Source organism: Gimesia algae (assembly GCF_007746795.1).
In the GTDB taxonomy this organism is placed as follows: Bacteria; Planctomycetota; Planctomycetia; order Planctomycetales; family Planctomycetaceae; genus Gimesia; species Gimesia algae.
Genome location: NZ_CP036343.1, coordinates 4590730 through 4648400 on the forward strand (window position 1 = coordinate 4590730; position 57671 = coordinate 4648400).

The following is a 57671-nucleotide window of genomic DNA, read 5'->3' on the forward strand; positions in this document are numbered from 1 at the left end:
CGTTCTGAGACCAGTTGGACGATCACGAACCCGGCGACCCGTGAACCGCTGGCGGAGATTGCCCTGGCGAATGCCAGTGATGTCGATCTGGCCGTGACTGCGGCCCGCCGTGCGTTTGACAAGGGAGAATGGCCGCGGATGGATCCTCTGCAGCGCGGGCGGCTGCTGTATAAGCTGGCAGAACGCATTCGAGAATCCGCCGAAGATCTTGCGATGACCGATACGGTCAATATCGGCAAGCCGATTCGTGATACGCTCGGGTTTGACATTCCCTGCGGGGCTGACGTGATCGAAAGTTATGCGGGACTGCCAGACAAAATTGCCGGACATTCTTATGGAGGGCTGCCGGACAATGTGACGATGCAGTTTCGCGAGCCAATGGGTGTGATCGCGGCAATTGTTCCCTGGAATTATCCCATGACCAACGCCGCCATTAAACTGGCGCCGATTCTCGCCTGCGGCAATACGGTGGTGCTGAAGCCTTCTGAAGTCTCTCCCCTGTCTGCGTTGATGCTGGCGAAAATGGCCGAAGAAGTGGGCTTTCCTCCCGGCGTGATTAATGTGATTCACGGTACCGGCGCGGAAGCGGGGACGGCTCTCGTGAAACATCCAGGCATCAACAAAATTGCCTTCACGGGACGGTATGAAACCGGTGCGCAGCTAATGGAAGCGGCCAAGGACGGAATGAAAGGGGTGCTGCTGGAACTCGGCGGCAAAACTCCGAGCGTGGTCTTTCCGGATGCGCCGCTGGATCATGTTGTCAATGGTGTGATCACGGGCATCTTCTGTCACCTGGGTCAGATCTGCGTGGCTGGCTCGCGACTGCTGGTGCATGAGAGTCAGCATGATGAACTGCTGGAGCGGATTATCGCCAAGGCCCAGAGTCTCAAACAGGGTGACCCGACCGATCCCGAAATGCACCTGGGTTGTCTGGCGACACCAACGCACTGTGATTTTGTGCGGAATCGCGTCGAACAGGCGAAACAGGAAGGCGCACGCTTAGTCCTTTCGGGTGATATCTCCGATGATCCACTGGACTGCTTCTATCCGCCAACTATTTTCGATCAGGTCTCCCCCGACATGGCTGTGGCGAAGGAAGAAGTTTTCGGCCCGGTCTTAAGCGTCATGACATTTAAAACGGAAGAGGAAGCGATTCGCATCGCCAATGATTCCGATTTCGGCTTAATGGCCAACATCTGGTCCACCGATGGAACACGGGCCCTGCGGGTCGCGCGCGAATTGCAGGCCGGGCGGATCTCCATCAATGGTGGCGGTTACCTCAGACCGAACGTGCCGATCTACGGTTACAAAAAGAGTGGGTTCGGAGCGGAACTGGGCTTCATCGAAGCAGCCCACGAATTCTGCAATTCCAAGTCCGTGATTTATTCCCTGGCGACCGAGAAATCTCCGTGGCCTGAGTAAGCGGCAGTAGCAGCGACGATATCATTCTTACCGGAGAACCAAAGGGGGCGGGACGCAGGATAATTGTGCCCTGCCTTTTTTTATTGATATGGGGCTGGTTAATCGACCACTGTGGGGAGTGATTAGGCGGGCGGGAGTGACTAGGCCGGACCCATGGCGCGCACTGAAGACAAGGGACAGGAACAGCCCTTACTAATGGATGCTCTGCATCACCCGAGGATTTGGAAACAGAGAAGCCTGGGCATAATCACTGAGCATTTTGACCAGTAAGTCGACCTGCGTTTTACTGAAATATCCTGCTACATTTTTTTTGTAGGCTTTGGCAATATCGCGTGGATGCTCTGAAGTGGAAAGAACAAATACGATGGTATGGCTAAGTTCAGGGTCTTCCCGAAGTTCATCCAGAAACTGCAGGCCATTCATCCCGGGCATGTTCAGGTCAAGCAGAACGACAAAATCTTCATTCAGCTTATCTGCTGATTCCCCACGCAGTATGGATAAGGCTTCCGCCCCTTCAGAGGCTGTATACAAGCTACAACCCAACTCCTGACGTTTAATGGCCCGATTGACCACTTCACGATCGACGTCATCATCTTCAACTAATAGAATTGAAAACCGATTTTGCAGCATTTTTGTAATCCTTAAGTACTTAAAAACTCCTCATTATATTATAGGTTATTTTTTGGGCCATGTGAAGCGGAATATCGTATTCTGCTTCACCGCCGATTCAACAGAAATTTTGCCTCCCAGCGTCTCGATCTGTTTTTTAATGATTGCCAGGCCCATTCCACTCCCTTCAGCATTAGTATTGCCTACGCGCTGGTACATTTGAAATATTCTATCGTGATGCTTGGGATCAATCCCTGGCCCGTTATCTTTGACGCTGAACTCATACAAATCGGGAAGTTCCCGATAATCGATATCAATTTTTCCCGTTTCTGGATGATCATGGTGCTTGACGGCATTGGTGATCAAATTGAGAAAGACATGCCGCAGTGGTGTGCGAAAGGTATTCAGAACGGGCATATCAGGGGCAATGGTAATTTGAATTTTCTCTGGATTATCAATCAGATCACTGATTTCTTTGAGCATGGCTCCCGTATCAGTTCGTTCACATTCACCGGTAATTCGACCAATGCGGGAGTATTCCAGCAAATCATTCAGCAGTGTCTCCATGGTTCTGATTCGCCCCTGCAGCTTATTCAGATTGACACACGATTCTTCAGAAAGTTCCTCGGCAGAATCTTCCTGAATCCATTTAGCCAGCTGGTCGATGCCTCGGAGAGGAGACTTAAGATCGTGGGAAGCAATATATGCAAAATTGTCGAGTTCGGAGTTGATCATTTCCAGCTCCCGGGTTTTTTGTATCAGTTCCTGGCTTAATGTCTGCGATTGCTGCAGCAGGTTTTTAGTCACGAAGTTCTGCTTATTAAAAATATCTGCAGCAATTGCCATCTCCCCGATTTCGTCATTACGATCTGTAGCCGGAATCGTAATGAGTGTTTCACCGGCTCCCAGTCTTCTGAATGTGTTTGTCATTGCTGTAATCGGCTGTACGACAGAATATGCCAGTCGCCAGGCATAATATAATCCGATGAGCAAGGCTCCAATAATCGCGATCGTTGTGATATTTTTAATATTCTGTGTGTGCACGATGGTGGCCTGATTGATCTCTGTCCGCTTGCTCTCGGCGATGTTTTTAATCTGCATCGAATAATAGGCAAACTCAGAAGCTTCACCAGACATTACGACATTTACCAGATAGAGATAACTTCGCGTTGCCTGAAATGCTCTCAGGCAAATTCTTTCGTACTCATCCAATTGCGATAGAAGGTCATTTACGAGTCCTGTTTCAGACTTGAGCGCCTCGGCTTGAATGGATTCAATAATCGAGCGAGTGTCCTGAAGCGAACTTAAAGTTTTATCGACAAAAGGTGTACTGGGTTCGGCAAAATAGCGTAATGCATTTTTTTCAGCAAGCGCGAAAAAACGCTGAGCGGATAACGCAGCCAGATAATGTCGACTCGTCTCTTTGGGACTGGCATGTGCCTGCGCTTCCAGCTTTTCCAGATTCACTTGTACTCTTTGCCCCTGTTCCGGAAGAGATGTTTGAACCAGGGACGTCCGCAGCTGGCGTTCTTCCGTTGCTAGTGTGAAATTCTTGAAATACCCCTCCAGATGTGACTTCATAATGATTAACGACTCACTGATCTCTTCGTCATTCACGTCAGACAGGAGACCGCTGACCTGCTTCTGCAGTTTTCCATATGTCACCTGCACGGCATCGCGGTTCGAAGAATGGCCGGTATTAATATACTGATTCACACGGCGTTTCAGTTCCTGCACATTGCGATCGATGGCCAGAGATTCGTTATAGGTTTTTTCTACATCGCGGTATTGATCAAAGCTCTGCATCGCATTGCCTAGACCGTAAATACCTAAAATACCATTCGAAATCAGAAGCAGAATCATCCCACCAAAACCGATGTAGATTTTCCACTGCAGGCTCGTCATTCGTTTTGGTTTAATCTTGTCTATCATGATTCAGTCTACTTCGGGCATCATTCAGCCTGCGCCAGGCGTAATACTCAATTCCACAATCCTTCAAGCCGAGAGAAATTCGTTCCATTTCAGAAGAGAATATTCATAAGTATCCATCACCGTATTCCAGACAGCCACATTACTGAAACGTTCAAGATAGGAGCCTCCGTTACGGATTTCACCTTTCTTTACTACGACTCGCCCATCAGTTCCGGCAAGATCCGTAAGGGCAGGTTTTCCTTCATACCAGTAGTTCCATTCATTATCTGTAAGCAGCGAACGTGAACGCTCCGGATTGGAAATGTAATACCCCTGTTTCGCAATAAAAGCACCAGGCCAGCCTGACAGCCACCAGTTCATATAATCATAAGCCGCATCCTTAACTGCTCCCTGAGTTTGAGAAGAAAGGCACATCACACCATGCCAGGCACGATAGCCTTCTTTAGGGGCAGCATAGACACAATCGATCCCTTGTCCTTTGAGATCGAATACCGCAGGCGAAAACATGCTTTCAATTACGACTTCCTTACGCTGCATCAGTCGCACCGACTGGGGCACGGAACTCCAGACACCCCGGAAATGACCTTGGTACCTGAGTTCGATTAATATCGCAAACAGCTCATCAATTTCGTTTCTGGAAAGATTTCCTATATCTTTAAATTTCATTAAGCCTTTCGCCTGGACCGCGAGTACGGCGTCAAACAATCCAATCGATGGAGCATTGACGAGTGCCACCTTGCCTGCATAGCGTTCATCCAGCAGCCAACTCCAGCTTTCTGTTTTATAGGGGAGGCCACGCGGAATCACACCTGCATTGTAGCCAAAGGAATCCACATTGTGGACGTAAGGCAGAAAGCTGACCTGTTGACTGGGAACAGAACTCAGTGAGTGATCTTTCTGAACATACAACAGTTTTGAGGGAGCATCACCAGCACCGAGTTTGGCTCCTGTCGTGATGCGCCCGGTTTTGGTGAGATTATTGATTTCATTCCAGTATTTGAGTCGTCCGATGTCAATTGCTTGTATTGCATTGGCCTGCCATAAGACTTTCAGACTATTCGACCACTGCTCGTACAGGTCAAACGATGCCGGACGAGTGGAAGCCTGATGCAAAACAGACGCACTGCCACCTGGCTGAAATTCAATATCGATCCCCAGGTCCTGTTGCGCTTTTTTACGCAGTTCTTCCTGCAGCGTCACATGCGTACCCAGAATCCGTAACTTCGTACGATGACGCGCAAACACATAAGGAGCATTCGTAAATGCTCCCACCCCACTCGACAAAGCCAGAGTGTTCTTAAGGAAAGTGCGTCGCGTTGTCCTGGTCTGTTTTAGATTGTCAGTTGAATCTGCAGTGCTCATTATTAACTCTCACGAGTGATGTATTTTTTATAGAGATCTAAATAAAATCGCTGTGGCGCTGGATCTTACCATTCCCGGACTGAATTCAGTAGATGACTATTTTAGATCAGGCTTAATCTCATGCCATTGACGCTACCTTGTCGTCATTGTTGTTAAATGAAATTGTTGCCGTTTCCTGTGTGAGCATATATTTGATTGGGATCACACTCTGTAATTCTTTGATCAGTTCATTGATCGGAACGGGTTTCGTCAGAAACGCTTCCACTCCCAGACTCAATATCTGATGTTTGATTGCCGGATAGCTTTGACCAGTCAGAACGATTACTGGAATTTCACTGAGTAAAGGGTTCGACCTGATACGGCGCACAATATAAATGCCCTCCGCTTCTGGTAGTACCAGATCGGTGATAATCACATCAGGCATGTGTTCTACAGCCATTTCATAACCTTGATCACCAGTGAAAGCAGACAGACACTCTACGCCGTGCGGTTTGAGTTTCATTTGCAGCGCTTTAGAAATATCACGATCATCATCAATTGACAGTACAATCGGAGGCCGCTTGTCGCAGGAATTCTGGGAGGCCGAGTCTGCCTCCTGGGCTGGATCCGTGGCATTCTCTTCTGAAGCCGAATCCATCGGATTCCCATCTGCTTCTGAGACTTCATACTCTGCTTTGCCCATCGACTTGATGTAGGACAGGCTGAGATCTCGCGTTTCCGCAGTTTTTTGAGCTTCTTCTACCGGTTCAACAACTGGCTGGATATCAAGCTGCAGAAATTCCCTGGCGATCTCGGTGATCGTTGCTGGGGAACCAGGGCATTTCTGGATATAGACCGCCCCGAGTTGTTTACAACGTTGAATCGTCTCGGTATCTGAGTGGCCCGTATGAATAATCACTGGAATTCCATGGCAGCTTTCATCACCGTTCAACATTTCACACACTGCCAGACCATTTCCGCTGGGCATGTCCACGTCCAGAATGATCAGGTTTGGCTTGATTCTCATCGCACCAATGAGTGCGTGAGAGGCATCGGGAGATCGCATCACGGTATAGCCTAAGCCTCTCAGCCGAATGGCTAGAGCTTGTGATAACTCATGGTCATCATCGGCAATCAGTACCACTTTATCTGTCATATCTGTACTTCACTTTCATGTCTGGGGTGGCAGAAATTGAACCCGGCAGTTCATCACATTCTGCCTGATCAATCGCCGCGTTGACAGCCTCGATCAGTTCACAACCCTCATATGGTTTACTTAGAAAATAGCTTGCGCCGGCGTCCAATGCTTTTTCCCTGTCCACGAGACTCGCGGAGAGCATCACTACCGGTATCTGGTGTGTATCTGATTTTTGTTTCAGTTCATCCAGTGCGGTCAGGCCATCCTTTTGAGGCATCCTCACATCCATGACAATAGCCGTCGGTTGATCTTCAGTTGCATTCGCGACTGCTTGCATTCCATTGAGCGCGGTAGACGTTTCAAAACCGGCAACTGTCAACCTGAGACTGGTGGCGCGAAGTATATCTGAATCATCATCGACCAGTAATATTCTCTTTCGACGCTGCATGTGCCTGCTCCCTTAAAAAATTGGATTCCGGACCTTTACAGGTCAACGAATTGAAGCCCATCCTGCGAGTCAGAATTCGCCAGATAATCACTTCCAGTATTAACTCATTCGTTATGACTGGGTTATGTACAGACGCTCGACTGCTGTGTGATTCTGCAAAAGTGTCTGTGGATCGCTTCTGAATCTGCCTTTATTTTCCATTTGCCCTCAATGTTTAACTGATAACCGGGCAAGGGCCCAAAAGGTCGATTCCGGTTTGTTTTCTGCCACTCACTCTCAAGTCTGCTGACAAATTCAGAAAGTTCCAGGCAGGGAATTGAGAGCACAAACAGCCATTCACAGCTGCCCGTTCGGAATAAAAGATCATTTGTGCGTAGTAAGAAGTTGAAAAAAGCGTCCATGTCTTCTTTATCCGTGTCGGCTGTTTCTTCATCAATTCGTGCAAAGACCAGGGCCACCACGGATTCGCTGCTGGTTAACCTTTGAGTACGATCCAGATAGCGTGTCATCACACTGGAGGGATTATCCAGAGGGACGCTAAATGAAAACGTGGTTCCTGTTCCCACCTGGCTTGCCACTGACATTTCACCAAAATTCAAATCGACTAATTCCCTGGCGATATTCAATCCCAGTCCAAACCCTTTAGTGCTGCTGTTAAGCTGGGTTTTGAGTTGTCTGAAGCGCTGGAAGATTTCCGCCAGCCCTTCTTCATCGATGCCCGGGCCATTATCGGTAACTCCAATGATTATTTCTCCCTGGTCCGCCCTCTCTTCAGTCCACAACCGTACGCTTCCCGGATTGCCACAGAATTTCATGGCATTCGTAACCAGATTGACAATCACGCGGCCGACCTTCTCCGAATCGCAGTAAATCGCCGGGAGTCCCGAATCGACATCCGCTTCGAAATGAATTCCCTTAACAGCCGCTTTTTTTGCCAGAGGAGCACAAACAGACTCAATAATGTCAGGCAACTGGCAGGGACGTCTCCATGCTCCCAGCAGGCCCGCCTCCAGTTTACTGACATCGAGCATGTCATCGACCATGTTGTTAAGTTCGTCAGTACGGATACTCGCAATATCCAGCATTTGACCTTGTTCCTCGTTAATTTTCCCCACCAGTCCTTCGCGGACTAAAGACACATAATCCTTGATCACAGTCAGAGGAGTGCGAAATTCGTGCGATACGTTGTCGACAAAACGATGTGCTGTTTTATTGAGTCTGCGCAAACGCCGATTTTTCTTTTTCAGCAGCACTTTCTGTTTCAGAAGCAGTTCCCGGCTCGTTTCGACTTCCGTCAAAAGACGCTGATTTTCCACCACGCTTTCCTGCCTCTGAATTGCGTGGTGGATTGCCCGTTCCAGCATATGCGGTGAAGCTTCGTCTTTGAGAAAATAATCCTGAGCCCCCACGGAGAGCGCGATTAATCGAACATCGTTGTCGTTGAGTGTCGTGAGCACGACAATCGGCACATCTCGATTGTAATCGCGGATTTTCTTTACCGTTTCCAGGCCGAAACTGTCGGGTAATGATAAGTCTGTCAGGACCACATCAAATGTGCTCTCCCCAAATTTTAACAAGCCAGATTCGAGGGTTTGCGCCCAGACCAGTTCAAAGGCTGATGCCGATTTTGACAGACTGAGTTTGATCAACTGATGATCAACCGGGTCGTCTTCGATCAATAGTACTCGCAGGTTCTCTTTATTCATCTTCATACTCCAGGAAGGTCTGAATTTCAGTCTGCTTATAGACTAATCCGTTTTTATTTGCCGTGGCCCAATCAAGAGATGTCAGCGAAACAAAACGTCTGATTTCTGCCAGGAGACTGGTGTAATGCACCGGTTTTTGCAGAAAACCGGCAGCACCAAGATGTCGCAACCGACCTGGTAGATGGGCATCCCGCTGTCCCGTCAGCACAATGACCGGAATGTGTGAGGTTTGCGCATTAACTTTTACCTCCTCCAGTAAGTGCTGTCCGTCTCCATCCGGCATTCGCAGATCAGTGATGATCAAATCCGGTTTCTTCTTGTAAACGTCCCACGTACCAAGACGTCCGCAGCAATCACTGATCACGTCCACGTCGTAATTGGATAATATCTTTTGAATCGCGCATGTGATATCAGGATCGTCGTCAACGCAAAGAATGGTCGTACGGGATGTGGGTTCCAACAGGTCTGTACTCGCTGCTTGAATTTGCTCTTTCATGATCTTTCTCCTGATGCTTATTAAGACTGCGAAATCATCCAGGCCCTGAAAAAGCATATGACACGTGCACCAGAACCAGATAATTATTCTATTCATTTCTGTATTCGCTGATTGCCTTTACAGCGCGTGTCTCTTTAAGTTCATTAAGCAGCATGTATTACACGTGAGAACAATGTAATGAGGGTTTTAACCCAAATTCGATGGTCGAGGGTTTAACCTTAGTTACCATGAGGTATTCCACTTCACCATCAATTGCCAGACAAAGCCCACCTATCACCAAAATGGATCTGAGACTATAAGCTGAATGTACCTGATGCGGGACTTTGATTGAGACCGGCTGATTCATTTCACACAACTCGATGATACATATCTGGAAGAGATTCACGTAAGAAGGCATCGAACATGACGTTTGAGCAAAAACAACACCTGAAGATTTGGGTATACACGATCGCTGCTAGCTTCTGCCTTGCCTTTGCTGTTCTGCTCCAACACTCGGTCTATCGAGGCTCACAACACTTGCACACCACTATGGAAGTGGTGGCAACAATGCTGGCGTTTTTTGTTGCGGCCTTATCCCTCGTTCGTTTTTATTCAAAAAAAAATAACCTGTACCTGTTTGTGAGCATGGGTTTCCTCGGCGTGGCGCTGCTCGACAGTTATCATTGCCTCGTCACCAGTTCCTTCTTTCAGGATCATTTCCCTTCTCCCCCCAAGTCGTTAATCCCCTGGAGCTGGAATGCTTCGCGAGTCTATCTGGCAGGTTTTATGTATCTCAGTTTCTGGGCATGGAAGCGGGAACAGAAATTAGGAAAAGCGGGACAAATCAGTGACCGTAGCGTATTAGCCGTAACCGCGATCCTGACTCTATTCAGTTTTTTGTTCTTCATCTTTGTTCCACTACCCCGTGCGTATTATCCTGAATTCTTTCTGGGTCGACCTGAAGAAATCGTTGCCGGAGTGTTTTTTCTATTGGCTCTCATTGGCTATTACCGGAAGGGGGACTGGCAACACGACGCATTTGAATACTGGATCGTAATGTCATTACTCATTGGAACAATTTGTCAGGTAGTGGTCATGTCACGTTCATTCGCTCTTTTCGATGCGATGTTTGACCTGGCACACATCATGAAGATTGCTTCTTATTCGTGTCTCCTCATCGGCTTGCTGGTCGGCATCCACCACCTCTCTTCAAAAATGCAATCCGATATCCAACTCGTGCATGAACAGTTTGAGCTGTTAATCGAGGAGTCGCCGGTGGCTATGATCATGATTAATCAGGAGCGCGAGATCATCATCGCCAACCCGGCTACGTCCAACTTTTTTGGCTATAAAAAAGAGGAATTACTGGGAGAGAAGATCGAGAAACTACTTCCCCAAAGATATCGTCCACAACATCCACAACAGGTTGCTTCTTTTTTTAAGGATGGTAAATCTCGCCATCTGGATGTAGGGCGCGATCTCATCGGCCTGCATGGAGACGGACACGAATTCCCTGTCGAAATCTTTATCAATTACGTTCAAACGACTCGATCTGGACCTGCCGTGATTTGTTCGGTCGTGGATATTTCAAAGTGGAAAATTGCTGAAGCAGAAAATCAACGACAATCTGAAGAACTGAAAAGGTCGAACCTTGCCTTGGAAAGCATCAATTCCGAACTGGAGCAATTTGCATATATTGCTTCACATGACCTGCAGGAACCCCTCCGCAAGGTCGCTTCCTGCTGCCAGATGCTGAAAGATGATTACGAAGACAAATTAGATGATGACGGTCGGATGTGGATTGGCTATGCGATTGATGGTGCAGTCCGGATGCGTCAACTGGTGAATGACCTGCTTGAATTTTCTCGAATCGGCACACTCGGATACGATCCCCAGCCAACTGATGCCCACCAGGCATGTCAGGAAGCGTTATATAATCTTTCTGATTCGATTGAGCAGAACAAAGCTCAGATTATCTGTCGGCCGCTCCCTGTTGTCCTGGCAGATAAACAGCGTCTGATACAGCTGTTTCAGAATCTGATCGGTAACGGCATTAAGTACTGTCGTGAAGAACTGACGGTCATTGAAATCGGTGCAGAACCGGAAGGTTCCCACTGGAAGTTTTATATCAAAGATAATGGCATCGGCATTGCGCCCGAATTTCACGAGCGAATTTTTCAGATCTTTCAACGATTACATCTTAAGAATGAATACTCGGGGACTGGTATTGGCCTCGCGATCTGTAAAAAAGTCGTAGACAAGTCTGGCGGTAAAATATGGCTTGAATCGCAAGTCGGAAGAGGTACGACTTTCTACTTTACATTGCCGGCAGAAGATCGAGTCAACAAACCCCAGCCAATCACTGAGGTACATGATCAGGGGACCTGATTCCAGCCCCGATTTTTTCTACCACGAAAAACGTGAAATGACACGAAAGCAGGTCGGGCGCTGGTAGTGAACTTTCAGAATCATCTCTGTTAATCTGCCGGTAAGTTATTGTTTTTTTCCGATGTTGTTTGAGTCGGTTCCATGTCAAATAATCGCCCTGTTCGAGGGTGGATTTCATGATGGTGACGACGAGTTTTGACCTGATAGATTCCCGGTCAGATTATTTCGTGAGTTTTCGTAATTTTCGTGGTAGTCAATCATTACGTGACTGAATGAGCGACTGCTCCCAATAAGATGAAAAACAGGGATTGACAACTCGATTGCGTGGATTATTATCCCTGCGTGAAAGAACGAGCATGGTGCAAGAAACAGCCCCACAGGAAGGATCCCGCGGGGCTGTTTCGTTTTGAACATTCAGATTTTTTGCTACCACGGACAACACGAAATAACACGAACGCCTGGCTGGTAACCTGTTACTGTTTTTCAGGGTGCCGCAGGGTCATTGATTTATATTGTTTACTTTAATGATCTGCACGGATTTGAGATCGTATTCGACCTCATAGAGTTTGCCCAGACATTCTGCTTCGTACCTGAGTTTCGTCCCCGTCGGTCCCGTGCATCTGATTCTAAGTTGTTCCGTGCCCAACTGTGTCTGAAGAGACTGAAAGACCTGATAGTAATCAGATCCGTCGTCCTGAAGGAAATCGTTTGCGTCCCGCCAGTTATCTTTCGACTTCCCCTTTTCAATCCTGTTGACATGATTGCGTGCCATTACTTCTCTCCTCGAATAGCCGGAAACCAAGTCAGCGATGCCTGTGTCCCATTTTATTTCTTCGGTGTGTGCTTCACCGTCACGCTCTTCATTGGAGGGGATTCCACCAAAACTCAGCCCTTCGATTTCCGGAGATGGTGGTTCAGAGGTAGTCCGCCCCTCAGATGAGATCACCTCTACCGTATGATCCGTTATATGTGTCTCGGTGCAGGCTACGAGAATAATCAGACTGGGGAGAATGATGTGTTTCATGCCTGTTAGAGTTGTCGGGGACTGTCAGAGTTCCCGAAATGTGTTCGTGATCTGAATTTTATAAAAGACCTGCGCGATGTTCATCTGCGGCTTGTCTGGCTCGTCTTTTCTATCGATGTGGAACTGATTGTCTGGGCGCAGTTTATTGACCTGTCTCGTATCAGATTTGACGGAGGACGATCCAGCATGCCAGTAGTCGCTCTCCCTTAGTGTGGCTGATTAATTTTTGTCTGATTCTCGGTTGCGTTGCAAGTTTTCCAATCTTTGGTAGTCAGTGGAAAGGGGATCGACGGGTTCTTCGTAAACAATGGCCCATCCACACTCGGGTTCGACTTCCAGTGTCTCATCATCCTGGGAAACCCCAAGCAGGCCACCAACCAGTCGCATCTTCGTTTCTCGTTCCCCCCAAAATACTGTGAGTGGAACGGACGTGAAGCAGGACGGGATCGCTGACAATCCGACGCCTTGTGGATTATCCCACCGTTCCTTCCAATTCTGCTGGTCATCAATGCTCAATCGCTCGTTCCAGTCACTCAGATAGGGATTCGGGTAGAGCTTTTCGGAATTGTTATCCTTGAAATAGGGAAACAGCACATTGGCCCACCCTGTCATCACCGCAGGCCCTGATCCGCTGTTATAACGAAACAAGGACTTCCAGAATTCTGTATTCACCTGCCCTTTCTTAGCATTAACAAACTCTCCAAGAATCGGGTCGAGCGCACTGATCCAATCGTTTAGTCCATAGTCCGCAAATCGTCGAACACAGTGCCGCAGTTTCTCCCAGTCTTCAATTGTTCCGGTAAGCGTAATCGAAGGTATCCCGCATCCTGCATATAAAATGTACTCGAAGTATGACTTGAATGTCTCCATTGCCATCAGACTAGAGACGGCTCGTTCCACCGGTCCGGTTGTGCTGAAATCAGCCTGGACCAGTTCAGATAATCCTCCGGTGTGATCCGCAATCTGCTGATTGAAATCAGAAAACACTTCTGGCCATGGATTTTCTTCACCTGGTGAAAAATCCGTTCGGCTAACAATTAGTTCCTTCTTGCCCGAATGCGAAACAAAATGATGCCGCAGAGACTCAGCGTTTTCATTTACATGAAGTGCAAAGCCGCGCACCAGCGTAATCCAGATCACATCCGGTGAGAGTCGAAGCGGGAAATGATCGTAAAAAGACATTTTCATCGCCGTTATCAAGGCATGGTCATCATCACAGGCAACAAGCGGCTTACGAGGAAACCACGTTGCTTCGATTGGACGCCGAAAGGCAACTCTTAATTTACCCACGTAGTCCACTTTCTCTGGAGGCGTTTTGGGAATCACATCCGGTGAGACAGGGAATTTCGTGTGTGTCATAATAAACTGCTCCTATACATGGTGCTTCACATACCTGCATTATGAACCACACCGCGCTTACTGTTGATTAGGATATTTAGATCAAAGTAACTATGGTTCGGACTTGCATGTGCTCTGCTTCTTCTCAATCACGGTTCCGGGAAACGATCAAAAGTGAGTCAGGAGATAACATTTTAACTGTTTAGATCATCATGGGACACAAAATCTCGCTTTAAACGAAGAAATCGTCGTCAACTGTAAAGATGCTGGGAGTGCCATACTGGTTCGTAATTCCTGAATATGAAGTAGCAAAGAATTCAAGATGTCAACATTCGACAAGTTAATCAGTAATACGAAGCATCCTCGCGACCAAATGAATTACGTGCCACATATTCATCTGCCGGGTTTCGGGTGAAATCTGGTAGGATCTGTCTATTGAGTCGAATTGCGGAATGACACAGGGGGCATCCTCTGCGGCTGGGCAGGTCAGTCAGTGGAAACATTATTGTGCGTTTCCTCTGACAGTTTCCTGCTCGCTGCGCTCGGCCCGGATGTGCATCCGGGCCTACCCTTTTCGATTGGTGTTTTATTATTCTCTCGATCGTTGTTGGGCGAGCCAACTGTGCCCTGGTCGCTGATTTTAAAGATATAGGAGTTTTTCAGTTGTCCTGTTACTTTTCTATTTTGCATGGTGGATTATTTTGTGGAAGTGCGTGGGAGAGTCAAGGGGAGATGAACAATTTCAGTTGGCGATATGGGTTGATACAGGACCGATATAAGGCGATCTCGAGGCGGTTTCGGCGTGAAGCATTCCGATGTGCGGCGACCCGCAGGCATACATTCGGAACTGGTGCTGTTATGAGAACTGACTATCTGGAAAAAAGGGCTGATATTTGAGTGATGATGGCGAACTGGTGTCGCGTGTTTAAGTGCACTGTAAACTGGGCACGCGCGCGACTCAAAACAACGTTTATCGATATCGTCGCGGCGGAGTCAAGTCGAATCTCTTCAGTAGCGGTTCGCGATGTGCACGGAGCTGAATATGAATTTTCGATAAACAGTGGCTCTGTCTACTTGTGTCAGCCGCGCACTTGAACACAATTGGTTCTGAACATTGTCTGTTGCATACATCCTGCTGAATTGAGGCCCGACTGTGAAACGCTTCTCTCTCCTGTTTGTTTTCCTCGTGTTGTTTTTGCTGACACCAGAGTCAACACAGGCCTGGAATTACGCCGGGCATCGGGTGATTGCTTCGATCGCCTGGGATCAGCTGACGCCGGAAACGCAGACGGCGATGATTGCATTGCTGAAACAGCATCCCCGGTTTGAACAGGATTTCCAGTCACGGATGCCGGAGGTGATCCGCAAGGCGAGCCCTGCGGTTCAGGATCGCTGGCTGTTCATGCGGGCCGCGACCTGGCCGGATATTGCCCGCAGTTTTAAAGAAGCGGATCGCGAGAAGTATCATCATGGCACGTGGCATTACATCAATCAGCCGATCTACCTGGACACAGCTTCCGAACAGGCATTGAGTTCAAATCTGCCTGTGAACACCGCCAGGTCGATCAGACCGGAAGACGATCCGCTGCAGTTCAATATTCTGCAGGCGCTGGAGTATAACGTCGCGCAAATGACAGCCCCTGCTGTCAGCCCGGCGGACAAAGCGCTGGCGCTCTGCTGGATTATGCATCTGACCGGGGACAGCCATCAACCCCTGCATTCTTCTGCTTTGTTCAGCAAAGGCTCCTTTCCCGAAGGAGACCGCGGGGGGAACAGTATTCGCATTGGCAAATCGAATCTGCATGCGCAGTGGGATGGTTTGCTGGGAAACAGTTTCAAGGATTCGGAAATTGTGAGTCAGGCGGTCGGACTGGCTCGCGACCCGGCGTTAAAGCAACTGGGCGAACAGGCGACAAAGAATCTGAATTATGCTGTCTGGATCGATGAGAGTCACGCACTGGCTAAAAGTGCCGGCTACACTCAGTTGATTTTGGACGCAGTGAAACAGAATGATGCGCCTCAGAATGAATTCATCAAACTCACGGCCTTGCCCGCTGAATACTATCGATCAGCGGGCACGATCGCTGCCAAACGGGCGGCTCAGTCCGGCTGGCGACTGGCGGCAGTGATTAACGGCTTTCAGTAATATCGCGAGAATCTTTCAAATGCCGGGTTCGGGTTCGACAGGTTTGACCTTCCACCAGACGAGGATCAGCGAAGGAAATTTGTCGCCTTCATGATCGTCCATGCTCCGCCGGGCAGAAACTGTGTGAGGACATCGAGTTAAAGAGGCTGTGAATGCACCTGATTACACCGAACTGTAAGAAAGATCATCATTTCATGCAATTCGTATTTTCAACAGTCGCAAACCCGCTGCATTCAAGACTTTTCAGCAGTAAGTGATGCGATGCTTCTTCAACCGGCATTCATCTGTTGCAGGATGCGAACGGTGTCGCGGGCAGCAGTTTCCGGCTTGAGTGCCGTGGCTGCGACTCCGGAAACGACGCGGGTGATATTATGATCGACCTGACCTGCTTTTCCCCAGAGTGATCCATCAGGCGATGTCATATAAACAGAGAAAGTCCGGTGCCCGGTTCCCGGTCGTTCGCCGATGATATGCAGGATGGCCCGATTTCCGGATAACCCTCCGAACAGGAGTTCCCCCACCTGGTATCCCGCACGGACGCGGCCTGATCTCACGATAATATTGCGGTCGGCGGTAGAGAACCCTGCGGACTTTAACTCCTGTCTGAGCAGACTGAGAAATGGATCGAGATGTCCTTCCTGCATGATGGACAGCGCATTGAGTCCATCGGAAATCACAATCTGTACGTTAAATTTGTTGAGATAGGATTCGCGCAGACTCCGAATCGATTTGACGGATGGCTCTGAAAGTTGTTCTCCGGTTGTGGGGTGGAGGATGTACTCCAGCCGATCACTGGAATTCGTTTCCACGGGAAGCACTTCAGGCACGCTGGCGACAAACACCGGAGTCAGTTCTGCCCAGATACTTTTTTTGGCATCGTCATAAATCTGATCGATCTGGATCTTCAATGCCGGCGCCAACTCAGCCTGTGTTTTCCCAAAGCCTTCCGCGAGAAACAAACCGCGACTGCGGACTTCGTTCATCTGTAGGCGGCCTTCATTCAGGATGATTTCTTCACCGCGGGTATCACCTTTTTTCCGTCGATACTGCAGATACACGTACAACGGATTCCCAAAGTTCCCGGTTGGTTTGCCTTGGCTATCGATGACGTTCAATTCTTGAAAGAACGACCACAGGGCATCATTGACACGGTAGCCGAACTTCTCGCGAATTCTGACATGATCCTGAAATCCTGTGGTGAGATAACCGAGCATGGGATCAATCTTTGTCGGCAGAGCCATCAGGTAAGCCGGGTTGGCGGGCATGATCTGATCCAGACACCAGTCAAGATCGTGGAGAGAGACGTCCATATGCAGGGTCGAGCAGACATCCAGGCCAATAGTCAGGCCATGCAGTTTGCCCATGACAATATCTTCCAGGCAGCAGCGAACCAACTGTTCGCGCGAACGGAAGACTTCGGGGCCGATAAAGCCGGCGACATCATTCAAGTGTACCCAGGGAGCAGGTTCCCGGCCGCTTGCCTGCTGTGCGGTCGCGACTTCCCTCGTCAACGCGCGGGCGAAGCCATATTTACGGGATTCGTGCAGCACCATATCGAAGCCATGGCTGTGACCATTAGTGAAATCGGCCCCCTGCCCGGTTTCAAAGTACAAAGCGTACTGCCCGGTGCGCGAGCGGGCGTAGTCTCGCATTTTCTTCAGGTCGATATCAAAGGTCTGATTCGCGGCATCACTGCCGGCGATACTTTGAAACCAGAGAGCCGTACTGCCGGGACTGCGGCGTTCGACTTCGGCCTGCACATCGATATGTGAGAGCACACAATGCGGCAGAACGTGGTCGATTCCAAATGTCACCAGCAGGTCACGGAGCACCAGTTCGATGGCTGCTACCGATTCGGGTTCACTGGAAACCGGATTCGTTCCCAGTACGACATCGCCCACAGCATACGACCAGCCATCCAGTACCTGCCAGAAAATATCATCGGGATTGTCAGTCGGAGAGTTCGGTTGAATGCGGGCTCCCAGATAACCTTTCGCGCCGATCTGGCTGCCTGGTAATGAATTGAAGATTTTGGAGCCGACCGTAATCAGTTCCTGCTGACTCATCAGTTTCACAACGCAGCCAATCACATCGCTGGATAGCTGCTGTGAGATCTGCTTGATGATTGCCTCGTTTTCGGTCAAGAGGAACTGTTTCAGATCTCCTACGGTTTCAATTGTGCGGGAAGCGGTTGAGACGGCTTTCGCCGGGGTAATGTATTCAGTCAAATTGTCCTGATAGACCGGATGAGCGTTGATATCTTTGATACGGGTATTCGTCAACAGAGATCTGGCATTCAACTGAGAGGGTTGATCAGCGGCAGCCACGCCGATCATTTGATCGCCCTCTTTGAATTCATTGGCGGCTCCGAGCAACTGGCGATACAAAACAGGATCGAAACCGCCGCGCCTACGATCGATGTAGGAATACAGATCTTCCCCTTCGTGAATCTCAGGGATCGAAACCTCGCCGACACTTTCCGTTTCAGCGGTCACTTTCCTGGACTGCGTCAAAGAAACGGTGACCGCGAGCGGTGCTCCCAGCATGGCCTGTACGAAGTCGCGTCTGTTCAACGGCACGGTTCTATTTCCTTAACGAAGTGAGCGGGGACTCAAACGCCAGGGATAGCGTGCCCTGACAGAAGAGGTTTATGATACCATGTTGGAAAACAGGAGATCAAGAAATGACTGAGATTAACTCAAGATCTCCTGCACCACGTGGCCGTGCACATCCGTCAGACGACGGTCAATACCAGCCGTGCGGACCGTTAACCGTTTATGATCAATCCCCAACAGATGCAGGATTGTAGCATGCAGGTCATAACAGTACGTTTTCCCTTCCGCAGTCTGGTATCCCAGATCATCACTTTTTCCATGACTGGCTCCCGCTTTCACACCTGCTCCCGCCAGCCAGGTCACGAATGTTCCCCGATTATGATCGCGGCCCAGACTTCCCTGTGCAAAGGGAGTGCGACCAAATTCGGTCGTCCAGATGACCAGCGTATCATCCAGCATACCCCGCGATTTCAGATCCCGAAACAAGGCTACAATTGGTTGATCGACACTTTTGGCAATGGGGGGGAGTTCCGTTTGAATATTGCCGTGGTTGTCCCAGTTGTTGACCGCGCCTTGCGGGCCGCTCCAGACCTGCACAAACCGTGTCCCCCGCTCGAGCAGGCGTCTCCCCAACAGACAGCGTCTGCCAAAGTCTTCGGTTTCTTTTTGATCGAGTCCGTAGGCGGAATGAGTTTCTTTGGTTTCGCGAGTCAGATCAAACGCTTCCGGGGCACTCAACTGCATTTTAGCCGCGAGTTCCCCGGCTGCGATGCGGGCTTCCAGCCGGCTATCTTCCGGATGAGAGGCGGCATGTTGTCGATTCAACTGCTGTAACAATGTCACAGTATCTCGATCGGCTGAACCGCGGGCGAATTTGTATTGTGCGTCGGCAAACAGATCTGGAATCGGAGTCTGACTGGCGGCATTGACCAGGGTTCCCTGATGCTTCGCGGGGAGGAATCCACAACTGAAATTGGCTTTCTGATTGTAAGGGAGCCCACGACTGTCGGGAAGTACTACAAACGTCGGGAGATTATCAGCAAGATTTCCCAGAGCGTAAGAGACCCAGGCCCCCAGGCAGGGGAAGCCTGGTAGCATGAAGCCGGTATTCATCATGTAACTGGCTGGTCCATGCACGTTTGTTTTTGTCGTCATCGCCATCAAGAAAGCCAACTCGTCGACAATCTGAGCCTGATGCGGAAAGACGGAACTGACCCAGCGGCCCGTTTCTCCCTGCTGTTTGAATTCAAACGGACTTTTCATCACCGAACCAACGGCTCCGGTAAAGCCTTCCGGTTTTTCCTTCGGTCCCAGATTTTGTCCATGCAGCCGCTTCAACTCAGGCTTATAGTCGAAAGTATCCATCGGGCTGGCACCACCATTCATGAACAGTTGAATGACTCGTTTCACTTTCGCCCGATGATGCAGCCCACCGTTCAAATCAGGTTCAGCAGCTTCTGATGATTCACTTCCCAGCCAGCAGGCCAGCGCGGCTGCACCAAAACTGTTTCCCGAACAGGAGAGCATTTCTCGTCTTGTGAGAGCATTATGCATCAGCGGAAGCCTTTTCTTACTCGACAAACAGAAATTCATTACTGTTGAGAACCAGACGACAGACCGATTCCAGACCATGCTGCCGTGCCAGTGCTGACATTTGGTTCAACTCTTCAGTTGTTGGCTCACGCAGCCAGGTCCAGCGGATCACTTGTCTGATTTGGTCCGATAATTTTGATTCCGACTTAGCTGCTCGTTCGGCCATCTTCTGAGCGAAATGTAAAACAAATCGATTGTTTAACAATACCAGCGACTGCAGAGGCGAAGCAGAAAAACCGCGTGTCGGAGCCAGCAGCCCCAGATCCGGGAAATCCAGCGCATCCATCAGAGGATCGGGAATTCCCCGCCAGACGACACGGTAGATACTTCGCCTGTGTGCGTCCGGTCGATTTAAATCGAACTGATCATAATGCAGAACGGGAGTGACCTGAGGGCCGGGAGTCGTTGTGAAATGTGCATCTCCAGGCCCGCCCCGCTTCAGATCAAGTTCTCCGCTGACGAGCAGTACGGAATCTCGATAGCTGTCCGCATCAAGGCGTCGTCGTGACCTGCGGGCTAACAGTCGATTTTCCGGATCGAGTTTCACCAGTTCGGAACGGGAAGCTGATGACTGGCGGTACGTATTGCTGTTACAAATCAGACGATGCAGGTGTTTTAGCGACCCATTGTTATCACGTAATTCACAGGCCAGCCAGTCCAGCAGTTCCGGATGTGAAGGCTTGCCTCCCATGCGTCCAAAATCGTTGGGTGTATCACAAAGCCCTGTTCCAAAATGATAATGCCAGACTCGATTGGCAATGCTTCGCCAGGTCAAAGGATTTCTTGAATCAGCCAGCCAGTCTGCCAGAGCGGCCCGCCTCGCTGATTCAGTATGCGAAGCGGGTAAATCAAACCGACCTGGTAATGGCGACAATGCAGTCAAAGCTCCCGGAGGAACGACTTCGCGTGGTTTTCCGAGATCGCCTCGCGCGAGCAGATGGATTTCGCGAGGCTGTGAAAACTTCACCATTCCACGTTCATTCACAGCCTCCGCTGCAGCCGCATAGACCTTCTCCTGAGGCGGGAGCTGCTTTAATTCCTGTTCTGCACGATGTTTCAAAACCACGGACGCCAGCGTCAAATGTTGTTCCGGTGTTCTCTGGTGCTGAGGAATAGTGAGCGCCGTTTCTGCTTCAGCAGTGAGTGCAATCACATCCAGATTTGGTGAGTTGGTCACAGAGAGTTTAAATCGCCCGATCGTATGAGCTCCGCCGTGCAACTGTTTCAATGTGACAACCAGCCTGGTATCGGGGTCTACCTTTAATGGCATTTGCGGTTCGAAAATGGCAAAATGACCAACGCTGACCTGGGGATAAATGCCCCAGGCGGTTTTCGGATTCCCATCGAGGGCATGCTGAATCGTCCAGCCAGCCTGATTGAAATCAGCTGTTGCCCGCTTGATGGGAATAGCAGTACCGGACGACGCATTTGCCGGAAATATCTGTAGTTCGAATTCACTCAAATGCAGATTACCATTATGAGCTCTGCCGGGCCCATTGTGTGGAAGCGAATCATCGGTCAATAGATCCAGTCGGACCGCGGAGACGATGGAAAGCTTTTCAGTACTCCCCGTCACGACAACCGTTTCCTGATCGGTCGGTTCCGCTTCTGACAGAATAGAACCATCAGGTAAACGTTTTAAATTTGCGCCATATGTTGAAACGAATACATCTGGCTGTAATGTTTCCCACTGCGGTTGAGGACGACGCACTCGCTCCCACTCTGCAACGATTTTTTGATTTTCCGGTTTTAACAACTCTTCCGATTTCTGATTTACTGCTGCAGTTTTCAATGCTTGCCAGCGAGTGCGCTGCACTGCGATATCTCGCTCAACGTCGAATGAAATATCTCCTTTTCCGACACCGGCAAACACAGCCTGGAGAGCAAAGTAATCTGACTGAGTGATGGGATCGAATTTATGGGTATGGCATCGCGCGCAATTGGCAGTAGTACTGACAAAAGCCCCCATGGTCTGCGTCACCAGGTCATCCCGATCCAGATACTCAAATGATTTCGGAGCGGTCGCAGCAGCGCTCTGGTCGTAAGGTCCTGCCCCCAGGAATCCGAGAGCCGGCATCAGATCGGTTTTCTCAGGAAAGAAATAATCGACGGCGAGTTGCTCGCGAATAAATTGTGACCAGGGAACATCTACATTCAATTGCTGAATGACATAATCACGATACCTCCAGGCATGCGGGCGAAAGACATCGTGTTCGAACCCATGCGAGTCAGCAAAGTGGACCGTATCAAGCCAATGGCGCGCCCAGCGTTCACCGTAGTGTGAAGATTCCAGCAAACAATTTACCAGTTGATCGTATGCATCAGGGGCCGTGTCATTTTCAAAAGCTTCCACATCAGCAAGGGTGGGTGGTAAACCATGTAAATCATAAGTTAATCGCCGAATCAAGGTACGACGATCTGCAGGCTGGGAGGCGGATATACCTTCTTCTTTCAGGCGTGCCTGGATAAACGCATCGATCGGATTTCCGACTGAAAAGGCAGGTACATCTGGACGCTCAAGTGGTTTCAAAGACCACCAGTCGGTTGCGTTTGCAGTTTCGCTGACTGGCTTTGTATTCCGGGGATCAACGGCCCCCTGCTCCACCCAGCGTACCAGTATCGCAATCTCCTCTTGAGACATTTTTGTTTCAGGCATCTGTAATTCGGGATCCGTGTGCTGAACCGCTTTAATCAAGAGGCTTAGATCCGGTTGGCCCGGAATGATTGCAGGACCTCGCGTCCCCCCTGTTTTCCAGCCACTCTGCCAGTCCAGAGTGAGTCCTCCTTCCATAAGTCCGGCAGTATGAGAGTGACAATCATAACAGTGCTTATTCAGAATGGGTTCAACCGAATCACGAAAGAATTTGTTCTCGTCAGCGAAGCTTCCGGAAACCGGCATCAGCAGATTCAGAAACAAGCATGAGACGAAGAGGTCTTTCATTGGATGAGCCTCCTGGATATTTCATTGGCGCTCTGCAAGATGTGCTTTCCGACACTCGCGAACATTGCTTTAGGCAGCCGTTTCGAAGGAGCCGATACCCAGAGGACGGCAATCAGTTGTTCATCTTGCCCGATGACAGGTGCAGAAATGCAGTGGATTCCTTCGTCCGCTTCTGCATAATCAGTCGCATAACCTCGCTGGCGAACCTGTTCACATTCCTGCTGTAACGATTTTGGATCTGTGAGAGTTCGCGGAGTATCTTGTGTTAAGGGAATTCGTTTCAGTGTCTCTTCCAGGTCAGATACACTCTGCCAGGCCAACAGAATTTTACCAGGAGCATTATTATGGAGAGGAAAGCGTAACCCGATATCGACGGCAATCCGTAATGGATGCAGTCCGCTCACCTGCTCGATGATAACGCCTTCATCGCCGACGCGGAGTCCGAGCTGAACTGTTTCGCGGGTCTCGTCGCGCAAAACCCGCATGATGGGTAAGGCTTCTTCTACCAGACTGACATCCCCGACCTGTGGCAAACCAAGGGTCAGGAACTTTGTCGACAATCGAAAGCGTTTACTTAGCGGATCGCGTTCGAGATACTGGCGATCCATCAGCGTATGAGTAATACGAAAGACGGCATTCTTATTGAGTGAGAGCCGAGTAGCCAGTTCGCTGATTCCCAGACCATCGGGTACCTGATTCAGGACTTCCAATACATCCAGGCCACGCTCCAGCGCAGGCACACTTGTTGTCGCTGTTTTCATTATTCCTCCGACCACAGGAACACGTCCCATATACGTGACGCGTCACACCAGAATAACAACAGCACAGTTCTCAGTCAAACTAAATCCTACCAAAACAGTTTCCGCTCTGAGGATTCGTCCTCCCCAGGGATACGTACTGCACTAGCGAAAGCAGCTGTTTCGCACTGCATCACCTGTTTTGCGCACCGGTGCAAAATAGAGCAGATATTTTTCCAGCTATCAATTTTTGCAGATGCGCTCATACAACTCAGACAGAACACTTTGCGCTTCATTACTGCCCGTAGGCTGTAATCAAAACCTAGACTTTTTTTGCAATGGACCTGTTGATCAGAAACATTGACTTCAGAGATTAACTACCTTCAATTATTTCAAGAAGTTTGTCATGCAGAAATTTGTCATTGAAAAACTATCCGAAAGAATCCCGATTGTCCGAGATGAAATCTGGAGTGTTTACATTGAAGACAAACCAAAATTCACCGGCACCCTCAAACAATGCTGTGACTGGGTTCAGAATCCTGAAAAAGAGCATCCATCCCGCTCTGCTTCGCTCTTTGGAATGTGGTAATCACCACGAAGCATTAATTGATATCAATCTGCAACTCAGCAGAATGATTTTCTCTGCTCTAGAATTACCTGAGTAAGGAAGAGCCATTATGAATCAAAAAGCGATTCGTTTTAATCAACCTGATCCTGATATCATACCAGCGGAAATAGCTGCACTTGGTGATATCATTTCTACCTTCGCTTATCCCGAACAGAAACAACTGTCTGCCTGTTATCAGAAAATTGTGAAATTCTCCCAGCGGAGAATCGAAATTCTAAACATGTTGACTGATTCCCTTTCCCAGATGCGCCTCGATTCGAAATTACTGCTGTTTGACCTGGATATTACTCGGGAAGAACGTGACCGGGCGATTGCACAACTGGAAGAACGTGAATGGTAATTGACATGTCTGCTGTTTCGCAGAATGAATATTTCTACCATCAAATAATCTGCCTGGAATCTGGTTCTTCTGACCCTCTACTAAACAGATTGAAAGACCTCATGATATCGCAGGTCAATTAAACTGTTTTATAGTCAGTTTTACCTAAAAAACTCGTTTAGCTGCAGGAAACACCTCCCGAACACATCAAACCATTAACATGTTTTAGAATTTAAAAATGCTATATTCGTTAGAAGACGAACTGGGTCCTTCTGAATACTAAGTTCACATACGATCCGATACAGGATTGGACAGACTCTTTGATGTTATGTGATAAAATTTGGTTATGTCATATTTACAGAAAGCTTTGAAACTGTCCTGCAGGATCATCGCTCATTCAAAATCACAGTATATGAACTTGAATGGGCTTTCCGAACAGACTTGTCTCATTGAGTTCCTTTCAAAACTGAGCTAACCGTCCCGGGTGCTGTGTTGAATTCTCGGCAACAGAATGCAACACATTTCAGTCACCAGAAATATATCTATCTCAAGTTCAGTGACATGTTATTTTCGAGCTGTCAGCTGTTATTTATTTCTACCTGAGAAACGAACAACAGATACGTTAAGAAAATCATTCACGAGACTGAAACAGGATTACCCATTTTGTTTCTGGACTTAAGATGGCGACTAATCTTATGATTAATCAACTTAGGCTCCCCCCCGATTACTTCCCTCGGGTCTATATTGTTGATGACGACGAAGCGGTGCGTTCTTCAATCATCGAATTGATCGGTTCCATGGGTTTTCAAGCCATGGGATACCCTTCCGCCGAGGATTTTATCTCAAAGACAGATAACCAGATTTGTGGTTGTGTCCTGTCCGACTTACGCATGTTGGGCTGTAATGGCATCGAACTGTTGAAACTGATGAATTCAACGGGATACGAGATACCATTCATCATCCTCTCTGCTTATGTTGATGTTACTAACACTGTCGCTGCAATGTCAGAGGGCGCTTTAACTGTACTGGAGAAACCATATCCGGAACAGGAATTATGGGACTGCATCATTACTGCGATTTTACTGAATTCAGAACAACGGCAGGGACGCAGCTGGCTTTGGGAGTTTCAAAATAAAGAAAAACGTTTAACTCCTGCTGAGTCAGAAGTCATGAAACTTCTTTTAAAAGGATGCTCCAATAAAAGTATCAGCCATTTACTGGAACTGTCACAGAGAACTATTGTCATGAGACGCAAATCAATATTACAGAAATTCGAAGTTGAAAATCTGATTGACCTGACAAAACTGATTACAAAAGCACAGATCATCCAAAAGCAATTCCCCCCCTGGTCAAGTATGGTTGATACAGATTCTTTCCAACAGGACTCCTGATTTTCGCATTGCCAGCCCACTTGCACTAGACGGTGTCCAGATTTATTGCAGCGTCTCCAGGGCTATTTGAACTGAGTCTAATAGATAGAGAAATGCTACGGTTAAATGTGATACGATCTAGAACTCATCTTTTGGCTGCGTGTCGAGATTCTTCAGTTCTTTCTCTGTCAGCCTGGGGGCAAACCAGGGATAAATCGCCGGCACCACCAGTGATGTCAGCAGAGTGGACGTAATTAACCCTCCGATCACGACACTGGCCAACGGTCGCTGCATTTCTGCACCATCACTGTGTGAGAGAGCCATCGGCAGGAATCCCAGGCTGGCCACCATCGCTGTCATCAGAACAGGCCGTAACCGCGCCATGGCTGCCTGAAACGTTGCATCCGACACGGGGACCCGTTCTTTCGTGCGCAGGTTCTCCGCCGCACTGACCCAGACCAGGCCATTCAGAACTGCGACTCCAAATAAGGCAATGAACCCCACACCGGCGGAGATACTGAAAGGCATGTCGCGCAACGCCAGTGCAAACACACCTCCGGAGGCTGCCATGGGAACGGCCAGAAATATCAGAAGCGCCAGACGCACCGATCGAAAAGTGGTATGTAACAATAGAAAGATTAATAACAGCACAATCGGGGTAATGATCACGAGTCGCTTACTGGCAGACTGCAGGTTCTCAAAATCTCCGCCCCAGCGAATTTCATATCCATTGGGTAACTGTATGTGGTCCTGTACCGCCTGCTTGGCATCGGCCACAAAACTGGCGACGTCACGCCCTCTGACATTGGCCTGAATAAACGTCCGTCTACGATTCGACTCATGCTGTACTGCGGGAGGAGTCTCCTCAAACGTAATATCAGCCAGTTCTTTTAAAGGGACCGGAGTACCTTTGGCATTGGAAACCGGCAATTGCTCAAGCAGGCTGATTTTTTCACGCCAGGTTTGTGGAATCCTGACAATAATTGGAAACCTTGCACGCCCTTCAAAAATCAGCCCCACCTGATGCCCCCCTAGAGAAGACACGACGTCCATCACATTTTTGGCATCCATTCCATTCCGCGCGAGCACATCCCATTTCGGTTCGATGCGAATCGTCGGCAGACTGGCCTGAATATCTGCTTTGACATCAACAGCGCCGGGAACTTTTTTCAATACACGTTCGATCTCCTTTCCTTTGGAACTCAATACTTCCAGGTCGTCACCATACAGTAAGACGGCGACGTCGGCTTTCACACCTGCGACCAGTTCATCCACCCGCATTTCAATCGGCTGTGTAAATCCAAAAGCGACGCCCGGTACACTCTGATTCAATTCTGCTGACATTTCCTCGATGAGTTCATCGCGTGTCTTAGGTTGAGGCCATTCCAGTTGTGGCTTCAGAATCACCCAGACATCTGTTTGATGCACTCCCATCACGTCATTCGCGATTTCAGGACGGCCTGTCTTTGAGAAAACAGTTTTGACCTCGGGGTACCTGATCAGTACTTTTTCAATCTGAGTCGACATTTCTACCGAATCTTCAATGGTCGCACTGGGTAACCGGACCGCTTCTACCAGTAAATCTCCCTCTTCCAGACGAGGCATGAATTCTGCCCCCAGGTTCCAGCCGACTGGCAGACTGATCAGAAAGACCAGCACAGCGATACCGACTGTCAGCCAGGGTCGACGAATGGTCCAGCTCACCAGGGGCCGGTAGACCCACTTCACCCAACGGATCAGAAAGATTTCTTCCTCAGACATTTTTTTGGGGAGTGCCAGAGAAGCGAGTGCCGGCATCAACGTTAATGACAGTACCAGTGATCCGGCCAGAGCGAACAGGACAGTCAATGCCATAGGGCGAAACAGTTTTCCTTCCGTTCCCTGTAACGCCAGGATGGGTAAATAGACAACGGAAATAATCAATTCGCCAAACATAGTTGGTTTTCGAACTTCAATGGCTGCATCACGAATCACAGCCAGATACGATTTTCCGGACTGATTCATGGAAAGTCGACGAATGCAGTTTTCCACCATGATCACCGAACTGTCTACAATGAGTCCAAAGTCGATCGCTCCCAGGCTCATCAAACTGGCCGTGATTCCTGTCGCCGCCATCAGGTTTGTGGCAAACAGCATCGAAAGCGGAATGGCTAACGCCACGATCAGCCCAGCACGAACACTGCCCAGCATCACCAACAGAATGACTATGACCAAGATCCCCCCTTCGACCAGATTGGTCAGTACGGTTCGTAAAGTACGACTGATAAGCGAAGACCGATCGTAGGTAATTTCCAACGTCACTCCCTGGGGAAGTGATTTCTCTATTTCTTCCAGTCGCGTCTTGGATGCGGCCACCACCTCACGCGAATTCTCTCCAATTAACATCATCACCAGGCCTGTTACGGCTTCACCCCGTCCATCGCGGGTCACAGCTCCTTGTCTGGTCATCGGCGCTATTTTGACTTCGGCGACATCGCGTACCAGGATGGGCGTACTGTTTTTATCGTTGCGCACAAATATGTTTTCAATGTCATGTTGATCTTTCAATAATGCCTGACCGCGAATAAAGCGCTGCTCTTGATTATGGACAACATAGCCTCCCCCGGCGATTGAGTTGTTCTCCTGAATCCGCTGAAACAGATCTCCCAGTGAGATTCCATAACTGTTAAGACGATCTGGATTTGGCTGAACTTCAAAAGTTTTGTAAAAACCGCCATGCGTGTTGATCTCGGTGACCCCCTGCACCTCACGCAACCTGGGTGCAATTTCCCATTCGAGCAGCGTACGTAACTGCATCGGACTGTAATCTTTGCCACGGACTTCGAACTGCAGAATCTCTCCCAGGGCAGTCGCCAGCGGTCCCAGTTGAGGAGTCCCGTATCCGGGAGGGATGTCAGCAGCAACCATGGTGATGCGCTCAGTCACCAATTGGCGTGCCCAGTAAATGTCGGTTCCTTCTTCGAAGACAATCGTCACTACTGAGATACCAAATTTGGACACACTGCGAACCTCTTCCACAGCAGGCAGCCCCCCCATGATCGTTTCCACAGGGTAGGTCACGTAGCGTTCCACCTCAACCGGCGACAGAAAACCGGCATCGGTTACAACCTGTACCTGGACGTTGGTCATATCAGGCACTGCATCAATCGGCAGATGGATGGCAGAATATACCCCACCTGCTGCCATTAGAAATGTCAGTACCAGGACAATAAACCGGTTAGCCAGAGAAAATTCAATCAAACGCGAGAGCATCAGCTTCACTCCATCAGAATACGGAAAAACAGAAAGAAATGGACCTCTGGAAAACTACTCTTCTCTTTCCAGCAGCAGTTCGGACTTCAAGGTAAAAGCACCGTCTTCTACGACCTGCTCTCCCCCCTTGAGCCCCATTTGAACCTCAACCCAATCCTCTGTTTTGAGACCTGACTGAATATCAACGCGTCGGAATGTCCTGTCTGAATTTTTGACAAATACAAATTCCTGAGCAGCATCATCAAGTACCGCTCGCGCAGGTACTGCAATTACTTCTGCATGCTGCTTCCCAGGAATTCGCACCTGAGCATACATGCCCGGTCTGAGAATTCCGTCTGGATTTTTGATTTCTGCAATTAAAGGGACTGAATTTGTGGCTGTTGACACTTGTCGTCCCAGATAGTGCAATCGTGCGGGAAAGGTCTGACCGGGAACCGCGTTCACGGTCACGCTCAAATTTTGTCCTTTGTTTAACTCTATCGAGTTCCAGTCTGATTCTCTGATATCCGCAGCCACCCAGAGGGTATCAGTCTGTGCCAGGGTAAACAGGGAATCGGCACGATTAACCCGTTCTGACTGACTGAAAGTTCTCTCCTCGATCGTTCCGGTAAAGGGAGCGATAATTTCCAGACGCGATAATTTTTCTGCAGCTTTTAAGTCGGCACTGTTAAGATCAACCCCACACCCCACAAGTGATTCCAGATGCTGACGACTGATCGTCATACGATTTTCCGCGTCATTCAGGTCGGCTAACGCCTGATCCCGTTCCAGTTTGACATCATAGATTGATTGCTCACATAACGCTTTTAAAGCAGCTCTGGTCTCCTGGACATCAGCTTCACGCATCTGGATCGTCTGCTGTGAAATTGCTCCCGACTTTGCCAGGGGAGCCGATTTTTTACTGATCATCACAGCCAGTAAATAACGGGTATAGGCCGGCAATAACTGCGAACGATAACTCCCCAGTTTGGTCTCAGCGAATTGAGTCTCGACAGCATCCATAGTCAGATGGCTTAGCAGCGCGTCGACCAGTTTCTGTACATTATTCTGGATTGATAATTTCCAGTCATACTGCTTACGAACCAGTTGATAATCCGTGGTCCTCTGTAACAGATCAGCTCGTGCGGTTCCAATTTCCCGGCTGTTCAGAACTGCCAGAATCTCACCTGCTTCAACGATGTCCCCCGGTTTCACGCGGACTTCTACCAGTACCCCCTCGGTCGGTGCTTTGATTGCTACATGCTTACGGTCATCGTACTGCAGTCGTCCGGGCACCACCCGGGTCTGATTCAGTTTCTGCCGTTTTACCTCGGATACGGTGAACCGAATCGCTTTCATTTTCTCATCGGAAAGAGAAACCTCTGCAGGCTGTAATTCCTGGTCGGCATTATTTTCTGATGGATCCGCTGTGATTGATTGTGACTCACTGGCTGGCTGCGGCCATACTTTCCATATAATGCCAGTTCCGGCGGCAAGAATGATGATCGCCAGGATAATTTGATTCTGAATTTTCAAGTTTCTTCTCCCGAATCGACGGAAATGAGAGAGGAATTATGCTGAGCTTAGAATGTCAGGAAAATAATTCTGCGCATAATCCCGCTAGTAAAACGAGACGTCAATTACTCAGAAAGAAACAGAATCAGCAAAGAGAGATACTGATCAGATCGCGAAGGGATCGCTGTTGGAAAGCCTGCATGAAATGGAGTCCGGCCGCTCTATCACCGTGGACCGGGTGAGCCTGCTGATTTCTCTGAACGACGTGTTCAGTCATTACAGTCACAAATCTCGCTGACTGCAACTGGTCTGCAGAAAAGTATCCACAGGCAGGCAGCGAATTGGCAGATTCCCCTGTAATAAAATGGTGCTGTGCCGGGAACTTCTTTTCCAGAGGATTGTTACAATTATCCATCCCAAGGTAGACAAAATGCAGATGCCAGCCATGCTCGTCTGATTCGGGAATTCCGTGATACTCTTCCAGATGAGAAGGCAGCCAGACCCCCTGTTCTGACTCCAGAGCCAGATCATGGTTATGGACCCATGGGAACGGCAGATTCCATAGCGAAAGCAGAACGCAGGCGCGAATCAGACATCGCGTCGTCCAATGTAACTGCATTTCATAATCTAAAATGGAATTGATTTGCACGGGAATAGAGCCAATAAAGGAAGATCTACAGGAAGAATCCAGGCAGGAGATCTGCATCGCAGTCATAGTTACTATATTATTCGTACAAGAGAAGAAATATGTCAAGTAATTTCTATTCGGTCTACCGAAACTTCCTCGACAAGAGATTCTGTCTCACTAGCCTGTCGAGACAGAATCTCTGCTGCACGGAACAGATTATCAGATGCTACCTCTCCCGTTCTGTCAGCTGCTGCTGTTGAGCAGTCTGGAAAATCTCCCCTCGGAATTAATGAGAGAGAATTTCGCCTGCTAGACTGTGTCCCGTTTTACTGTAGCGTCTCCAGGGCCATTTGGACCGAGTATCATAGATTGTGAGACGCTATGGTTAAATGTGATACTCTCTAGAACAAGCTAATCAGCCTGGACTTCTGATCCCACCTTGCCCTATTCCACTGGAAACTACTAAACTGGGCTACGCTTCATTCTGATAAAGACTCCTAAACTTCCAAACCAGCTTAATCCATTCGAGAAACTTAATATCGTATGTCTGCTCGTTCTGATTCTCTGAAATCACTTTCATTACCTGTCATCTGTCTGTTTCTGGTTCTGTTTTTAACCATGCAGGCTGAAGGACAGACACAGACCAATTCACCTACATTAAGTCCCCCTCTAACAACGCCTGCCACGACAGCGCAAACACCGACTGTCACCAGCGATACCGTTCAAAAACGGATAGAACAACTCAAAGAGGTCAAAGACCTTTCTGAAGAAAACCAGAAGAAATCGCTCGATTTTTATAATCAGTCTTTGAGCAACCTCAAAAAAACAGCCGACTTTCAGGCTGACGCCACCAAGTATTCAACGCTTGCCCAGAATGCGATGCAGCGTCTGGAAGAAAAAAAGGCTGAAATTGAGAACCTGAATAAAAAACCGGCTCCCACATTCACTGAGAACCAGACTCTCCCCCAGTTGGAGCAGTTACTGGTTCAGGAAGAAGCAGAGTTGGAACAGGACAAAACCGCTGCTTCCAGTTGGGATGAAGAAATTGCACGCCGGTCCAATCGCCAGAAAGAAGTGTTAACCCGGGTTACCGAACTGGATGACAGAATCAGTGAACTGGAAAAACAGCTGAAGCTGCCTGTTCCCGCAGACGAACCTGCCGCTGTCACTGATGCCAGAAGGATGGAACTCTTCACCCGTTTAAATATGCGAAAAGCGGAAAAACCCGCGTTAAGAAACGAACTGACTGCCTATGAGGCAGAAGAAAATATCGGATTCCCACGCACCAATCAGGACTTCTTAAAACTCGAAGTCAAAAAACAGACTGAGTTAGTTGACGCGTTAAAAGCTCAGATCAAGAAGCTGCGTAATCGTGAAGCAGCCATGCGAGTGAAAGAAGCAAAACGACAGGTTTTCAAAACAAATCCTCTGCTGCAGCCACTCGCAGAGAAAAATCAGAACTACGCCGAAGAAATCGTTGCCCTCAATAAAAAAATCGAGTCAACCGATAAAAAATACTCGCAAACGACAAAGATTCTCGAAGATCTTAAAAAGCAGTTTGACCAGACCAAGGCAAAAGAAGAATTGATTGGTCTCACCGGACCGATTGGCTTAATGCTCCGCAATCAGCAGGCGAATCTGCCCGATATTGAAAACCGAATACAGGACATCGAAAAATACAGCAAAACGATAGATCAAGTCAATTTGAAACAGTTTGAGCTCGACGAGGCCTGGGATGATTTCCCTTCCGTCGATGAGGTATTTGATGAAATCCGTGATAACAGTCAGCATGAACTGACAGAAGAAGAGGAACTGAATCTCAAAAATGTTATTGAGGAAACGCTCAGCACGCAAAAAGAATACTTAGACACACTCATTCGCAGCAATAAAAGCTACTTCACCAAACTGCTCGACATCTATACGACCGAACAACAACTGGTTAAAGAGACGGAAAAATATTCAGATTACATCCAGGAACGAATTTTCTGGATCAAAAGCTCGCCTCCGATCTCATTTTCTGAAATCAAACAGACCTCCAGCACACTCAGGTGGCTTTTCTCCCCGACGCACTGGAAACAGCTCTTCATCGCTGTCCAACAGGATGTCGTCAGCAATCCTGTCATTTACTTCACAGCAGTTTTCTGTTTTCTGAGCCTGCTGTACCTTTCCTACAATGTGCGTCAGCAGCTACGGATTATTAACAAAGAAATCATCCGCAGCAGTTTTCGTAAATTTGGTATTACCGCGCGCGTAGCATTTCTTACCCTGTTCATTGCTATTGTCTGGCCTGGCTTTATCTGGTTCATCGCCTGGCGCGTGGGCAGCCATCCTGATGTTCCTCCTTTTGTCAAAGCCGTGGATAACAGCCTGCGCCAGGTAGGCTGGCTGCTTTTCTTCTGGGAACTCATCAGACAGATCTGTCGTCCCCTCGGTCTGGGTGAATCCCATTTTGGCTGGTATAAACAGACGGTACTCTATGTTCGTAAAAACATCCGCTGGGTCATCCCTTTTTCCATTCCCCTGTTGTTCATTACGCTACTGCTGCATGGAAAAGAAGTAGACCGTACACAGGACCTGCTGGAACGTTTATTTTTTACCGCGCTGCTGGTTGTCTATACAATTTTTGCCAGACGTGTTTTCCACCCGCGTTCCGGGCTGTTTCAGTCCATCATGAATTACAACCATGAAGTCTGGTACGACCGACTGAAGTATGTAGTTTATTTTCTTACCTTATTTGTCCCCTGCTTACTGATCTTCCTGGCTCTGATTGGTTTCTACTTCACCGCCATGAGCCTGTTTCACCTGATCTTTCTGACGCTCTGGCTGTTTCTGGTTGTCGTTCTGTTCCGGGCAATTTTATTACGCTGGATCCTGATTCACCACCGCAAACTCAGTTATCAGCAAAATCAGGAACGAATGGATGCGATCCGCAAGGAATCGCTCGAGTCCAGTTCAGAAACGAATATAGCTGGTATCACGACTGAAGAAGAGAACCCCGCAGACCTCACCAAGATCTCCGCGCAAATCAAAAAACTGGTTAATGCCAGTATGGTGGTTATTCTGCTGGTGGGAGCATTCTGGATCTGGGGGGATACCCTGCCCGCCTTCAATCGGCTGGATAGTGGTGACTACAAAGTCTGGACCACCACAGTAGAGGTTGTCGGCGATGATGGCAAAATTATAGAACGATTGGAACCGGTCACTTACCTCGACTTTGGAATCGCAATCATCCTTGCTGTGTTTGCCATAGTGGCGACGAACAATGCACCCGGTCTGCTGGAATTTCTGGTCCTGCAGCGATTACCACTCGACGCTTCGGTTAAATACGCGATCACCACACTCGCCCGCTACTTCGTCTCGTTAATAGGAATCTTCGTGGTCTTCTCGACGATGGGGATTGGCTGGACAAAACTGCAATGGCTGGCGACCGCATTAACCTTCGGCCTCGGTTTCGGGCTTCAGGAAATCTTTGCGAATTTTGTTTCTGGCCTGATTCTGCTGATTGAACGTCCGATCCGTGTTGGTGATATCATCACCGTCGACGAGATCACCGGGATCGTTTCCAGAATTCGCATGCGTGCCACCACAATCACCAACTGGGACCGCAAGGAATATATTGTCCCGAACCGTGATTTCATTACCGGTAAACTCCTCAACTGGACTTTAACCGATTCTGTAAACCGTATCACCATCACCGTGGGTGTGGCGTATGGTTCAGACACAAATCATGCCTCTGAAATCGCTTTAAAAATTCTCATGGATCATCCGCTGATCCTGGAAGACCCGCCACCAAGTATTACGTTTGAATCCTTCGGGGACAGTACCTTAAACCTGATACTGCGGGCCTATCTGCCGGATCTGGAAAAACGTCTGGTTGTGATTCATCAAATCCATACATCCATCCATGAACAATACGCCAAAGCAGGAATCGAAATTGCCTTTCCTCAACGGGACATTCACTTATACTACGAAAACCAGTCGAGTCTGCTGCCGCCACCGAATCTGGATTCGGCTGAACCAGAATCCCCTAATCCGGATCATCAAAAATAGCTGGCACTCAGCCATTCTTCACAACAGTTTTGCAACAAAGATTCCCTTAATGACTGCCGCGATCTGACCGTTCACTTTGACGGTTGATTCCAACGTAATTCGTCCGCGACGTTTTCGCTGAAGACTTGCATGAAATGGCGTCCATACACCTTCGCCAGGTAGCGGACACTCTGCAATGAAATCGGCTTCAATCGGCTTTAAAAACTCGATTTCACTTTTCTGGATAACGATTTTGTAATTCGGTTGATCAACTCTGAGTTTTAGATGAATCAAAGTCCAGCCTGCCAGAATTCCCAGGCTCGCAATGCTGCCCCCAAAGGCGGTTTCCTGGTGGTTCAGATTGGGAACCAGTTTCGCACTCAGTTTCAGTGAACCATCTGTTACAGGCAATACGCTGAACTGCATGGCACGTGTTACCGGAATATGCTGATGTAAGTAAGCAGTCACTTCCTCAACATCGAATTCCATCATTGTTCCTTCCAGACAGATACGCACTACATTCAGTAATCGCCTCGGAACCAATAGTGGTCTATCATCGAAGAAAACGCAAGCGTTGCCGGATCGCTCGAATCACTGGCGCTTATGTCAGTCTGTAGAAGGAAGTGGCGGTAAGAATTCAGGGCCTCCACTGGCAGGAGCCTTTAGTCCAGGTGGCTGTGCCGAAGGAAAGCGCGGCCCCATATTTCGAGAAGGTTGCCACCCAATATCCCGATCTGGCAATGGCGGTCCGACTGGTCCCGTTTGTGGCTGAGTCCTGTTGTGCTCAAATTCCTGATCAGGAACGGGGGCCGGGAAGGTTTCTTTAACAGGGAGCTGGACAGGCTGAGGGGAGAAATGAGCCTGCAACTGACTGATCGTAATCTGCATCCCCTCCAGAGTCTGATTTAAACTGTTCATTTTATACTCTGGAATCATCCGATACGGATAGCCACGGTATTCAAATCGTGGCTGGGGGTAGCCATTTCCCCCGTGGAAAACATATCCGTTTGGTCCCGTTGGTCGGATGACTGGTTCCCTGAGCACAGGCAACTGCATGACGGCCAGAGAATGGTCCAGATCATCAACCAGTCGTTCCAGATCTGATAATGCCTGCTGCATGCCCTGCACTGGCACCTGCAGGATCATCATCCGATGGATATTATCTGCCAGTTCATGGATTTCATACGCCTTATCAAACAACAGACGTTGTCCCCTGATCCCGTGAAACTGTGAACGAATCTTTCTGCACACTGTAAATGAGTCACGATTGAGTTTCCCCCCCAGATTCGCAACTTCCGACTGTTGAGCCCGCGCGACATTCGTAGATATCGTACAAAGTAAAACGATTGCGAGTTTGAATGAAATCAGGCTTTTATAAAACATCTTGCTATCCTCCTGGTCCTTGGCTACCCAGCCATAGATGTCAGTAAATTCTTTTGACCGCCAGTGTATTTCTGCATCAGGTGTGTAATGAGGCAAAACTTGTTCCCTTAAATCCACGTAAATCTCTCACCGCCGGTAAACTATTTGAATCCAATCACTTAACGCCTGACTGATTTACTCTTACTATCCATTCGCCTGCAGGGCGACTCACGTTCTGGTGTAGTTTCGATGACAGCTGATTCAATTTGATCTCAAAGCAGCTGAAACCAGATTGCCTGCCCTTTCCTCCCCTGTTGTATTCAGCATATAATCATAAATTCAGCTTAAACTTCGTCTGTTCAAATACTTCGGAAGATTCATTTACCATGCCCTTCACAACTCATAAGTTTGGTCCGCTCAATTGTCAGATCTATGATAATTTACCCGCCGATCAGTCCCCTGACGTCATCGCCATTGTCAGTCATGGATTTGGTGCGCCGGGAGATGATCTCGTTCCCCTGGGGCCCGAGATCCTCAGAAATCAACCGCAGCTTTCTGAGCGCGTGCAGTTTATCTTTCCTGCTGCTCCCCTTTCGTTACTGGAGATGGGAATGCCCGGCGGTCGTGCGTGGTGGATGCTGGATGTCGCAGAACTCAATGCCGCGATTGCTTCCGGAACAATCCGAGACCAGCGAGATAAAACTCCAGAAGGTTTAGTTGAAGCAGGTCAACAACTGCAGGAATTCGTCATCGCTGTTCAACAGGAGTCGGGCTTGCCATTTTCCCAAATCGTGCTGTCTGGTTTTTCACAAGGATCGATGGTCTCAACAGAAGTCGCCTTTCAGTTGCCACAACCTCCGGCAGCGCTGGTAATCTGGTCTGGTACATTACTTTGTGAACAACGCTGGGGAAGCCTGGCTGATCAGTCACCCCGATTTCCTGTTCAGCAGAGCCACGGAACACAGGATCCCATTCTCCCCTACACAGGTGCAATCTGGTTAAAAGAGATGCTGGAGCAACATGATTTTACCGTCGACTTTTCTGAGTTTGTCGGCCCACACACAATTCCTGATGTGGCAATCGAAAAATTCCGCAACCTCCTTAGTGATCTGACGGGCAGTCTTTGAATAAAGAACAGGTTAATCTGCGGAAACCCTTTATTTGTAAAGGCAAAGCATTGAGACTGATACAAACCCAAGCCATAATAGGATTTGATTCCTGTATACTTTCCACTTCGCAACTTGAGCGTCTACAGACATTTTCGTACACCATCATTACCGAAACTGGTCTTCAGGCGAAGCATCGCCTTGTCTCAACCAGAATATAAACTCATGAAATCATCTCTGTTTTTTCGATTCTCGACTCTGCTGGTCCTGCTGGTGAGTGCCCTGCTAAATGATTCGCTGTCTTTTGCAGCAGATCAGAAAACAGACAGCCTGGAAATCACAAATATTCAAGTCGGGTTTGACGGTCTTTACAAGGTAGGACGGTGGGTTCCAGTCTACCTGGAATTAACAACAGACAGTCCTGTTGCCGTGCAATTAACTGTGATCGCACGCTCGCCTGACGGAAATCCCACTGAAGTTCCCTCCCAGGTATTTTCACTCAAGACACCAGGAACGCATCGCCTGTATTCCGAGTTTCAAACTGGATTACTGGATAGTCCGCTTAAAGTTCGCCTGCGAGACGCTCAGACACAAACAATCCTGAAAGAGTTTTCTTACGCCCCCCAGTCGAAGCAAAATCAATTCACCGGAATTGGTTTGAAACAATCAGTCGAACTCTGGGCCATGGTTGGCGCTGTCGCTGGACTGGAGCCGGTCTCGTCCGAATCACTGGCGGACCATGATCAGAATCTTGATCAGTATACTGCTTTGATTGAAGACCAGGCATCCCTTCCCGAATCTCCTTACGGTTATGATACTCTCGACACGCTGATTGTGGATGCAGATTTCTCATCCGGAACTCAAAAAAATGAGGCCATTCGAAAATGGGTTGCCAATGGCGGTCATCTGGTTTTATGCGTCGGAGCAGATGTTGAAGATTATCAGCAGAGCGAATATGCCAGTTGGGTCCCCGTAAAAACTCTCGGCACTACAACAGTCCGTGATCTGAGCAGCCTGGAATTATACGCTGCTGTTCGCTCTCGTATTCGTGGGGTCGCCACTGCCAGCCAGATTGAAATCTCAACCGGTGAAATCCTGGCCACTGGACTTAATGGACCGGTATTAGTTCGGGTTCCGTATGGATTGGGAATCGTAACATTCCTGGCGCTCGACTTGAACACCAGTCCGCTCCTCAACTGGGACGGTTTAAAAAATCTGAGTCCCAAACTGGCAACCCGAGCCAAACAATCGATCGCTTCCAGTCAACAGAATGCGGTTCTGGGAAAGAGGATTTCTCAAACGGGTATATCGGAACTGGAAACACAACTCTTTCATTCACAACAGAATTTTCCAGGCATCGAACGACCTTCCCACTGGTGGGTCATGGCATTGATTCTGGGTTACCTGCTGGTGATTGGGCCGCTCGATTATTTTCTGGTGCACCGGATTTTGAAAAAACCTCATTTCACCTGGTTTACATTCCCAGCGATGGTTTTAATTGCCATCGCGTGGGGTGGCTTCACAGCTCTGAATGATAACGGCAGCGCATTACATTCGACTCAGTTAAACGTTGTTGACTACGATGCATCAGCGGGACAGATGCGCGGACGATTTTATCTGAATTTATACAGTCCGGAAACCCGGCGTTATCAGGTCAGTGTCAAATCATCCGTTCCTTCTCAATCAAAGGATCAACCTTACTTTTCCACGCATCTCAGCTGGAACGGGCTACCGGAAACTACATTTGCAGGAATGTATCGTTCAGCGGAAGGCACCATTACTGGTCCTGCATACCGGTTCTCTGAACAATCGAGGGGCGTTGAGAATCTGCCGGTATTGAAGTGGGGAACCAAAAGCCTGCTGGCGGAGTGGACACAAGAACAATCAGATCTGGTGACATCCAAACTGACAGGAAACAATCTGGGGCAACTTTCGGGAACTCTTACTCATCATTTTTCCAGCCCCCTGAAAGACTGGGTCCTGGCATATGGAAATCGAGTATATCTGCCGATCACCAATCCAGAACAGCTCGACGAGTCGTACATCCCCGCCAGTCAGGCCTGGTCGATCAATGGATCCCGTATCGAATCAAGGAATATCAAAGGGTACCTGACGCGATCTGTTTCGCGTCGGATTGAACAAAAAGGGCAGAATAATGCCACAATTGTAACGGTACAGACAGACTATAATCCGTTTGCAAAAGATCCTTATGAAATCCTCAAAATCCTGACGTTTCATGAGATGTCAGGGGGATATGGCTATACCGGACTTTCTAATTTCTCAGGCGAGGAGTTGGATCTGACAGAACAACTTCGCCTGGGCAGAGCGATCCTGTTCGCACGTCTGGATACACCTCTCAGCGTTGCAGAACTGGATCAAAACCAGCTCGATCAAAAACATCAGAACACCTACATGCGAGTTGTGATACCAGTAAGTATTTCAACTGATATTCAATATGAATTACCGTCATTAGATAAAAAAGACAAAGAGACCAAAGATCAGCAGGATACACCTTCCAGGAGTGATAACGAGTGATTGAAACACGGAATTTAACGAAACGCTACGGCGATCTGATCGCCGTCAACAATATTAACCTGAGCCTCGGCGAAGGCGATGTCTTTGGTTTTATTGGCCCTAACGGCTCAGGCAAAACCACAACCATGCGAATGATCGCCACATTACTCAGCCCTGATTATGGTGAAGCATATGTGTGTGGAAAGTCTATCTACACACATCCGGAAGAAATCAGACGCCTGGTCGGGTTTATGCCTGACTTTTTTGGTGTCTATGATGACATGACGGTGATTGAATATCTCGAATTCTTTGCGTCTGCTTACCGGATTAAAGGTCCACAGCGTCGAAAAATTTGTGAGGAAAAACTGGAACTGGTCGACATGACCTTCAAGCGGGATGCGATGGTCAACCAGCTCTCGAGAGGCCAGACACAGCGCATTGGCCTGGCACGCGTGCTGTTACATGAGCCCCAGGTACTTCTGCTCGATGAACCGGCCAGTGGACTTGACCCCCGTGCGAGAATTGAAATTCGAAATCTGCTGAAACGACTGGGAGAACTGAAAAAAACGGTGATCGTCTCCAGTCATATTCTGCCCGAACTTGCTGACGTCTGTACGCGCGTCGGAATGATTGAAAAAGGGAATCTGATCGTCGACGATAACGTCGATGCAGTCATGAAAAAAGCCAGACAGCGTATCCTGTTGTATGTCGGTGTGAGTGAGAATACAGAGCAGGCAGCAACACTGCTGAATGCTCACGAACTGGTTTCCAACCTCGAAATTGATAAAAACGTCATGCTTGTGACACTAAAGAGTGATGTGAAAGACTACACCTTCCTCCCCTCGCTGCTGATCAGCGAGGGATTTAAACTCTGCCTGTTCCGCGAAGAGGAAATTAACCTGGAGACGGCATTCATGGAATTGACAAAAGGGCTCGTCCAGTAATCCTGACCGGCAGATTACTTCTTCTTTCCGGCAGCAGCTCGTTTTGCTTTGCGAGCTTCTGCCTCTTTTTCTTCACCCGCTTTCACTTCCGCTTCGGGCTTGCGGACCTGCTGCAACAACCAGTCATAGACTTTCGGATTATCATAAGTCTCTGTCCAGGAATCGTGTCCCGCTTCCGGATAAATAGTGAATCTTACGTCGGACTTTTCTTTCTTCAGGACATCCACCAGAGTCTGTGATCGCTCGAGAGGCACTGCCGTGTCTTTGCCTCCATGAAACACCCAGATCGGAACATGCTTGATTTTCTTGACCCAGAACTTCTCGCCGCCCCCACAAATGGGCACCAGCGCGGCAAAACGATAGGGAGTGTAAGCCGCCAGTGACCAGGTACCAAAGCCTCCCATGCTTAAACCAGTCACATAAATGCGGTCTTTATCAACCTTGTATTTCTTCTCGATGTCATTCAGCAGAGCGGTCAGCTCCACAGGCTGCCAGAGCTGGTCTTTGGGGCACTGAGGAGAAACAACGATAAACGGAAACTGTTTGCCGTTTTTGACCAGCTTTGGTGGACCATGAACCGTCACCAGATCCAGATCGTCCCCCCGTTCTCCTGCTCCATGGAGAAATAATATTAGAGGCCATTTTTCTTGTTCATCATAGTTCTCGGGTAGATAAAGCAGATACTTCATCTTTACGGGAATTGTGGTATTTAGCTCGGCTGCAGACTGATTTCCGGTTTCCGGTTTCTCTGCCGCTTCACCAGAAACAGACATCGTATACGCAGCAAATATGAAACAGACCGTTATTATTTTTTTAAACATCTGGTTTTCTCTCCCAACTCAATATGTCACCTCTGATAAATTAAGCAACCCAGGAAACGAGCATGACAGAGAGTCCTAAAGACTTCAAGCACAAAGGGTTCTCTAATTCAGTCGGGAATTGGTCCTCTCGTGTCGAAACTGAAAAACCAGGAAATATAAGCAACATGAGGAACTCTGATTTCGCGACTCCGTTTCACTCTGATCGCATGCTGGAGCGCATCACATTTAACCCTAGCGTCTCTCAATCTATTATACTCGGTCCAAATGGCTCTGGAGACGCTACTGTAAAACTGGACACAGTTTATAAGTCCAGAATGCTCTTCTACCATAATCGATTTTTTGATAAAATTCGGCCTCAACTCTCTGCTTCTCTCCCACCCTGTCATTTTAACTCAATACCCCTCTCCCACATGAATTCTGCGACTCCTTGCGGAAATCTTATTTCACAATCAAATTCTGATTTCAAACGAGTTTCCTGGAAACCGTTCTGGGTTGGAACTTTGTTATGCTGCGCATCACTTTGTGGATGTCAGAAAAGCATGCTGCAAAACGTGCGCGAGACTCCGATAGCCGTATCCTTAAAAGAGAAAGTGACAAGAAAAGTACCGGAAGAACTGGCAGGATTACAGGTTTATCTTTCACGTGATTTGTGGGTCAGAAATCATCACTGGTCTCCGGAACTGGAACGGAAAACATTTCAGGAGGACAAGGCAGCGTATCACCTCGCGCCAATTGAGATGCAACGCTGGGGATTTGGATCTGTTGACCAGAAAACTCTTTTGAGCGAAGTCAGCACGCGGAAACCATTGGGCGCCATCCAACGGACAACTTCAGAACCTGAGTCTAATACAGAACAGTCAGCTTCCGATCAGACAGCAATTTCAAATTCAACAGATCCGACAGAACTGCAGAAATCAGAAAGCTGGTCATTTAACGCGTTGCAGGATTTTTTCTTCGATCAGAAAAATCAAAGCTCACAACAAGCAAAGAAGCAGCGATCAGATCAACTTGCAGCATTGCAGGAATTGTCCACATGGGATAATCTGGCTGGCTGGAATGCGGCGCTCCTCTGGGCCACATTATCGCCTGCAACGGCCACTGAGACACTACCTGTTCTCGAGAAAGTAGCTCTGGATCCCCTGCAATATTCTCAGTCTAATGCAGAAAATGATCCGGGGACGTCAGATCAGAATTCTATCTCAGAGGCGATGCAGCATGCCGCCTTGAATGCGATCTCACTGGTTCTGGCTCAAGCCGATGCCATTCCACTCAAAACCCGCAATCGACTGACACAGCGATTACAGCGTCCCGATCTTTCGCTTTCACTGAGAAGCGAACTTTATCTCTCACTGGCTCGCTTCATGTCCCCTGCCAGTATTCCCTCGCTGGAACAGTCTCTGGAAAACACTGAGAATAGCCCATCCCCCCCAAAGCCACTGAGACGAGCAGCGATGCAAGCCTGTATTTTACATGGACTCTGGTCTCATTCGGATCGAAAACATCTTGACGATCCTGATCTGATTCATACTTTCAATCCCAAGGAGTGGCCAGCCAATATCATGCAGGTTCGCTGGGACTCCGATGCAAATATGCGTTGGAACTTTGGTTACTGGGCTGCGTTAATTCGCCATCCGGATGCCGAAACAATTCTCACCTCCCAACTGAGAGATGCAGATCTGGTAGTTCAGACCAAAGCCATCGAACACCTGGGAATGCTGAAGACAGACACAGCACTTCAGATCCTGAAAGAGTATGCGCAACGTCCGGAGGAAAGTATCCGCGTTGCTGCCGTGAAAGGTCTCAGTTCGTGGGGCCCGATGCATCTCATTCCCTTGAAAAACGACACATCCTCCGCCGTCAGACTGGAGGTCGCCTCAGGCATGGGAAAAACTCCTTCTGCCGAATCTGCTCTGCATCTTCGCACATTGATCAATGATCGCAGTTCCCAAGTACAACACACAGTCATTCATGCCATTTCTGACTGGCCAGATGAGCTTGCCATACCTTTACTGCTGGATGGGATTCAGGAAGGAGTATATAAAACGCGCCGTCAAAGCATCCTGCAACTGGTTGACCGTACCGGACTGGGAGGATCCATTTCCATCGAAGCACCGCAAACAGAACGAGTCGTTGCTGTTAATGAACTGGTCCAGAGTGGCCAACTCCCGGGGAGTTTCTGGGGACAGCTCATGCAAGTGGGACTTAAAACGGGCCAGGAAGTCAATCAGGGACGCGCGGCCGAACTCCAGTCCTACTTTCAAAACCTGATAAATCAACCTCGGGAGTCATCTGAATATCAGCAGGCATATCAGGAACTTGCCAACATCAGTCCTGCCGAAGTCAAAGTGCTGGAGAAACTGATCAGAGAAACTTCTATCGAAATCCCGAGTGAAATCTATATCGATTTACTGGCAGGCCTGACTCCCGAATATGCTGCATTGAATCAACTGACCAGTCCCCACATCACAGATCGACGTGAAGCCGCACAACAGTTGTTTGTCAGTTCACAGAACATATCATTAAATCCTGTGGTCGTAAGCCGACTGCGAAAGCTGATGACACACGAACAGGATCGACTGGTCTGGCGAATTGTGATGTCATCTGTTGAAAAAGACAACTACGATGAAGCTGCCCAACTGGCATTGCTGGCAATCAATCATAACTGGCCTGACATTAGAATTCTGGGTTGCGAATATTTTGGTTCACATGGATTGCCCCAGTATGCAAACTGGCTGCTCCCCTTGCTGGATGACAAGAACCACACAGTTCAGTTAGCTGCGATCCGGGCGATCGGTCAATGCCATAACCCCATCGCAATCTCAGGCACACAGAAACCAGGTCAAAGCCAGAATTCAGCGCCTTCACTCCGTTCTCTACTAACTCACTCAAATCGTCGGGTACGCTTCGAAACAGTTGTGGCTCTCAGTCGGCTGGGTGATTCTGCCGGCATGCAGGAACTGCTGCGACTTTCGAATGATACTCAGATTGCGATGCGGAAAGAGGCCGTACGGGAAATGGGGCACTCCGGACAGACCCGTTTTGTAGAACCTCTGATCCAGATGGCCTGGACCGAGCGAAACAACTCCACGCTTAAAGAAATCCTGAACAGCCTGGACCAACTGGTGCCAGATTCGGAGCAACCTGCCAATCTGACACCGCAACAGGACCAGTCAGATCAGGCTAAAAGCTGGATGAACTGGTGGCAAACACAACACTCTGGACAAGGTTCCCGACTGTTTACCGGGCGTTAAGTATGAATTCTTGTTTTTGATGTACTTGATGGTTGTTCTCCTCTCCAGGATATCAGTATCATGGAACCTAAATATTTAAATTACTCTCCGAAGAATGTTTTCATCACTGCGGAACTACTACATGGCTAACTACCACGACGACTTTCAACTGGAATGGCATGGAAATACAGTCGTAATCATTCCTGCGAGCAATGTCGAGTCAATGAGCTGGGATCTGATTGAACAGGCCGCTGATATCGTCATGGCACCGTTACAGGAAGTCGAAATCCCGATGGTCGTCTTCGACCTGAGTGATGTCAGTTATTTTGGCTCCGTGTTTCTGGCGCTGCTGTTGCGCTGCCACAAACATGTTCGCAGCCGAGGAGGAGAGTTAGTTTTGTGCGGTGCCAGTAAGATGGCCAACGAGCTCTTGCGTATCACTGCTCTGGACACTCTCTGGGCTATCTACGAGACCAGAGATGAAGCGCTGGATGCCCTGATGGGCTGACGTATAGTCGTAGTCTGGTTCTCACATTCGTCTCGACCCGCTATGTTAAAGGATTAATAGATCATGTCGAGGAAATATCGAAAAACACGTCCCGGCGTTTCAGAGTCTGACGTATTACCAACAGAACATAGTTCGGAACTTTATCCACATCAGTCTATCGTTGCCAGCATCAAAGAAACGGCCGATAAACTCAAGCAGGATCAGGCGACCCGCGGCGACCTCAAAATCCTGGATCGTGCTCTGAAAGAATTACGGTATGCTTTCAAGGTTTTCACACCTTATCGAAAGCAACGCAAGGTCACCGTCTTCGGTTCCGCCCGCACAAACCCCGATGATCCTTCCTATCAGCAGGCGTTGCAGTTCGGACGGAGAATGGCGGAAGAAAAATGGATGATTGTCACAGGTGCTGGTCCCGGAATCATGGAAGCCGCCCATGTCGGTGCGGGAACTGACATGTCGATGGGTGTCAATATCATGCTGCCATTCGAGCAGGAGCCCAACTACGTCATCCATAAAGACGAAAAACTGGTTAACCTGAATTACTTCTTCACTCGCAAACTTCTGTTCGTCAAAGAAGTCCACGCCATTGTCTGCTGTGCCGGCGGATTTGGTACTCTGGATGAAGCATTTGAGACTCTGACCCTCGTACAGACCGGAAAACGAGATCCCATGCCGATCGTGCTGCTGGATGCTCCCGGAGGATCTTACTGGAAAGACTGGGAAGAATTTCTTAAAAACAACCTCTTGAAACAGGAATTGATCTCCAAAGAAGACTTGTCACTGTTTCATGTCACAGATGATATTGAAGATGCCGTCGATGAAGTAATCGGTTTTTACAGCGTCTATAACAGTATGCGATATGTCAAAGGGCGGCTCGTGCTCCGTCTGCATGTCGAACCCAGCAATGAGTTCATTGAAAAACTGAACAATGAATTCAAAGATATCCTCGATTCAGGGATTATCACAAAAGTCAACGCACACGAGCTGGAAAAAGACGATGACCATCTGGTCGACCTGCCACGCATTTCACTCATGTTCAATCGTAAAAACCTCGGCCGACTGCGACAGATGATTGATCGCATTAACTCTGAACTGGCGCCTCAGAGTGCTGATGAGGCAGAAGAAGAATAACGAATCAGTTTCCATCGATATCGCTTGATATCAATTTATCCCAGCAGACTTTTGAATTCATCTTCATGCTTGAGCAGTTCCTGTAACTTGACCATCGAGCGGCTGATCATCACACGGACGGCAACATCAGATTTATCCAGTTGTTCTGCGATCTGTTTTGTCGGCAGACCTTCCACATATTTCAGACGAATGGCATCCCGACTCTCTTCAGGCAGGCTCTCCAATGCCATCAGCAGTTTCATTTCCTTAGCCCCACGGGAAAATGCCTGACTGGGACTGGTGATACTGGCAACCAACAGATCCATAAATCCCTGTCCTGTCCCTGCGGCGGAGACCGGTTGTCCGGCTTCGCGGCCGGCAGCCCGTTTCTGAACCTGAAAATACTTCCGATGACTGTCAATAATCCGGCGCTCTGCAAGGTGGCATAACCAGTTGAACGGTGCTTTCTGTTCGAAATCCATACTCTGAAACGAATCGACGGCATTCAATGAGACTTCCTGCAGGATATCAGCAGCTTCCACCTTGGATTTGAGAGAGTCACTCATATTTTTATTAATGAATGCCAGCAGAGGAGCACGATGCAGTTCCAGAAATGTCAACAAAGCCGACTCACTCCCCTGCTTGATCTCCTCAATCAGAATCTCGATATCAGTCGTCATAAAACTCCATTATCCCTGCTAAGTCAAGTCCATCGATTCTGTGACGCATTCTGCTTTCCTACCCGTTCGTAATCGGTTATTATGCCTGTTCGAGATGTATACCTGACCTCGTTATACCATCAATACAATCAATCATCCACTGAAACTTTCAGGATAATCTAAGTCGGATCTTTATCCAGAATTTCGGGAGCTCCATGTTGTCTACTTCAGAGCCAAACCAGAAAGTTTCAGAAAGTCAAATTGCAATTGATGCACTTACCGAAGTCATGGAGCAGTTTGTCAGTGAGTGGGAATCCCGTCAGTCTCCGCCTGACTTAAAAGACTATGTATCAGTTGCTGATCCTCAAAACCGATTTCTATTAATTGAGTTGATTAAAATTGATCTGGAATATCGCTGGCAACAGTTTAATTTCCCCAGACGAATTCTTGAATATCTCGACGACTTCCCCATTCTGGAAAAGCCAGAGTTTCCCGTCGATTTACTGTATGAAGAATTTCACCTGCGTCGTCAAAATGGTTTCGAGGTCGACCCGGAAGAGTACATTGGTTTTATCCCCACCGCCAACCCTCAGGTCAGGCAGCTGTTTGACCTCGACCATGCATACTGTACAACCAAAATGCTCAATCAATCCCCGCAGCAGGCAGGCTCACAGTTCAAGCCGGGTGATACGGTTGATGACTTCGAATTGTTAACACTCCTGGGCAAAGGTGCTTTTGCCAACGTTTTTCAGGCGCGGCAAAATTCCATGCAGCGAATCGTGGCGTTGAAAATTTCCGAAGATTCCAGTAATGAACCACAAACTCTTGCCCAACTGGATCATGACAATATCGTACGCGTGTTCGACCAGCGATTGCTGACAAATCAGAAAATCAGATTGCTGTATATGCAGTATCTGCCAGGAGGCACACTACATTCAGTCGTCGAAATTGTTCGCAAAACGGCTCCTGATGAACGCTCTGGAAATATGCTGGTAAATGCTCTCGATCAGGCTCTGGATCTTAGAGGCGAATCAAGACCTGCTGAATCAGTAACTTATCAGAAGTTTAAATCATTATCCTGGTCCGAAACGATCTGCTGGCTGGGAATCCGACTGGCTCAGGCGTTGGACTATGCCCATCACAAGGGAGTTTTGCACCGGGATATTAAACCCGCTAATGTTCTTCTGACAGCAGAAGGCATCCCAAAACTGGCTGATTTCAATATCAGCTTCAGTTCCCATGTCAGTGGTACCACGCCGGCCGCCTATTTTGGAGGCAGTCTGGCGTACATGTCGCCTGAGCAACTCGAAGCTTACGATCCCACGGATACAAGACGACCTGAAAGTCTGGATGAACGCAGTGATTTATATTCACTGGGGCTCATGTTGGCTGAGCTATTAACGGGAATCCGCCCTTTTCAGGCCCCTTCAATCCAATCCAACTGGTCCGACCTGCTGAAACAGATGATCCACCAGCGTAAAACGGGTATCTCATTATCTGCCAGCCCCCAACATCTGCCTACCAACTGCCCGGAGCATCTTGTTTCAGTCCTGCAAAAATGCCTGAGTCCCGATCCTGCCGACCGCTGGCGTTCAGGTGCTGAACTCGCCAGTCAACTGGAACTCTGTCTGAATCCCCGGGCGCAGCAGATTCTGTTTCCCACATCGAAAAGCTGGTTTACAAAACTCAAAGGCTGGGAAGTACCGCTCGTCATCCTGATTGTGGCCATCCCTAATATTCTGGCAGGACTGTTCAATTTCTTTCACAACCAGAAACATATTATTGAGCACTTAAAAAATTCACAGGATGCCTTCTGGAAGATTCAATCGGCCATCAACCTGATCGCTTATCCGACAGGACTCGGTTTGATTGGCTGGTTAACCTGGCTGCTGCTGAGATTTGCAGCTGATCATGAAACGAGTTCAAAATCGGATCTGCAAAGAAATGTCATCATGCAGAAACGCTGCCTCAGCCTGGGACATTATGCGGCGTTGATCTGTACGGCGGAGTGGATCATCGCCGGAATCGCATATCCGGTCAGTATGCATTACGCAATTGGTTCATTACCAGCGACCGCCTATTTTCATTTTTTAGGCTCCCTGCTCCTGTGTGGTTTGATCGCCGCCAGCTATCCTTTCTTTGGCGTCACCTATTTCAGCCTGCATATGATCTACCCTCGTTTGATCCAGAATTCTGATTTCACTCAGCTGGCACCTGATTCCTATCAACAACTCAAACGCCGGAGCTGGGTGTATCTGATCATGGCATTCCTGGTACCAACTCTCAGTATCGCTTCACTGGCGATGATTAACCTGGATGACAAAATTGCGATCGGCATTCTCACCGTCGCCGGTACCCTGGGAGCGGTCAGCATCTTTCGGATTTTCCAGACCCTCCAGGCAGATCTGGATGCACTCGAAGAGCTCTCCAGGCGTGTCCACTCCTCACGGAAATAATTTTCCTGCAACATGCCATCTCCGGAAATTCTTTGGCTTCAGCTAGACTGTGTCCCATTTTACTGTAGCGTCTCCAGAGCCATTTGGAACGAGTATCATAGATTGAGAGACGCAATGGTTAAGTGGGCTGCGATCTAGAACTCACCCCCGACCCAAGTGTACATTTCGTATCTCAACTTTTATTGAAAATTGCTGTAACAGATTATATCCGTTCCCGCTTGGTTAAGTGTGAGACACACAACACAACACTTAATCAAAACACTAAGGAACGAAACGATGAAAAACACCGCCACTTTGTTCACATGCTTTACAGTATCCCTGATTTTAGTTTCAGGAAATGCATCAGCTGGTAACAATCGTTTTTCCGGTAAATCAAACAAGGGTTCTTCCAGTCGTTCCTTCAGTCATCACAGCAACCGAAACAATAATAATCGCAGTCATCATTTCAACAATCGTTCCAGTCATTCGCAGTACAATCATCGTTCATCAAACCAGCGTATTTCGCAGAACAAAAAACCGTCTATGAGACAACACAACTACAAAGCATCCTACAACTCAAAGTCGACTCCCGTAAAATCCAGCAAATTCTCAAAGACAAACGACTATCACTTCAAAACCGCTCCTAAACAGAATTTCTCAAATAAAGTGAATCGGTTTGACGAGAAAAAACAAATCAACCCACAACTTAAAGCAACTCAGCGTCCTTTCAAGACTGGCCAGAAAACAACCAAACACAACAAGTTTAATGGTTATCACAATGGACACCACAACGGTCACCATGGACATCATCACTGGAACCGCCCCTGGATTCACATCAACACTCGTCCCTGGTGTCCCACAGTCTGTCGCCCCTGGTATCCAGTTGCCTGTGTCGACCCGATTCTGACTCCCTGTGTGATCACAGCATGTGTCCCCGTGTATTACAATGCAGCCGGTGAAACAGTCGATGATGTATCTGAAGGAGCCGGAACAGAAGAAGTTACTGAAACCGAAAACAGTACGGAACCGGTTGAACAGGAGCGTCTGGTACTGGAATCCGGAAAATTATTTCAACTATCAGCAGAAGGGCTGGGAGGCGAACAGGGTATGGTTGTTCTGGAAATCAATGAAATGGGACTGCCTGCGAAGATTGAAAAATGGGAAGACAACATTCTGGCGTTTCAGACTCCCCAGATCGGACTGGCCAAAGTAACAGAAGCCAAAATGCATGTCATGAACAGCAAAGGTCAGTTACTGGCGACTCTGGACATCAGTCTGTTGCCCGCAACAAATCCAGTCGCTTCCAATTGAGCTGAGTCTATTCTGAATTAAACTAACAGCGTCTTCGAGCAGATCGAAGACGCTGTTAGTTTGTTTGAAATAGAAACGGTGACGAACTTATTTGGATCTCAAACTGGAAAAGATCTCGCCGCCATGATACAGAGCTCTGTCGGATTGTGATTCTTCCAGCCGCAGCAGTTGATTATACTTTGCCAGTCGTTCACTGCGTCCTACCGAACCGACCTTTAACTGACCGGCACCTGTTGCGACAACCAGATCGGCAATGGTTGTATCTTCTGTTTCTCCGCTTCTGGCAGAAACGATTGGCCAGTAACCATGATCGATGGCCAATTTCATCGTTTCCAGAGTTTCTGTCAGCGTTCCAATCTGATTTAACTTAATCAGCACACTGTTTGCCGTCTGGCTGTCGATGCCCTGCTGCAGACGCTTCCGGTTCGTTACAAACAGATCATCACCAATTAACTGGACGCGATGCCCCAGTCGTTCGGTCAGTTTCTTCCAGCCAGACCAGTCGTCTTCCGCCAAACCGTCTTCAATACTGATGATGGGATATGTATCGACCCAGCGTTCCAGCATATCAATTACGTCATCGGCCGATAACGCTTCATCTCCCGTCGCATTCAGATGATAAGTGTCAGTCTCGACGTCGTAGAAATGTGTACTGGCCACGTCCAGTCCAATCGCCACATCTTCACCAGGGTTCAGCCCAGAAGTTTCAATGGCTGCAACGATGTATTTGACCGCTTCACTGTTAGAACTTAATTTCGGCCCATAACCGCCTTCGTCACCAATGAGAGTTCCTTCATGCCCGGTCTTATTGAGAATCTGCCCCAGTCGGCGGTAGATCGTCACAATCCATTCAAAGGCCTGCCGATAGGAAGTGGCACCGACAGGCAGAATCAGAAAGTCCTGAAAATCCAGGTTGCGACCGGCGTGAAGTCCACCGGAAATCATATTGACCATCGGTAGAGGCAGAGACATGGATCGGGCCAGAAGATTCGTCCGCTGAGTTTGCTCTGTTTCGTCAGCAAAGCCAGATCTGATATAGTCAAACCAGATTTCAGCAAAACGCTCAACCGGTTTTTGCCCCTGTGACTCTGCAGCAGCATAAGCGGTTGCCAGTGAAGCCCCCAGAATTGCATTCGCTCCCAGACGGGACTTATTCTCGGTCCCATCCAGTTCACAGAGAATCGTATCGATGCCGCTCTGGTCCGAAGCATCCTGGCCTATTAATGCAGCGGCGATTTCCCGTCTGACATTTTCCACTGCCTGGGTGACACCTAAACCATCGAATCGCGCTGCATCCTGATCACGTAACTCGATGGCTTCAAATTTTCCGGTACTGGCACCGCTGGGAACGATCGCACGCCCGCAACGGGAACCAGCACAACAGATCTCGACTTCCACTGTAGGATTACCACGACTGTCATAAACTTCACGTGCATGGACGTACTCAATTTGTGTCATATCAGATCACACTCCCATCTGTGATTATCAGCTACATCATTTATAAACAGCAATGCCCTGCATCTCCCTATAGGATATCAGGTTCGAACTTAACCTTCATCCGAAAGTCCTTCAGGAATTCTGCATCTCACTTAATCTTAATGTCGATTGATGAATCGTAGACGGTGGATCCAGGATCAACGAGAGCGCAAACGAGCGAACCTGATCCTGCAGACCTGGTTCGCAAAGATAATCGACCGTACTCTTACCATCAACGCGGGCCAACATGCAAGCTGCCAGATGGCGGATCGTACGACGCTCCAGTTCCTGCTGCCCCATCTTATCAGTTCCTTTATCTCCTGAATCAGACAAGGATTGAATTTCGGCCAGATACTGTTCCCAGAAACATTCCACCAGTCGAATACAATGAGCGCCGCGCTCGCGGAAGTAGATCGCTTTCAACATCAGATGACTCAAAAAGAACCCCAGATCGAATGCCGGATCACCATAATGGGCCGTCTCAAAATCGACGAGATAAATCTGATCGCCAGAAATCAGAATATTTTTGGGACTAAAATCGGCCAGAACAAGACAGATCTGATTGCCCTCCATTTCGGCAATCAGATCATCCACCCAGTCCTTTATTTCCGGATGAGTTTTGACAATAAACCGATAAAATGGGTCAATGCGAAGCTGGTCAAAGATTGTCCAGTCGCTCCATCGTTCTTGAAACTGCTGGCTCTCAAAACTCAACCTGTGAATGGCACCCAGGTAATTTCCCAGTCGTGAAGCAACCGAGAGGTCAAATATTCCATCCAGTAATTCTGCTTTCCAGACTTTGTGGTCTTTATCGATTGCTTCCATGGCAAACAGATAATTATCGCGATCCTCAAACAGGACGCGCGGAACAACTCCTGCCGGCAGCAGATTCTGCAACTCCTGCATGACTTCCAGCTCGCGCCAGATCCGTTCAAGCTGACTGAACCACTCTGTTTGAGTTCGCAGTTGTTTCCGTGACTGCTTGATGACAAAATCATCGCCAGCCTGGCGATCTATACGGATGACTATATTCGAAACTCCCCACGCAAGTGCTTCCGCTGAAGCCTCTTCTCCAGGGGATAATTGCTGCATCTCCTTCAAGTAATTAATGACAGTATCTGCCGTGATCTCCCGGATCATTATGAATTCCCATAAGTAACTGGCTCAAAAGCATTAAAGAGTTAGAAAACCGGCTGTACCAGAAGAGTAGATCTGCTTTCCCATTTCTCCTTTTCCAGCCTCTCTTTGAAAATTATGACGCTGCCTGCCAGGTTCTGCCACTGTTTCACACCATATAATCGTCATAATCTGATATGGCGCAGCCTTTACCTGACCGGTCCTATATTAATAGCCGGTAGTCGGAGTTATGAAAAAGTTGCTTTCAGGACAACTTTTTATTGCCAGACCCGTTTTGTATGCTGTAAGATGATAATATTGGGATAGTTGTAGTAAATAACTATTTCAGCTTAAAGAGTGATGACTAATCTTACACCACGGCAGCGTGGTATCTTTCCAGTGAACTACAGGAACATTTTCTATGTTGTCCACAAAATCTGCTTCTCGTTTTTTGATGTTTTTTTCTGTGACCTGCCTGGCACTCTGCTTGAGTACCACTCTGGAAGCAGCAAAAAAACCGATCCCTCCTCAGAAGTATGATCCTGCAGCAGAAAAAGCTGACGATCTGTTTGAAGCAATGGAAGCCGGCCTGGTAGACGTCAAAATTATTGCCAAAAGCTCTAAAGGTGGCAAAGTTATGATTACCAACAATGGTGAGAAACCACTCAATGTGAAACTGCCCGAAACTTTCCTCGCAGTTCAAGTCCTGAAACAGGGGGCTCTGGGTGGTGGACTTGGCGGTGGTGGACTCGGCGGTGGTCTGGGTGGTGGCGGACAAGGTGGTCAGGCGCAGACAACAGGCGGTGGTGCTGGCGGTGGGCTGGGTGGTGGACTTGGTGGAATGGGCGGTGGTGGAGCTGGCGGTGCCGGTGGTGGTTTCTTCTCCGTGCCTCCTGAAAAAACAGTTTTCGTCCCCTACACTTCAGTCTGTCTTGAACACGGTAAAGTTGAACCAGCACCTCGTATGGAATACCGCATGGTCGAAACCGAAGAAATGGTGAAAGATCCTGCACTTCAGGAACTTCTCCGCTTCGTTGCAACTGGTCGCGTGAATCAACAGGCAGGTCAGGCTGCAGCCTGGCATCTGGCAGATAAAATGAGCTGGCAGGAACTGGCCGCAAAGTCAGTCAAACATTTAGGTGGTGCCCCTCCAACTCCTTACTTCAATCAGGCAGAATTGCAGTTTGCTTCTCAACTGGTAGGTATGGCTCACGAACGTGCCCGTAATAGACCCGAAACAACCGAGACAGCATCAACAACCAAAGCAAGAACAGAAACCGGTCGCAGTTTTGAAAAATAATCCATGATCGAAACAGTCCAGTCTGTAAAGACTGCTAAATCAAGGCTCGCATTTGCGAGCCTTTTTTTGTGGCACGCTTTCATCAAATCATATTCTCAGGTATTTTAGATAAATATCCGTTGATTTATCCTGATAGAACTGGAGCTGAAAACCATGCTGCTGAACCTGAGAAATATAATCTACTCTACGTTTCTAATTACGCTTCCCCTGTTGTGTAACATTTCTTCACTCCAGGCAGATGAAGGTGCCCCGTTACGTATTATCTGCTTTGGTGCTCACCCTGATGATGCAGAATATAAAAATGGTGGAACAGCTGCGCTTTGGGCGCAACAGGGTCATAAAGTAAAACTGGTCTCCGTGACAAATGGAGACATTGGTCACTTTGAAATGGCGGGAGGTACATTAGCTCAGCGAAGAGCTGCCGAGGTTAAAGCTGCAGGAAAAATCCTGGGAGTCGAATCGGAAGTGTTGGATATCCATGATGGAGAATTACTTCCGACGTTGGAGAACCGAAAGAAGATCGTAAAACTGATTCGCGAATGGAATGCCGATCTCGTCATATCACATCGTCCCTGGGATTATCACCCCGACCACCGGTATGTTGGCGTACTGGTCCAGGATGCTGCATTCATGGTAACCGTACCCTATTTCTGTCCTGATATCCCTCGTCTTAAAAAAAATCCCGTCTTCATGTACTCCAGCGACGGATTCCAGAAGCCTTACCCCTTTCGTCCGGATGTGGTCGTTGCCGTGGACAATGTATTTGAACAGAAACTGAAAGCAGTTGCACAGCTCGTATCGCAATCGCTGGAAGGAGGAGCTGGCGGCAGTCCGGAACGGGCTGCTAAAGTCCCCCCTGCTGATCCGCCAGAACTGCGCGTCGAATTTCTTCGTCCTGCCTGGTCGCGCCGTCAGTCATCAGAAGCAAATAAATACCGCACCGAACTGATCAATATCTACGGAGAAGAAATCGGTAAGCAGGTCAAATTTGCGGAATCGTTTGAGCTCTGCGAATATGGTTCAAAACCAAATAAAAAGATGCTACTGAAGCTGTTCCCCATCCAGGCTTCAATTCCGGTTGCTGAAAAATAATAAACTACCGGTTTATTCAGTTTACAGGCAACAGAACACGTAGTATCCCTCTCTATCTATTCCAATCCAGATTAGCGAACTTCTGATTAAGTGGTGGATCTCAAAGCCATTATTTGACATACGCTGATATAACCTAGTATTATGTAATAATAGCGATCAATCAGGGGACTTACCTGTTCTCCCATGCTGCAATGGAGCAGCTTTGGCCTTCCAGAGACGCACCCAGATCGTTGAATTGCCTGATAATAATGAGGGCAAGCTAATGAACCGCCTCTTCTTTTCTATGTTCTGGCTGTTGAGCCTGAGTTCTCTGTTACTTCAACCTGTATTTCTGTCTGCCGCAGAGGCTGTTGCAGAAAAAGACAAAATTGATTTCCAGAAACAGATCAAACCACTGTTTCAGGCCAAATGCTATTCTTGTCACGGTCGGGAAGTTCAGGAAGGTGGCTTTCGCCTCGATCTGAAAAGTCGCGCTTTGGAAGGTGGAGACAGTGGTCGGGCTATTCTACCCGGTGACAGCCATAAAAGTGAACTCTTTCATCGGATTTCCGGCACCGGGGATGGCGACCAGATGCCCCCGGAAGGTGAAGGAACTCCACTGAATCAAGACGAACTGGCTTTGGTCAAACGCTGGATCGAACTGGGAGCCAATTGGCCTGAGATCGCGAATTCAAAAACAGGTCTGGCTGGCTCAGATCACTGGTCATTTCAACCCATCAAAGAGGTTACCCTGCCAAAGGTGCAACAGACGGACTGGGTTAAAAATGGCATCGATACATTCATTCTACAGAAACTGGAACAGGAAAAAGTAAGCCCCTCTGAAGAAGCGGACCGCAGCACTCTTATCCGACGCGTCTATCTGGATTTGACTGGACTCCCTCCCACGGTTGAAGAATGGCAGAAGTGGAGTTCCGATCTCAACCCTGACTGGTATGAAAAACTGGTCGACCATCTGTTGGCCTCTCCGCATTATGGAGAACGCTGGGCTCGGCACTGGCTCGACCTGGCACGGTACGCTGACAGCGACGGATACGAAAAAGACCGCAAAAGACCACACGCCTGGCGCTGGCGAACCTGGGTGATCAATGCCTTGAATCAGGACCTCCCCTTCGACCAGTTTTCGCAGCGACAGATCGCGGGCGACCTGTTCCCAGATCCTTCCCTGACCGAACTG

40 protein-coding genes (2 of these 40 only partly in view) are annotated in these 57671 nt (G+C 48.4%); 18 read left to right on the forward strand and 22 right to left on the reverse strand.

Features of this window, described 5'->3' with window-relative positions:
- Positions 1–1422 carry the 3' portion of an aldehyde dehydrogenase family protein gene (locus Pan161_RS17005; RefSeq protein WP_145229054.1) on the forward strand. Its footprint begins 51 nt before the window's first position, so 1422 of the gene's 1473 nt are visible here — the last part of the coding sequence; its start codon lies off the left edge, out of view; its stop codon occupies positions 1420–1422.
- A 192-nt stretch (positions 1423–1614) separates the two neighbouring features.
- Here the strand turns inward: Pan161_RS17005 and Pan161_RS17010 are convergent, their stop codons facing one another.
- The 7 genes from Pan161_RS17010 to Pan161_RS17040 all read right to left on the reverse strand — a co-directional run bounded on the left by Pan161_RS17010 (position 1615) and on the right by Pan161_RS17040 (position 9092).
- Positions 1615–2052 carry a response regulator gene (locus Pan161_RS17010; protein ID WP_145229056.1) on the reverse strand — a complete coding sequence of 146 codons (438 nt, stop codon included), beginning with the start codon at positions 2050–2052 and terminating at the stop codon, positions 1615–1617.
- Positions 2053–2097: 45 nt separating this feature from the next.
- The gene (locus Pan161_RS17015) at positions 2098–3963 is read right to left on the reverse strand and encodes a sensor histidine kinase (protein ID WP_145229058.1); all 1866 of its coding nucleotides are present in this window, start codon (positions 3961–3963) and stop codon (positions 2098–2100) included.
- A 63-nt stretch (positions 3964–4026) separates the two neighbouring features.
- On the reverse strand, positions 4027–5325 hold the full coding sequence (locus Pan161_RS17020) for an ABC transporter substrate-binding protein (RefSeq protein ID WP_145229060.1): 1299 nt from the start codon (positions 5323–5325) through the stop codon (positions 4027–4029).
- A 118-nt stretch (positions 5326–5443) separates the two neighbouring features.
- Positions 5444–6460: a response regulator gene (locus Pan161_RS17025; RefSeq protein WP_145229062.1), complete on the reverse strand. Its 1017-nt coding sequence runs from the start codon at positions 6458–6460 to the stop codon at positions 5444–5446.
- The gene (locus Pan161_RS17030; protein WP_145229064.1) at positions 6450–6890 is read right to left on the reverse strand and encodes a response regulator; all 441 of its coding nucleotides are present in this window, start codon (positions 6888–6890) and stop codon (positions 6450–6452) included. The genes Pan161_RS17025 and Pan161_RS17030 overlap by 11 nt, the downstream gene beginning before the upstream one ends.
- A 122-nt stretch (positions 6891–7012) precedes the next feature.
- Positions 7013–8596, reverse strand: a complete 1584-nt coding sequence (locus Pan161_RS17035; RefSeq protein ID WP_197995368.1) for an ATP-binding response regulator — start codon at positions 8594–8596, stop codon at positions 7013–7015.
- Positions 8589–9092, reverse strand: a complete 504-nt coding sequence (locus tag Pan161_RS17040; protein WP_197995369.1) for a response regulator — start codon at positions 9090–9092, stop codon at positions 8589–8591. The genes Pan161_RS17035 and Pan161_RS17040 overlap by 8 nt, the downstream gene beginning before the upstream one ends.
- Before the next feature lie 402 nt (positions 9093–9494).
- On the opposite strand from Pan161_RS17040, the gene Pan161_RS17045 reads away from it, so the two are divergent.
- The gene (locus Pan161_RS17045; RefSeq protein WP_145229070.1) at positions 9495–11459 is read left to right on the forward strand and encodes a sensor histidine kinase; all 1965 of its coding nucleotides are present in this window, start codon (positions 9495–9497) and stop codon (positions 11457–11459) included.
- Positions 11460–11958: 499 nt separating this feature from the next.
- Here the strand turns inward: Pan161_RS17045 and Pan161_RS17050 are convergent, their stop codons facing one another.
- Together Pan161_RS17050 and Pan161_RS17055 are read right to left on the reverse strand one after the other, a co-directional pair.
- Entirely contained in the window at positions 11959–12483 is a 525-nt protein-coding gene (locus Pan161_RS17050) for a hypothetical protein (protein WP_145229072.1), read from the reverse strand.
- Between the two features lie 219 nt (positions 12484–12702).
- The gene (locus tag Pan161_RS17055) at positions 12703–13842 is read right to left on the reverse strand and encodes a DUF4419 domain-containing protein (RefSeq protein ID WP_145229074.1); all 1140 of its coding nucleotides are present in this window, start codon (positions 13840–13842) and stop codon (positions 12703–12705) included.
- A gap of 1132 nt (positions 13843–14974) precedes the next feature.
- Here Pan161_RS17055 and Pan161_RS17060 point away from each other — a divergent pair.
- Entirely contained in the window at positions 14975–15967 is a 993-nt protein-coding gene (locus Pan161_RS17060; RefSeq protein WP_145229076.1) for a S1/P1 nuclease, read from the forward strand.
- A gap of 269 nt (positions 15968–16236) precedes the next feature.
- On the opposite strand, the gene eutB is transcribed toward Pan161_RS17060, so the two are convergent.
- The 4 genes from eutB to Pan161_RS17080 form a co-directional block, all read right to left on the reverse strand.
- Positions 16237–18513, reverse strand: a complete 2277-nt coding sequence (eutB, locus tag Pan161_RS17065; RefSeq protein ID WP_145232732.1) for an ethanolamine ammonia-lyase subunit EutB — start codon at positions 18511–18513, stop codon at positions 16237–16239.
- Between the two features lie 147 nt (positions 18514–18660).
- A complete protein-coding gene (locus tag Pan161_RS17070) occupies positions 18661–20076 on the reverse strand; it encodes a DUF1501 domain-containing protein (protein ID WP_145229078.1) in 1416 nt (471 codons plus the stop codon).
- A gap of 16 nt (positions 20077–20092) precedes the next feature.
- Positions 20093–23056, reverse strand: a complete 2964-nt coding sequence (locus Pan161_RS17075) for a PSD1 and planctomycete cytochrome C domain-containing protein (protein WP_145229079.1) — start codon at positions 23054–23056, stop codon at positions 20093–20095.
- Complete coding sequence (locus tag Pan161_RS17080; protein WP_197995370.1) at positions 23053–23817, reverse strand: IclR family transcriptional regulator; 765 nt, start codon at positions 23815–23817, stop codon at positions 23053–23055. Before Pan161_RS17080 ends, Pan161_RS17075 begins: the two co-directional genes overlap by 4 nt.
- Positions 23818–24199: 382 nt before the next feature.
- Here Pan161_RS17080 and Pan161_RS17085 point away from each other — a divergent pair, with 382 nt between their 5' ends.
- The 3 genes from Pan161_RS17085 (at position 24200) to Pan161_RS17095 (ending at position 26131) form a co-directional block, all read left to right on the forward strand.
- On the forward strand, positions 24200–24382 hold the full coding sequence (locus tag Pan161_RS17085) for a hypothetical protein (RefSeq protein ID WP_145229083.1): 183 nt from the start codon (positions 24200–24202) through the stop codon (positions 24380–24382).
- Between the two features lie 88 nt (positions 24383–24470).
- On the forward strand, positions 24471–24761 hold the full coding sequence (locus Pan161_RS17090) for a transcriptional regulator (protein WP_145229085.1): 291 nt from the start codon (positions 24471–24473) through the stop codon (positions 24759–24761).
- 659 nt (positions 24762–25420) lie between these two features.
- The gene (locus tag Pan161_RS17095; RefSeq protein WP_145229087.1) at positions 25421–26131 is read left to right on the forward strand and encodes a response regulator transcription factor; all 711 of its coding nucleotides are present in this window, start codon (positions 25421–25423) and stop codon (positions 26129–26131) included.
- Positions 26132–26248: 117 nt separating this feature from the next.
- Here Pan161_RS17095 and Pan161_RS17100 read toward each other — a convergent pair whose 3' ends face one another.
- From Pan161_RS17100 to Pan161_RS17110, 3 genes are all read right to left on the reverse strand, one after another.
- The gene (locus Pan161_RS17100) at positions 26249–29362 is read right to left on the reverse strand and encodes an efflux RND transporter permease subunit (protein WP_145229089.1); all 3114 of its coding nucleotides are present in this window, start codon (positions 29360–29362) and stop codon (positions 26249–26251) included.
- A 54-nt stretch (positions 29363–29416) separates the two neighbouring features.
- Positions 29417–30877: an efflux RND transporter periplasmic adaptor subunit gene (locus Pan161_RS17105; RefSeq protein ID WP_145229091.1), complete on the reverse strand. Its 1461-nt coding sequence runs from the start codon at positions 30875–30877 to the stop codon at positions 29417–29419.
- 124 nt (positions 30878–31001) lie between these two features.
- Positions 31002–31571: a hypothetical protein gene (locus Pan161_RS17110; RefSeq protein WP_145229093.1), complete on the reverse strand. Its 570-nt coding sequence runs from the start codon at positions 31569–31571 to the stop codon at positions 31002–31004.
- A gap of 456 nt (positions 31572–32027) precedes the next feature.
- Here Pan161_RS17110 and Pan161_RS17115 point away from each other — a divergent pair, with 456 nt between their 5' ends.
- A complete protein-coding gene (locus tag Pan161_RS17115; protein WP_145229095.1) occupies positions 32028–35534 on the forward strand; it encodes a mechanosensitive ion channel domain-containing protein in 3507 nt (1168 codons plus the stop codon).
- 18 nt (positions 35535–35552) lie between these two features.
- Here the strand turns inward: Pan161_RS17115 and Pan161_RS17120 are convergent, their stop codons facing one another.
- Positions 35553–36005, reverse strand: coding sequence for a YiiD C-terminal domain-containing protein (locus tag Pan161_RS17120; protein WP_145229097.1), 453 nt, complete (start codon positions 36003–36005; stop codon positions 35553–35555).
- Between the two features lie 114 nt (positions 36006–36119).
- A complete protein-coding gene (locus Pan161_RS17125) occupies positions 36120–36992 on the reverse strand; it encodes a hypothetical protein (protein ID WP_145229099.1) in 873 nt (290 codons plus the stop codon).
- 269 nt (positions 36993–37261) lie between these two features.
- Here Pan161_RS17125 and Pan161_RS17130 point away from each other — a divergent pair, with 269 nt between their 5' ends.
- From Pan161_RS17130 to Pan161_RS17140, 3 genes are all read left to right on the forward strand, one after another.
- Positions 37262–38002, forward strand: coding sequence for an alpha/beta hydrolase (locus Pan161_RS17130; RefSeq protein WP_145229100.1), 741 nt, complete (start codon positions 37262–37264; stop codon positions 38000–38002).
- A gap of 204 nt (positions 38003–38206) precedes the next feature.
- A complete protein-coding gene (locus Pan161_RS17135; protein ID WP_145229102.1) occupies positions 38207–40516 on the forward strand; it encodes a hypothetical protein in 2310 nt (769 codons plus the stop codon).
- Positions 40513–41439: an ABC transporter ATP-binding protein gene (locus Pan161_RS17140; protein ID WP_145229104.1), complete on the forward strand. Its 927-nt coding sequence runs from the start codon at positions 40513–40515 to the stop codon at positions 41437–41439. Before Pan161_RS17135 ends, Pan161_RS17140 begins: the two co-directional genes overlap by 4 nt.
- 14 nt (positions 41440–41453) lie before the next feature.
- On the opposite strand, the gene Pan161_RS17145 is transcribed toward Pan161_RS17140, so the two are convergent.
- Positions 41454–42260, reverse strand: coding sequence for a carboxylesterase family protein (locus tag Pan161_RS17145; protein ID WP_145229105.1), 807 nt, complete (start codon positions 42258–42260; stop codon positions 41454–41456).
- 539 nt (positions 42261–42799) lie between these two features.
- Between Pan161_RS17145 and Pan161_RS17150 the strand changes: the two genes are divergently transcribed.
- From Pan161_RS17150 to Pan161_RS17160, 3 genes are all read left to right on the forward strand, one after another.
- Entirely contained in the window at positions 42800–45511 is a 2712-nt protein-coding gene (locus Pan161_RS17150; protein WP_197995371.1) for a HEAT repeat domain-containing protein, read from the forward strand.
- A gap of 121 nt (positions 45512–45632) precedes the next feature.
- Positions 45633–45998 carry an STAS domain-containing protein gene (locus Pan161_RS17155; RefSeq protein ID WP_002645248.1) on the forward strand — a complete coding sequence of 122 codons (366 nt, stop codon included), beginning with the start codon at positions 45633–45635 and terminating at the stop codon, positions 45996–45998.
- 63 nt (positions 45999–46061) lie between these two features.
- The gene (locus tag Pan161_RS17160) at positions 46062–47129 is read left to right on the forward strand and encodes an LOG family protein (RefSeq protein WP_145229109.1); all 1068 of its coding nucleotides are present in this window, start codon (positions 46062–46064) and stop codon (positions 47127–47129) included.
- 35 nt (positions 47130–47164) lie between these two features.
- On the opposite strand, the gene Pan161_RS17165 is transcribed toward Pan161_RS17160, so the two are convergent.
- Positions 47165–47788 (reverse strand): RNA polymerase sigma factor, encoded by a 624-nt coding sequence (locus Pan161_RS17165; RefSeq protein WP_145229111.1) that lies wholly within the window; start codon positions 47786–47788, stop codon positions 47165–47167.
- Positions 47789–47982: 194 nt separating this feature from the next.
- Here Pan161_RS17165 and Pan161_RS17170 point away from each other — a divergent pair, with 194 nt between their 5' ends.
- Positions 47983–50223, forward strand: a complete 2241-nt coding sequence (locus Pan161_RS17170) for a serine/threonine-protein kinase (protein WP_145229113.1) — start codon at positions 47983–47985, stop codon at positions 50221–50223.
- 522 nt (positions 50224–50745) lie between these two features.
- The gene (locus Pan161_RS17175; RefSeq protein WP_145229115.1) at positions 50746–51513 is read left to right on the forward strand and encodes a hypothetical protein; all 768 of its coding nucleotides are present in this window, start codon (positions 50746–50748) and stop codon (positions 51511–51513) included.
- Positions 51514–51600: 87 nt separating this feature from the next.
- Here Pan161_RS17175 and eno read toward each other — a convergent pair whose 3' ends face one another.
- Entirely contained in the window at positions 51601–52971 is a 1371-nt protein-coding gene (gene eno / locus Pan161_RS17180; RefSeq protein WP_145229117.1) for a phosphopyruvate hydratase, read from the reverse strand.
- 111 nt (positions 52972–53082) lie between these two features.
- On the reverse strand, positions 53083–54081 hold the full coding sequence (locus Pan161_RS17185) for a phosphotransferase family protein (RefSeq protein ID WP_232103287.1): 999 nt from the start codon (positions 54079–54081) through the stop codon (positions 53083–53085).
- A 445-nt stretch (positions 54082–54526) separates the two neighbouring features.
- Between Pan161_RS17185 and Pan161_RS30630 the strand changes: the two genes are divergently transcribed.
- The 3 genes from Pan161_RS30630 to Pan161_RS17195 form a co-directional block, all read left to right on the forward strand.
- Positions 54527–55405, forward strand: coding sequence for a hypothetical protein (locus Pan161_RS30630; protein ID WP_197995372.1), 879 nt, complete (start codon positions 54527–54529; stop codon positions 55403–55405).
- A 153-nt stretch (positions 55406–55558) separates the two neighbouring features.
- Positions 55559–56497 (forward strand): PIG-L deacetylase family protein, encoded by a 939-nt coding sequence (locus Pan161_RS17190; RefSeq protein ID WP_145229121.1) that lies wholly within the window; start codon positions 55559–55561, stop codon positions 56495–56497.
- 262 nt (positions 56498–56759) lie between these two features.
- Positions 56760–57671, forward strand: the start of a protein-coding gene (locus tag Pan161_RS17195; protein ID WP_145229124.1) for a PSD1 and planctomycete cytochrome C domain-containing protein. Its footprint extends 2199 nt past the window's final position; only the first 912 of its 3111 coding nucleotides appear in the window; its start codon is at positions 56760–56762; the stop codon falls past the right edge of the window.

Excerpts from the sequence above, each read along its gene's own strand:
- Pan161_RS17010 (WP_145229056.1), bottom strand. The coding sequence starts at position 2,052 with ATGCTGCAAAATCGGTTTTCAATTCTATTAGTTGAAGATGATGACGTC.
- Pan161_RS17015 (WP_145229058.1), bottom strand. The coding sequence starts at position 3,963 with ATGATAGACAAGATTAAACCAAAACGAATGACGAGCCTGCAGTGGAAA.
- Pan161_RS17020 (WP_145229060.1), bottom strand. The coding sequence starts at position 5,325 with ATGAGCACTGCAGATTCAACTGACAATCTAAAACAGACCAGGACAACG.
- Pan161_RS17025 (WP_145229062.1), bottom strand. The coding sequence starts at position 6,460 with ATGACAGATAAAGTGGTACTGATTGCCGATGATGACCATGAGTTATCA.
- Pan161_RS17030 (WP_145229064.1), bottom strand. The coding sequence starts at position 6,890 with ATGCAGCGTCGAAAGAGAATATTACTGGTCGATGATGATTCAGATATA.
- Pan161_RS17035 (WP_197995368.1), bottom strand. The coding sequence starts at position 8,596 with ATGAATAAAGAGAACCTGCGAGTACTATTGATCGAAGACGACCCGGTT.
- Pan161_RS17040 (WP_197995369.1), bottom strand. The coding sequence starts at position 9,092 with ATGAAAGAGCAAATTCAAGCAGCGAGTACAGACCTGTTGGAACCCACA.
- Pan161_RS17045 (WP_145229070.1), top strand. The coding sequence starts at position 9,495 with ATGACGTTTGAGCAAAAACAACACCTGAAGATTTGGGTATACACGATC.
- Pan161_RS17050 (WP_145229072.1), bottom strand. The coding sequence starts at position 12,483 with ATGAAACACATCATTCTCCCCAGTCTGATTATTCTCGTAGCCTGCACC.
- Pan161_RS17055 (WP_145229074.1), bottom strand. The coding sequence starts at position 13,842 with ATGACACACACGAAATTCCCTGTCTCACCGGATGTGATTCCCAAAACG.
- eutB (WP_145232732.1), bottom strand. The coding sequence starts at position 18,513 with ATGCTGGGAGCACCGCTCGCGGTCACCGTTTCTTTGACGCAGTCCAGG.
- Pan161_RS17070 (WP_145229078.1), bottom strand. The coding sequence starts at position 20,076 with ATGCATAATGCTCTCACAAGACGAGAAATGCTCTCCTGTTCGGGAAAC.
- Pan161_RS17075 (WP_145229079.1), bottom strand. The coding sequence starts at position 23,056 with ATGAAAGACCTCTTCGTCTCATGCTTGTTTCTGAATCTGCTGATGCCG.
- Pan161_RS17080 (WP_197995370.1), bottom strand. The coding sequence starts at position 23,817 with ATGAAAACAGCGACAACAAGTGTGCCTGCGCTGGAGCGTGGCCTGGAT.
- Pan161_RS17085 (WP_145229083.1), top strand. The coding sequence starts at position 24,200 with ATGCAGAAATTTGTCATTGAAAAACTATCCGAAAGAATCCCGATTGTC.
- Pan161_RS17090 (WP_145229085.1), top strand. The coding sequence starts at position 24,471 with ATGAATCAAAAAGCGATTCGTTTTAATCAACCTGATCCTGATATCATA.
- Pan161_RS17095 (WP_145229087.1), top strand. The coding sequence starts at position 25,421 with ATGGCGACTAATCTTATGATTAATCAACTTAGGCTCCCCCCCGATTAC.
- Pan161_RS17100 (WP_145229089.1), bottom strand. The coding sequence starts at position 29,362 with ATGCTCTCGCGTTTGATTGAATTTTCTCTGGCTAACCGGTTTATTGTC.
- Pan161_RS17110 (WP_145229093.1), bottom strand. The coding sequence starts at position 31,571 with ATGACTGCGATGCAGATCTCCTGCCTGGATTCTTCCTGTAGATCTTCC.
- Pan161_RS17115 (WP_145229095.1), top strand. The coding sequence starts at position 32,028 with ATGTCTGCTCGTTCTGATTCTCTGAAATCACTTTCATTACCTGTCATC.
- Pan161_RS17120 (WP_145229097.1), bottom strand. The coding sequence starts at position 36,005 with ATGATGGAATTCGATGTTGAGGAAGTGACTGCTTACTTACATCAGCAT.
- Pan161_RS17130 (WP_145229100.1), top strand. The coding sequence starts at position 37,262 with ATGCCCTTCACAACTCATAAGTTTGGTCCGCTCAATTGTCAGATCTAT.
- Pan161_RS17135 (WP_145229102.1), top strand. The coding sequence starts at position 38,207 with ATGAAATCATCTCTGTTTTTTCGATTCTCGACTCTGCTGGTCCTGCTG.
- Pan161_RS17145 (WP_145229105.1), bottom strand. The coding sequence starts at position 42,260 with ATGTTTAAAAAAATAATAACGGTCTGTTTCATATTTGCTGCGTATACG.
- Pan161_RS17150 (WP_197995371.1), top strand. The coding sequence starts at position 42,800 with ATGCTGCAAAACGTGCGCGAGACTCCGATAGCCGTATCCTTAAAAGAG.
- Pan161_RS17155 (WP_002645248.1), top strand. The coding sequence starts at position 45,633 with ATGGCTAACTACCACGACGACTTTCAACTGGAATGGCATGGAAATACA.
- Pan161_RS17160 (WP_145229109.1), top strand. The coding sequence starts at position 46,062 with ATGTCGAGGAAATATCGAAAAACACGTCCCGGCGTTTCAGAGTCTGAC.
- Pan161_RS17165 (WP_145229111.1), bottom strand. The coding sequence starts at position 47,788 with ATGACGACTGATATCGAGATTCTGATTGAGGAGATCAAGCAGGGGAGT.
- Pan161_RS17170 (WP_145229113.1), top strand. The coding sequence starts at position 47,983 with ATGTTGTCTACTTCAGAGCCAAACCAGAAAGTTTCAGAAAGTCAAATT.
- Pan161_RS17175 (WP_145229115.1), top strand. The coding sequence starts at position 50,746 with ATGAGACAACACAACTACAAAGCATCCTACAACTCAAAGTCGACTCCC.
- eno (WP_145229117.1), bottom strand. The coding sequence starts at position 52,971 with ATGACACAAATTGAGTACGTCCATGCACGTGAAGTTTATGACAGTCGT.
- Pan161_RS17185 (WP_232103287.1), bottom strand. The coding sequence starts at position 54,081 with ATGCAGCAATTATCCCCTGGAGAAGAGGCTTCAGCGGAAGCACTTGCG.
- Pan161_RS30630 (WP_197995372.1), top strand. The coding sequence starts at position 54,527 with ATGTTGTCCACAAAATCTGCTTCTCGTTTTTTGATGTTTTTTTCTGTG.
- Pan161_RS17190 (WP_145229121.1), top strand. The coding sequence starts at position 55,559 with ATGCTGCTGAACCTGAGAAATATAATCTACTCTACGTTTCTAATTACG.